Genomic DNA, 57,671 nt, shown 5'->3' with positions numbered 1-57,671 from the left:
TTGGCATGGGATATGTTGTTATGGTATATGTCTCCCTTTCCTTGGCGTGGTTGATATTGGGATTTATACTCAATAAAACCTTATCCGGACATAGCCCGGAGCTCATTGTGGAAATCCCGCCTTACAGGTTGCCATCCCTTCGTGATCTGGGTTTTAAACTTTGGTTTCGCATATCAGGGTTTTTGCTTGAGGCGACACCATTGGTGTTAATAGGAATTTTCATCGCCAATTTACTATACTCCAGCCCAGCTTTGCCCTTTATATCAAACATCTTAAGCCCCTTTGCCCACCTGCTCGGTCTTCCGCCAGAAGCGATGGGTGCCATACTTCTCGGGCTTTTGAGGAAGGATGTAGCAGTAGGATTACTACTGCCTTTGCACCTAACTCCACAACAACTAATCGTCGCTACCGTAGTATTGGCCATGACATTTCCGTGTATTGCCACCTTCGTAGTACTTTTCAAAGAGTTAGGCGCAAAAAGATTAATTCAAAGCGTGCTTATCATGGTGTCCATAGCCATGATCACTGGCGTTGCTTTGAACCTTCTTTTCTCGCTTATGACTATTTAGGATTCAGGCTGCGTGATTGGGTGGAAAGAGAAGCTGAAACTTACTCTAAATCGCTAAATTTCACCTTAAAACACCTTAAAGCCGCTATAACGGCACTGCCAAACGTCCACCTTGCCATTCTTCAATGTGCCAAGGCACGTCAAATACATAACTTAAAATGTTGGCATCAATCTCTTTAGAACTGCAAAAGCAGTGAATAACGCCTTCCTTCATTAGCGCAATTTTGTCAGCAAAACGAAGCGCTAAGTTTATATCGTGCATCACGCAAAGCGCCGCCTTTTTACCTTTAATGTATCTTTGCAGTACCTTCATTATCGCAACGGAATGCTTCGGATCAAGCGCACTAGTCGGTTCATCCAAAAGCAAAAAAGACGTGTCTTGTGCAAGACACTGAGCGAGGAACACCCTTTGCACTTCTCCCCCCGATAACGTGGTGATTAAACGTTCATCGAAGCCTTCCATTCCAACTTCACTAAGACAACGTTGGGCTATTTCTACATCTTTTACGCCATAGTTGCCAAGAAAGGGAAGCCATGGATATCGTCCCAGCAAAACTATGTCCATAACCCTAAAGGGCGTTGTTACTTGCAGTTTTTGAGGCATATATGCAATTGACCTTGCCAGCATTTTGCGGGCCAAGCTTTCTATTGGTTGTCCTAAAACCTTTACTTCACCTTTCTTGTCAGCCAACCTAGCAAAGGCCTTAAGCATGGTGCTCTTGCCACTGCCATTGGGGCCAATTACTGCCACTAATTCTCCGCTTTGTACTTCGATCGAGACATTATGAACAATTTCCTTCTCGCCATAATAAACGGAGACATCGGTTGCATCAAGTATTATCGGTCTTGCAGGTCCAGACTTGCTCAATGCCAAAACACCGTCCAATTCATGAAGACTTAAAAAGAAGCACGCAAAAAATTGGTCCGCCGATGAGGATGGTCAATACTCCCACTGGCAAAGATCCCAGAGCCCTAGCAGCGATATCTGCCCATAGCAAAATGAGACCTCCGCCAATCCAAGAGGCAAAAAGAAGTCGCTTGTGGGAATGTCCTACTATCATTCTAAATAGATGTGGCACTATTAGGCCGACAAACCCTATGACTCCACAATAAGAAACAGCTAATGAAGTGATGAAGGAAGCCACACAGAGTAGGATCCATCTCACGCGCACGATATCGACCCCTAAAGTTTCGGCCTTTCCCTCCCCAAGCGATACCAAATCCAGCTCCCTATGCAACAATAAAAACAATAGTGCCACACATGACCCGAGAAGACAACCGGGCAGCCATTTCCAACTTGCCGAATTAAAACTCCCCATTACCCAAAAAAAGAAAGCCCCAAGTTTCTCAGGGAACAAAGTTTGAAGCAACATCATTAGAGCTTGAAGAATGCTGCTTACAACTACTCCCGATAAGATGAGCCTCGTGGGATCCACAGAGCGAGACCTATGGCTTAAAGCCCATACACCAAAAAGGGTTAGGATGCCCCCCAAGAACGCAAATAACCTGATAAGGCTAAAGTTAAAGGCAATGGCTAAAGTTGCTCCCAATGCTGCCCCTGAAGCGACACCCAGGGTATAGCTTTCTGCTAGCGGATTTAGAAGAAGCCCCTGATAGACTGCCCCAGATGCCCCTAAGATTGAGCCAACTAGAAAAGCTATAAGTGTCCTTGGAAGTCTTACAAAAAGAAGAATTGCGCTGTAAACTTCACTGGAGGTTTCATAGTCTGTAGAAAAAAGAATAGTTGCTTTTGAAAAAACTGCACTTACCACTTCCTTTATTGGTATGCGAACTTCTCCCACTGAAAGAGAAATGCAAATGCTCACTAACGTCACAAGCAAACTTGCCATTACAAAGAAAAGATAACTTTTCTTGCTCACCAAATTCTCCTTTCTTCGCTAAGAGTGCACCTTATCTTACTCGATCGTGACACGGACCAAATTTTTAAACGGAACCTCTCGATGCCGTAACACGTTGATTAAAAGTCTTGCAGCCAAAATCCCCATCTCGAAAGATGGAAAATAAAGGGAATATCCGCCTAGGGCTTTTGCGTAATTTCTTTCGTTAAATAGCAATAATAAATCACCCTTTGAAAATTCTTCGCCTTGACCTTCATTGCTTAAACTAGTTTCGCACTCATCGTAGATTAGCCGCGATATTCCACCTGGCAAAGACCCATCGCAGATCCAAAGGACATTATCGCAATTGCCTCTATACTCTTTTAGTTCACGCCTTAAAATTAAATTAACCTTGGTTTCTCCCACGAAGGCTATCTGCCTTCCAGCAGCTAACTTCTTTATCCCCTCTGCAGTATCGGACCAAAAGGGTGACACACAGACATAATTATCCACCGTCTCACCGATAATTACCATTGGCACACTTACATCCGATGGAGGGTTTCCGATCCATATCATGCCTTCCGCCTTATGAACCATCGAACGGGACTTTACGAAATTGGCATCAAAATCATCTGCCACATATACTATTGGCTCTTTGCCTACAGTAGCCAATATACGGCCGACGCCTTTAAGGAATTTATTCATCTGGGGAACTTCCTGTTCTTCGAAGACAATGGATACAAAACCAGACTTCTTTTCAGATAAGCCACGTGCTAGGGCATTTGGCTTGTAGTCTAAGCGTCTTATGACTTCCCATACTCTTTCCCTGGTCTTTAAAGATATTCTAGGGTCTCCTCGCAAAACGCGGCTAACGGTAGCCTTATCAACACCTGCCTCCTTTGCCACGTCTACCATTGTAACGGACATACATTTCACCTCTAGCCAATATTTCTTGCCTTTGTGCCTTTGATTGATGTCTCAATCGATTTAAACCGAGCGCCTCCTGAGTACTACTTTATCATCTCTGAGATAAAAGATCTCTCGCCAATATAATATACAACAAGGCAGGAACTAGATAGTCCCTGCCTTGTTTGGGGGGCGTTAGGCTAGCAAATTAATATTTTGCCCTATACCTATACTCTCAAACATCTTCTGCAGCATAACTTGCTGTAACTCAAGGCTCTTCTTTAGCATTGTCATCGCAATAACGCCCTCTACGTCTCTAAGAGCTTCGCCATGTACAATGCTGCTAACTTGACCGATCTCCATGGGCACCACCTCCAACCGTAGCCCCATTAACATTATCGGAGGCATTCATTCATTTATTGAGAAAGCTTAGGCAGGATAACGATCTTTTGACCGATTTTGGCCATTTTAACGACCTCTAAAAGATTGTCGTTCGCCATGCGGATACATCCGTGGCTTGCATTTTTTCCTATTTCATGTAGGTGATCTTCGTCGGTTCCGTGAATACCAATGCCCTTCCAACCTGTCTTAAGCCGTATGAAATAGGGACCATAACCGATTCGTTCTTTTGTTACACTATCTTCGTAAAATCCCCAATGACGAGCATCTTCGATAGATTCTATTTGAAATATGCCCTCGGGGGTGCGCATGTCTCCCACTCGCTGTTTTTGTCCCGGATTTCTTCCCGTAGCAACTACCCATCCGCCGTGTACTATCTTATCGATTTCCGAGAGTGCAAGTAAAAGATGCTCCTCCTTGAGACATACCCAAGTTATATCCGCTACTTCATGGGATTTTACATGAGTTGCTAGCTTAACATCTTGCAATTCTTCAGGAGATAATCCTAGCTCGATCGAAAAATATCTCTGCGCTGTTAGAATTAGCGTTTCTGCATCGAGCTTAAAATGTGTCTGAGCTTGAACATGTGAAGGACTGAGCACCACGAAAAGACAAATTAAAAAAATCAAGATTAATTTTTCACTATTTTTTCTAAAAGTTGAAATTTTTAGGTTAAGTCTTTCTTTCATGTCATTTCTTTTCATTTACGCAATAACCTCGCATTGACACGAACTATTGCAATACTTCAGATCGATTCAAAACAACTTCCACCGATGAACTCACGGATTATCGAGTTATTTGGAACCTCATCGGCAGGCATAAATGGCACATAGTGCAAAAAAGTTAAAAGCCTTTGAGCCTCTCCAAACATCGGCGAATCTTCGTGCACATTTCTAAGCAAAGGCTCAACATAACCCTTAAGTACGGCAAGTTCATAAACTGTAGCAGAGTTAAACATTGCATGAGCCCTTTCTTGATAAGGAAAGATATGTCGTTGAGCACCCCTTATTACTGAAGGCCATTGAAGCAAAGTAGCCTCAGGCGATTTTCCTCTGGTTCGATTGTCTCTTACTAAACGCCTAATTAAACGATTGTCAGTAGTACTTGTCCTATTATGGCGATCCAGATTTATGCCAGTCAGAGGAGATACATAGAGTCGCCACTTCTGCTCCTCAGGGACACTTTGAGTAACTAGTTCGTTTAAACCATGTATCCCCTCTACTATCAAAATATCCTCTTTTCCCAATCTCAATGCTGGGCCTCTTTCTCTTTTGCCGGTGAAAAAATTAAAGCGAGGCATCTCGACCTCTTCGCCTCTGAGAAGTCTAACGAGATCATCATTTATAAGATCCAGGTCTAGAGCTTCAAGTGCTTCAAAGTCATAATTTCCCTTCTCATCCCTGGGAGTTTTATCTCTTTCGACGAAATAATCATCCAGCGAAACTATGAAGGAGCGCTTACCAAAGACCTGAAGCTGAATGCGCAATCTCTGAGCTGTCGTTGTTTTACCCGATGCCGAAGGACCTGCTATGCAGATTAGCCTAATACTTTGTTTGCTTGCAACGATTTCAACCAAACGGGATAACCACTGGGAATGCAACGCTTCCGATATTTGTATAATATCGTTCGATTTCCCCTTGGAGACTAAGGCGTGTAGGCCTTCCATAGTGTTGATCCCAAGGATATCAAGCCACTTAGCATACACTGCAAAGACTTCTGCCAGGCGCTTTGATGGCATAAATGGAGGAAGTCCTTGCGGGTAGGCAACTGTAGGAAAACGCAAAACCATCCCTCGGTCGTAAGGGATGAGGTCGTATATCTTCATATATCCAGTTGATGGAGCCAGTGGAGCGTAATAGTATCCATAGGTTCCGTCGCATTTGTAAACTTCTATCGGATCGACCGCTGTCCATCGCAGCAAGTTCGCTTTATCTAAATTTCCCTGACGCGTGAAAATTCTCCTAGCCTTGTCACCTGATAGCACTTCTCGCTTAATAGGTATATTAGCGCTGACCAATCGATCTAGCTCAGTTTTAATAGTTTGAACTTTTTCCTCTGAAACTTCTCCTGATTCAAGCTCACAGTAATACCCATCACTTATAGAATGCCTGATAAATACATCCTCAGACAGCGCATATTTAGAAGCAAGCACCAGCAAGAAGCTCAAGCTCCTTCTGTAAACTTCCATTCCCTCAAAACTGGATGTGTCTACAAACTCTACGAAACAATCATCGTCTACAATCCAGTCCAAGGGTCGCAAGTAGTTGTTCACCCTCCATGCTACGATGTTGGATTCCCCTTTTTTACCACAGACTGCAAGGACATCTTGCCCTCTCAAAGGCTCTTCGGCCGATAATTTGCAATTATCCTTAACGTCAACTATAAACCCCATGTTCGCTACCTCTTGCCCCCATATATTTATGTAGACTCATAACCATTTTGCTGCGCTTGCCTTAAAAATGACGTATATATCCATGCCCGGATGGAGATTTAGGTCCATAACGGCATCTTTAGTAAGAAAGGCAACCAAAGTTATATCGCCAACGGATACGTGCACCCGAACCTGATCGCCATTATGGTAAGTCATCTGCGTAACAAATCCGCGCAACACATTACGAGCAGAACTTTTTTCCCCATGGCTCGCAAGCAGTATTTCTGAAGGGCTAATTGAGATGACTTTTGACTCGGAAGGCTCTCCCGATACAAAGATTTTTTGCCCATCCCTCAAGGTTTTACAATATAACCCGGTTTCCAACTTTTTCCACGGGCCAGGGATGATGTTTTCGGGGCCCTGTTGTATGATTCTACCTCCCCACAAAGTTAGGACTTCGTCAGCTACACTATAAAGCCAAAGCAAATTGTGACTCACTACTATTATGGTGGTCTTCCATTCCTCTTTTGCTCTGACTACAGCATCGTTTATCAAGGACTCGGAAACTGCATCGACATTAGCAGTGGGTTCGTCGAGTAAAAGAACTTTGGGTCTAAGAACCAGCCTGGAAGCCAATGCCACGCGCTGTGCTTCCCCCCCTGACAATTCATACCATTTTCGATTGGCAAACTCCTTCGGCGACAATCCGACCATTTCAAGTGCTTCATTGACCCTGTGCTTCATCGAAAGGGGGTCCATGCCCCTCAGTTTCAAACCATAAGCCACGTTATCCTTTACTTTACGCGTTAATAACCTTGAATCCTGCAACAGCATCGTAACCTCACGACGAAGGAAGGGCATCATTTTTGGAGCCACCAAGGAGCCATTGTAAAAGACCTCCCCCATAGTAGGCTCGTCAAGAAATGCCAAAATTCTAAGCAACGTGGTCTTTCCACTACCATTCGGTCCAACAAGAGCGTATATTTGACCACCTTCGATTGCCAAGTGATTAATGGAGAGGGCACATCTTCCATTATAATATCGTTTTATATTTTTTAATTCATAAAGCATATTGCTCACCTTGACTGTCTCCTTCTTTTTGCAAAGGATAAAGTACCATTAACTATAAAAGCGATTAATAATAATATAAAGCCTAAAGCCATGCCCATTGCAAACTGTCCCTTATTTGTTTCAAAGGCCATGGCAGTTGTAATGGTCCTAGTTCTCCACTTAATGTTGCCACCGAGCATTGTAGCCACGCCAACTTCGGATATAATGCGGCCATATGCAGTAACAGCGGCCATTAGCATTCCATATCGTCCTTCCCACAAAATATCAAGCGCTAGTTTTCTGCCAGCAGCTCCAAGCGTGAGTAAGGTATCCTTAACCGACAGATCGAGCTCTTCGATTGCCTGCGCTGACAAGGCTATGACAATAGGAAGGGCTAAAACAACCTCACCAATTGCAACCCCTGGGAGGGTGAAAAGAAGGTTTAAGTTGCCCAAAGGCCCGCGACTGGATATGAAAGCGTAAACCCACAATCCAACTACAACTGTGGGAAGCGCAAGCAGAGCATCCACGACAGATCTAACAAAGTTTTTACCTGGGAAATTTGTGTAGCCAAGCAAAAAACCCGTAGGGAGACCTATTACCAGAGTAAAGAAAATCGACATTGAGGAAACCTTTAAAGTTGCAAATACGGCCGTATAAACTTCCTCGTCACCGCTTAAGAGCAAAACAAAGGCTTCTTGAATTCCCGCAAGGATATAGTCCACGGAATCCGCCTCCCTTAAAAATTAAAAAAAATGATCACCGTGAGTTAAATATGATAACATATAAACCAGCAAGCCGTCGCAGGGGGATGCGACGGCTTGAATGGGGGATTGGAGCATTTCTATAAGCTCAAAACACGTAGGATGTCACTATTTAGACTGAGAGGCTACGTCGGCATTTGGGAAGAAAAGCTGCTTGCCCATCAGTCGAAAATCTTCTATTGCCTGCTGTGCCCTCGGGCTGGCCATCCATTCTATAAATTTCTTTGCCAAGTCGTACTTCGCCTTGGGACAACGCTCCGGATTTACGGCAATTACGCTGTATTGATTGAGCAAATAAGGATCGCCCTCAGAAAGTATTACGAGCGGTGGTTTTCCCTCATAATTTGCTTCATACTTTATATATGTGCCTCTGTCGGTAAGGGTGTATCCTTTCTTTTCAGCAGCGACGTTTATCGTGATCAACATGCCTTGACCTGTCTGAACATACCATTCTTCCTTATCGGGAACATCCAACCCAGCTTGTTGCCAAACGAACTTTTCTTTCATGTGAGTTCCAGATTCATCTGCCCTGCTGACAAAGATGGCTTTCTTTTCAGCGATCTTTTTAAATGCCTCCGTCGATGTCAAGCCTTTTATGCCAGCCGGATCATCCGCGGGACCGATTATAATGAAGTCGTTGTACATCACTTGAGTCCTATCGACACCATATCCCGCTTCAACAAACTTTTTCTCCGAATCGGGATCATGAACCAGCAGCACATCCACATCACAATTTTCTCCTAATTTCAAAGCTTTACCCGTACCAGTAGCTGTCCACTGGAGAGTTATACCTGTGTCTTCCTTAAAAAGCGGCGCTAGATAATCAAGTAATCCCGTATCGTCAGTACTCGTGGTGGTAGCCATCAAAAGGACTTTTTCATCCGCACAGGCAACTCCTTGGACAAAAGAAAGGCACAAAAGTAGGACAGCCCCTAATGCTAGAACTTTTGTACTTAATCTCCTCATGTACATCCCTCCTTAACTAAAAGTACATTAGAGATGCTTTGCTATTAAAACGAAAAACCCCTTCCCGCCGGGAAGGGGTACAATTCGCTATCCTCCTTTCCGAGCGGGAGGCCTTTTCGTTTCCGAAGAGACCCTAACGGCCAATGCTCATAGGCTAAACGCCCGTAGATACATTGACTCGGAGGAACTTAACTTACGAATATAGATTTTAACTAATTTTGCCACATGGGAAATGCCCCATTGTTAAATTCGATAATACCAAGCAAAGGGTTGAATGTCAATAAGGGCAAGGTATTTCGTGATAAATACACCTATTTAAAGGAAGCAAGCAAATGCGAGCAAATTTACAAGCCAATATAAGACTTACCTCTAAATATAATTGCCGAGACATTCAAGCCCACAACTGTCATGACTGTGCCAGAAACGATTTCTCTTGATAATAACTACCTCTTTTGAATTTCTCCTTCTAGTTTTCTTAAAAATTTTGACACACAGTTCAATCCTTTCTTCAACACTTCCGAGGTGCAAGCAAAACCCATCCTTACCCAACCTTCAAACTCAGGTCCAAAGGCGCTACCCGGCACCAAAAATGCCCCGGTTTCATCTAATAAACGCTTACAAAAGTCTCGAGAAGGCATGTTATACCTACTGAAATCAAGAAAAGCAGTCGTGCCTGCACTCGGAGGAACCCAACGGACATGTTTTTCTTCATCGATCCACGATGACAATGTGGCAAAGTTTTCTCGTACTATTTGTAAATTCCTGCCTAAAAGGCGATTTCTGCATTTCATAGCTACGAGGGCAAGGTGCTCATCTATGCAACCGCAACTTATTGTCATGTAGTTGCGATGAGAAAAGCACTCTCTTACGACTTCTGGCGGCCCTGCAATCCAGCCTAACCTCAAACCTGCAAGAGAAAACACCTTGGACATACTTCCCGTGCTTATTCCTCTCTCATAAAGATCCGCTATAGAAGGAGTCTTGAAACTTGCGTCGTGTTCTAAGCCTCTGTAAACCTCGTCGCACAGAACGTAAGCACCATGAGATTTTGCAATATCGATTATCTTTTTTAAAAAATCCTCATCCATCAAGGCACCTGTGGGGTTATTTGGGTTATTAAGACAGATCATTTTAAGATGTTTAGTCGATTCTGATATAGCCTTAAGCTCTTTTATGTCAGGCAAAAAATGTTTTTCAGGCCGCAAAGGCCACAGATTTACAGATACACCAAAAGCCTTCGGAACACTGTAAAGTTGCTGATAAGTAGGATACACGGAGATGACGCTGTCGCCAGGATCGATGAGAGAAAATTGTGCCAAGAAATTTGCACCAATTCCTCCTTGTGTTATCAATATATTATCTTCAGTCATGCTTTCGTAGAGTGAAGCGATGGCCCTTCGTAGTTCAACAGAGCCGGGAATTTCGCCATAAGTAAGTTTGATATTACAAATCTCCCGATAAGCACTTTCAGGATCTCCCGATAAGTTTAGGAGCTCTTCAACAGTAAGGGATTCCACACATGTTTCGGCTATGTTATACTCTGCCTTCATTTCGTAGGTGTTCATCCACTCTTCCACGCCAAAGGGTTCTATGCGCATTTTATTATCATCCCTTTCTCATTATGGTTTACAGATAGAACGATAAGGACATTTATAACACCTTCCGCCACTTTCCGCTAGGGGAAGCGGAGGTTCATCTTGAGAGAGTATCTCGATTGCCTCTTTGGCAATTTTTGTCAGATATCTTTTCGTTCTTTTGTTCCAGCGTATTTTGAACTTTTTTTCTCGATACCTCAAGATGCCATAGGGAACCTTATAGCCCTTTTCCTCCAACAAAAGGCAGTAACACAAAAGCTGCAACCTATGGCTTTCCATTGGTTCGCCATGGTTCGCACTCTTAAACTCCACCGGTATGACCCAAGGACCTTTCTTTATAACCGCGTCTGGTCTGCCTGTTAAAAAACTCCCTGTCCATACCTTTGAATCAATGCTCAAAGGAACCTCTCTCATCCACCAAAGGTACATTCCAAACACACATACTGTCAGAAAGACGAACATTATTTTGACATTTGGTATAACCAAAATATTACCCCTCCAAATATGAGCGAAAGGAGAGCAGCCCTCCAGGTTCGACTCCAAAGACCACGAATTTTTTCAAAAAATCCAAAAATTTTATGAGCTCGCCTGCCCCTCTTAAAAGATTTGCCATTGCCATTACCTTGAGGCACAATACCATGCGCCCGGTACCAGGCAGCTCTGGGACAATAAGCATATTGGGCAAGCAAAGAAGCGCTTATCTTGTCCTTCATATATATTTCAAAACCCCCTAAAATACAAATACTAACTCACTTTAATTATAAAGGAGGATTGAACGATGACACTTAAGGCTTTGCCTGGTACGGCCTCATGCTTTGTGTGCGGAGACAAAAAGGTAAACGCACGCACCTTAGAGCTTAACATCTATTGGGATGAAGAAGCAAAATGTTCCTTAATTTCCTTTGTACCGAATGACACTTGGTGCGGTTACGAAGGCGTGGTTCACGGAGGGATTCTAGCAGCCATCCTAGACGACGCCATGGCTTGGGCTATAAAAAACTTTGACGAAGAAACATATTTAACTGCAAAGCTTACTATCGCATTTAAAAGGGCCGTTATGTTGAGAAAAAGATACAACGCTAGAGGTTTTTTATTAAGAAAGGAAACTAGAAGAGCCTATACTTCCGCTGTTATTGAAGACCAGGAGGGAAATGTTTGCGCAGAAGGCAACGCAATTTTCGTGAGAGCAAAATAAGAACAAAGATGCGAATTTACCATTTATCTTTTCTATATTGAAGATTGAAGAAAAAATACTTACGTCATTATAAATAGATACTGTGGTATCTTTTTCGCCTTAGCGTTGTGGCATACAGCAATTTACAAAAGAAGTATTATTAATTATACTTTATAAGAAGTACGAGAAGTGCGATGAGGAGGAAAAAGACTCAATGGCGAGCAATCCTTTAACACCAGCGGAAAGCACAGATTTAAGGCAGATAGTGTATAAAAAAATAAGAGATGCGATATTAAAGGGCATCATCAAACCGGGAGAAAAACTTTCCGAAGCGGAGCTAGCGCAAACGCTTGCTGTATCTCGAACTCCTATAAGGGAAGCGATAAGGCAGCTTGCACAGACTGGTATCGTTCAACTCGTTCCAAGAAAAGGCGCTTATGTGGCGCTCCCAACGGAAAAGGACGTTTACGACCTTTATGAAGTGAGGATTGCCCTGGAAACGATAGCCGTTAAAATTATGTGCAAAAATCCACCAAAGGAAGAAGAACTTATTCACTTTAAAGAATACTTCCTTTCCGTTGATCGAGACACAGATTCAAATGCCTTTTTAGAACAAGACACTGCCTTTCATTCTTTTTTGCACGAGTCTTGCGACAACCGTTTCTTAAACCAATTTTTGATGGAGGCCTTTGATCTGATCCAACTTTGTAGACATTACTCGATAGTAGGGGTTAATTTGAAGGAGTCCGCTATGGAACATGTAAAAATAATCGATGCCATCTTGGTGGGAAGGGAAGAGGAAGCGGCTCAGTTATTGCGAGTGCATTTACAGGGAGCACGAGACGTACTCTTGCTTTTTTTGAAAAGCAGTTCACAGATTTCCAATAAACTACCTTGACGAACATTTCATGACAACCATGTTTTTCGCCATTTATAAAATTATAGGGACTTTTGTAGTACCACCTGGAATATTCGTGATCCTTATCCTTGTTGCAGCATTATGGGCACTTAAGAGACCAAAAAAGCCTATGCTTTCTTTTTTTCTTTGCATGTTAGCATTAGGGCTTTATTTTATAAGCTTGCCTATCGCCGCAAGGATCACACTTAAACCATTGGAAATGTCAATTCAGCCATCATTACCTCAGGAGAAGGCAATCATCGTCGTGCTTGGCGGAGGGCAACGTCGAACAAAAGATCTCCTTGAAGCCGATGTTTCACCTCATACCCTGGTGCGTTTAATCGGCGGACTAGAACTCGCAATCCAGTTTGATTGGCCAGTGATATTTTGTGGTGGATCATACTCAAAAGAGGTCCCAGAGGCTTTAACGATGGCAAAAAGAGCCAGAAGGCTCTTTCCTAATTTAACAATCTATGAGGAATCACAGTCGAGAACAACGTGGGAAAACTTAAAAAACGTATCTCCTCTTTTAAAATCCTTAAAACTCAATGACGCTGTCATTGTGACCCACGGCTATCACATGCCCAGAGCACTTATGACGGCCAAAAAAATGGTCCCCGAAATCAATTGGCATCCCTATCCGGTAGGGAAAATGACAGACGTCGCACCATTGTCTTTAATAGATTTCCTGCCCAATGCTTCCGATCTCCATGTCAACAGCTTAGCACTTAGAGAATACCTAGGGATCGTAGCATATAAAATCAAACTGTTGCTCAGCTGGACATAAAGAGAAATGATAAACGGGGGGAAATTAGTACAGCTTTCGTCACTTCTTTTGCGAGTATCCTTTCCAAAGCTGCTGTAATTTCTTGGAAATAACTCGTTCACGTCCTTGATCTCCAGGAAAGTAAAAACGCTTGAAGGTTGTCATATACTTTTGAAAAACCCAATGCCTGGGGTCATCATGAGGGTAAATATATCCTTCTCCATGAGATTTAAGATGCAAAGGAACTTCCTGAAGATCTCCTTTTTCTATTTCGTTCAAAGCTAGGTCAATGGCTTTATAAGCGCTGTTGCTTTTTTCGGCACAAGCGAGGTAAATAGCGCATTGTGACAATATTATTCGCGCTTCCGGCAACCCAACGTGGTCAACCGCGCTTGCCGTTGCATTTGCTAAGACAAGGGCGAAGGGGTCTGCTAATCCCACATCTTCAGAAGCAAAGATGAGCATCCTTCTCGCTATAAATCGCACATCTTCTCCACCGGCCAACATTCTTGCAAGCCAGTAAACAGCAGCGTCGGGATCAGAGCCTCGCATGCTCTTTATAAAAGCTGACACAATGTCATAATGCTGGTCTGAGGATTTATCGTACCGTTGTATAGACTTCGGAGATAACTCAACTATATCTTGAAGCGTTACAGTTATTTTACCTGATGCAACTATGGCAAGAACAATTGACTCGAAACGCAAAAGGGCTTGTCTCGCATCCCCGCCGGATGTTTGTGCTATAAACGATATAACCTCATCTTCTACTTTAAGATCAAACATGCCCATGCCTCTCTTTTTATCTTGCGCGGCCCTTTTTAAGAGACGTTCAAGATCCTCGGGCATGAGCGGTTTTAGTTCAAATACGAGAGCTCGCGAAAGGAGAGTCTTGTTTATTTCAAAATAGGGATTTTCCGTCGTCGTACCGACTAATATTAAATCTCCTCTTTCAACGGCAGGAAGCAAGGCATTTTGTTGTTGCTTATTGAAATGGTATATTTCATCGACGAACACTATGGCTGATTTTCCGACGTTTTTTTTCAAGTTTCTCGCTAAATCCACGACTTCCCTAAGCTGTGCCACTTTTGTGGTAACAGCATTCACTTCGAGAAGTTTTCTCCCCGTAACATTAGCCATGACCCTCACTAATGTAGTCTTTCCACTACCTGGTGGACCGTACAAAATGCAGTTTGGAACTTGACCTGCTTCGAGCAAGCGTCTTAAGGGTCTACCTTCGCCCAAAAGGTGGTTTTGCCCTACAAATTCCTCAAGATTCATGGGACGCATTCTCTCGGGTAAAGGCACTTCGAGGCATTCCTGAGCAGTGCGGGCTCGAACTTCGAATTCCCCTCCCTTTTTCTCCACAGGTTCTCGAACGAGGCCAAAGGAATCTCCGAAAAGTTCCTGTTGATTTTGACTCACTGGGGAACCAGCTCCTCGATAAGAGCCAGGTTTTCTTGTAAATTATCATTTAAAACCACAGCACTCTCGTCTTTAACTACTCTCGCCAATGGAAAACGCGACTTTAAGAAGTCCTCAACTACCCTTTCTAAGGGCTCCCATAAGTATCTAGGATCGACGTAGGGATATCTTCTCCAAACGTCTGCTTCAAGCCTTCCTTCACAAACACAGAACTTACCTACTCCCAAACCCGCCAGATGAGCTAAGATCTCAAAGTAGTTTTCTTTAGGGAGCCTAACAGCTAGGCCAAAGACACTTTCAAGCCATCTCCTACCCCTTTTTTCTATAACAGGCTGATACTCCCATGGAACCAAAGGGCACGGATTCTTTAATATGTCAACTAATTCAATGACATTAATACATGCTAAATCAGACCAAACGCTCCACGGTTCATCGGCTCTCATTACCAAAACAGCTCTCATGCTTGCTCTTCTTGCACCTACAATATCATATAAGTAATCCCCAATCACGACACATTGAGAAGCTTTTTTGCCCAGTAGCTCGGAGGCTTTCAAAAACACGCGAGGATCGGGTTTCAGCAAGCCGTCATCTCGCGTTATGACTATCGGGGGTAGCTTTATGGAGGCGACTTCGGCAGCAACTTCCACGCACTTCCTCGTATTGCGGCTGACCACAGCCCACGAAACGTTATGTTTTTCAAGCCAGGAAACCAACTCTAAAGCTCCATCGACTGGTTCCGCTCTTTTTGCTCCTTCCATCTCTATTGCTTCCACAGCCTCATAAAGCATCTTTCGCTTCATTTCAGGAAGCTTTGCGGCTTCCTCTAATATCATCACTTTCTTGTCGTCGAAAAAGCGTTCATAAATAGGAGAAAAGTCTAACCCCGTTTCGGCCAAAACTCCATCCCAATCGAGAATAAAACCTCTTTGATTAACGGGATGCCAATAGGGACTGTTAATGGGCTGCAAAATAACTCACCCCTACTTCATATCGTGCAAAACATATTGCAAAACCCCGCGATGCCGTGCTAAGAAGGCCTTGACCCGATCCTCACCAACTGGTGAGGCCTCCCCATCCTTAGCCTTGGTGACTCAAGGAGTCTCCTTAACCGGACAGGAGTCAGCCTCGATCGGATATTGTGTTGGCTCAAGGCTCTTCGCCATAACACGAACACCGCAGGGTTCCTGTAAGGATATTATAACACAAAAAACTTAGCATAGGTTGTCAACAAAATATTTTTTAAAGCTCTCTATTGCCTTATTCAATCTTTCCAAGCACAACTCACTCAACGAGTCGCCAAAATCAAAATTTGCGCCTGAAATTGTCACCATGATCATCTTGGGCATAGCGATGCTCATCTGCATCGCTATGTGTTTAACCCACCCTGGAGTACACGTATGAAGGTTGAGCCCATCGGTAGCAACGGAGGGTAAGACCTCGTATATTGCAAAGCCGTCAGGGTGCTCCTCGATGGTAGCATCTACAAAAACAGCAAGATCTCTCCCTTCTAGCTCCAGCACCACTTCTGGAAGCAACTGATGTCCAATCCAAGTAGTTACTTCATGCCCACTTTTCTCAAACCACTCAGCTATCGCACATGCCCCAACTGGTCCAACTCCATCGTCCATCCTAAAGGGGTTGCCGTAGCCCAATACGATCACATTCATAGAACGTCAATTCCTCGTAATCTCTTTAATTACCTCTCCAGATGATGCCACTAACTCCAATTTTAATGGCATCTTTCCGAGGGCATGAGTCGAACAAGACAAGCAAGGATCGTAGGCGCGGATAACATGCTCTAGTCTGTTGAATACACCCTCAGGTACATCCGTTCCCTTTATATGTTTTTTGGCAACCAACTCAACACCCTTGTTCATGGCATAATTATTATGACCGGTAGCCACAATCAGGTTGACCTTCTTGATAACGCCACTCTCATTAACCCAGTAATGATGAATTAACGTTCCTCTCGGAGCTTCAATGATACCAATCCCCTCTGGATTTATATTCTTGGACGTTATGCGAAGATCGCTTGAGATTATATCTGGGTCTGCCAACAATTGCTCAATGCGTTCCAAGCCATAAAGCACTTCGATCAACCTTGCATAGTGATAATATAAAGTATAAGGAACTACGCCATCTTCGCCCACTTCCTTAAATAGGGCGAACTCTTTAGATGCCTCTGGGGTATCGATTTCATCGGCAGCATTAAGTCTGGCAAGCGGTCCAACTCTATATGAACCATGAGGAAATCCCAAGGCCTTATAAAATGGGAACTTCAAATAGCTCCAAGGTTCCACATGTTCACCGATGTACTCCAAATAATCTTTGGGATGGAACTCATCTAAAATTCTACCTCTCGGAGCTTTGATGCGAATATCACCATCGTAGAGCTCGAGTTTACCATCTCGCACCAATCCCATATAAGCCGTATCAAGGGTTGCAAACTCCTTGACCTCGTCCTTCCCTTCTTCCAGATAGTCTTTGATAAGCTTAATAGCTTCTAAGGAAATTGGTTTCATTTCGAGAACCTGCGCAGCTATGCTATCGCGTTCTTGCGGAGTCAGGCTTCTATTCACACCGCCGGGAATACTGTGCCAGGGATGCACTTTTTTGCCGCCCAGAGTTTGAATTATCTCTTGGCCAAACTTGCGAAGCAGTATGCCTTTCTTTGCAAGTTCGGGATAGCGATCAACTAACCCCGCGACATTTCTTATTTTCACAGGAGCATCAAAACCCAATAAGATATCAGGGCTAGAGAGATGAAAAAAGCTCAAGGCGTGAGACTGAACGATTTGTGCCATATGCATGAGCTCTCGAAGTTTGTGAGCGGCAGGCGTTATAGTAACGCCCAAAATATCATCACATGCTTTCGCAGAAGCTAAGTGGTGAGATACTGGACAAATCCCGCATATTCTTGGGGTGATCACCGGCATCTCTCTAAAATCTCTTCCCTGTGTAAAAACCTCAAAACCCCTATATTGGGTCACATGGAAACGTGTTTCTTGAACTTCACCCGACTCATCTAACATTACGGTTATTTTTCCATGTCCTTCTATCCGAGTCACAGGATTTATTTCTAACTTAAAGACCTCAGTCATGTCCATTTCCTCCCCTTCCTCTAATCGTAACGCATCATTTCCGAGGGAACCTTAGGAATACGCCCAGCCAACAACTCTTTAAAGACGTAATATATGGTGTCTGCATCAGGAGGACAACCGGGCACATAAACATCAACTTTTACCTCATAGTCAATGGGCAAAGCCCTTTCAAGTAATTCCGGGACATCTTCATTTGGTATTACCCCTTCCGGGTTAACAGTGCTAGCCGTTTCGATATATCCTTCTCTTAATACCTCGTCCTTAGGTATAAAATTGCGCATGCAATTTATACCGCCAAAGACGGCACAATCACCCCAGGCAACTAAATATTTGCATCGCTCCCTCATCTTCTTAGCAAGCTCTACTTCCTCAACGTTGCCTAATCCGCCAGATAGCACTCCCACATCTATATCCGGAATATCTTTGGCATCTACGATGGGAGAAAAAACTATTTCGACTTTTTTAAATAAATCTATCAACCTCTCGTCTAAGTCGAGAAACGACATATGACATCCCGCACAAGCTTCCAGCCAAAAAGTAGCAACCTTCGTTTTAGCCATGGATTTCACCTCCAATGACACTAATTATAAAGAGACTATGCGAGCTTCATTGGCTCGTAGCTGTGATTTAAAGGCCTCTTCGTAAGCCGATATTTCGGGCCTTTCCAGCTTTACACCTAACTTCTTTGCGAACTCCTCCATTGCGTAATGCAGTGTTTTAACATCTTCCTTTGGAGGAACAATAGTATTGAGCTTTCTGCGTTCGCCTTCAATAGTACAATAGTGACCACTTCGCTCGTACCATGCTGGCGCCGGCAAAATAATATCAGCCAGATTAACCAAGGGTCTCACCTTGAAAGGTGTCTGCACGACTACAAACTTCGTAGCGGAAATGGCTGCTAATATCTCCTCTTCTTCCGGTACCATAGCGGTTGAAAAGACATACATGAAATCCCTTTTTTCGCGACCTACCCAAGGCTCTTCGCTTACAACCGTATTGCGGGCTCCCAGGCTATTTGCACTAACCAATAATGGCACGACTCCGAGTCCATCTTCGTAGAAAGCCCTTGATGCTACGGCAAGGTTGCAGGCAGCCGTGATTAATTCGTGGGATTTAGTTGCACGGCTTCCAAGGACAAAAATAGGCTTTCTTGCTGACAAGAGCATCATTGCCGTTTCTTCAACTATCTTCAGATCAAGACCCATGGCTTTAGCGCTTTCCTCAATGGAATCCCTATAGGAGGATAAAACGTTCTCTGCTCCGATCTCATACTCGCCAAAACCAGCCATCTCGGATGGTCCCGCATTTATCTTACTTATTGTTTCAGCTAAGTTTGAGAGAGCTTTAGGCATGGCTTGACCTTGTGGGAATTGGACATCTAGGTCCGTTAACCCAGGAAATGGAGAAGTTCCATGGGATAGATTTATTAGTTTTGCGTTTTTGTGAAGACAAGCCACGCGAATATAGCTTGCAACAACTGGGGCCTCCTTCTGTGGATCTGCGAACATCGTCACTATGAGATCGCTATCCAAGATATTGTGCGCTGCCGTGAAGGGACGCACTCCTTGTTCCCTAAAGGGCATGAACCCCTTAAAGAAACCGCGAATGACATCACCGTCAAAGGTATCTGTGTGCTTCATTTTTAAGGCATTTCTAAAAAGGGAAGAAAAGAGTGTGAGCTCTTCATCGGTACATAGACTTGATAAAATGGCACCTGCCTTTTCCCGATCGTAAGCTTTCTTGAACTCAGTTGAAGCTAAAGTCAAGGCTTCTTCCCATGTGGCTTCGCGGTAACTAGCGCCTTCACGAATCAAAGGAACGGTGACTCGCTCCCTCTCGGTCGACTCAGGCAACCACCATCGACCCATATAGCACAGCTGGCCTCCATCGGGCTCCTCGAGACCTGTTCCTTCGACTCTTACAATGCTACCCGTACGTACGTAAGCTTTTATCTTGCAACCTACGGCACATAAAGGACAAACGCTATCTACAATGGCATCACACTCGCTACGCCTTCCTCTGTAGGCAAACTCCCTGATGGTGATTGTGCCCGTGGGGCAAGATTGAGCGCAAGCGCCACAATTTACACAAGTATCGCTTTCCCGTAATTTTCTGCCCAAATCGGGTACGACCTTTGCTTGCCAACCCCTGTGTTCAAGGTCTAATGTGTGTGCTCCCACTATTTCCGAACAAGTCCTGATGCACCTTTGACACAAAATGCATCGATTATGGTCCATCATCAACTCGGGGTTTGTGGCATCTACTTCAAAATCGTAGTAAAGATAAGGAAATCTTACCGAATCCATTTCATGTTCTATGGCTAGAGCTTGCAACTCGCAATCTCCGCTTTGAGAGCAATACATGCAAAAATGATTTCTCCCAGCGAATAAAAGCTCTAGCACCTGACGCCTGTAATCCTTGAGCACGTCGTTTTGGGTAATCACCACCATGCCATCTTGAGCAGGTGTGGTGCATGAAGGTAGCATCTTGGGATTGCCTTCGAGTTGAACTACGCACATCCTACAAGCTCCTATGGGAGTCAACCCTTTTTGATAGCAAAGGGTCGGAATGTAAACATCGTTTTTGTTGGCAATATCCAATATGGTGTCTCCTTGAACTCCCTTGCATTCCTTGCCATCTATAATTAAAGTTATCTCTTTCATGCCAATATCCTCCTCCGCCGGCTATACTTTTCCGATAGCGCCAAATGGGCAAACTTGTATGCAAGTTCCGCATTTGATGCACTTTTCTTGATCGATGAAATAAGGAGTCTGTCGATCACCGCTAATGCAATTAACTGGACAATTTCTGGCACATAAGCCACACTTTCGGCATTTTTCCGGATCTACAACATATTTAATCAGCTTCGGACAGACTTTTGCAGGGCAACGTTTTTCTTCTATGTGCGCGAGATACTCGTCACGGAAATAGCGAATTGTGGTAATGACAGGATTTGGCGCGGTTTGTCCTAAACCACAAAGTGAAGTTTCTTTAACCACATAAGCTAGTTTTTCGAGCTTGTCTAAATCTTCCAGCGTCCCCTCGCCATCGCATATCTTTTGCAACATGAGCAACATTTGCTTGGTACCCTCACGACAGGGAACGCATTTTCCACAAGACTCCCGCTGAGTGAACTCAAGGAAAAATTTAGAAACGTCAACCATACAGGTATCCTCATCCATAACGACCAAACCGCCAGATCCCATTATTGCTCCTGCGCCAGTAAGCGACTCATAGTCTATCGGCAAATCTAAGTGCTCTTTAGTTAAGCAACCGCCAGAAGGGCCACCTATTTGAACTGCTTTAAATTCTTTTCCGTTTAACAAGCCGCCCCCAAGCTCATATATGATTTCGCGAATTGTTATGCCCATCGGAACTTCTATGAGACCAGTGTTAGTTATCTTACCGGTAAGGGCAAAAATCTTGGTTCCCTTGGATTTTTCTGTTCCCATTGAGGAAAACCAATCCGCGCCATTTAGTATGATCCTGGGCACGTTAGCCCATGTCTCAACGTTATTGATGTTGGTGGGTTTGCCCCACAGACCCTGCTGCGCAGGAAATGGCGGCCTTGGACGAGGCATACCGCGTCGACCCTCGATCGAAGCCATTAGTCCCGTTTCTTCGCCACAAACGAAAGCTCCTGCCCCTTCTTTTAAGTGGAGGTGAAAGGAGAAGTTTGTGCCCATGATATTATCCCCGAGCAACCCCATCTCCTCAGCTTGAGCCATTGCGATCCTAAGCCTCTTAATAGCAAGTGGGTATTCTGCTCTACAGTAAATATATCCTTCGTCAGCTCCTATTGCATAGGCACCGATGGCCATCCCCTCGATGACGGAGTGAGGATCCCCTTCAAGCGTAGATCTATCCATAAAAGCACCAGGGTCTCCTTCGTCAGCATTACACACTATATATTTTTTGTCCCCTGTGGCTTTACGGGCAAACTCCCACTTTAGCCCCGTTGGAAACCCTGCTCCACCCCTTCCTCGCAAGCCGGACTTTTTGACTTCTTCTAAAACCTGCTCAGGAGTCATTTCGTACAATGCTTTACCCAATGCCATATAACCATCGCGCGCTATATATTCCTCAATTTTTTCGGGATCTATGTAGCCACAATTACTTAACACAACACGATGCTGTTTGCTATAAAAAGGTATGTCTCTGTAATAAGGAACCTTTTCCATATCTTCGGGAACAGTGTAAAGAAGTCGTGTCACTATTCGCCCCTTATACAGATGCTCTTCCACTATCTCAGCTACGTCTTCAGGAGTCACTCTACAGTAAAAAGCCCCTTCTGGATAAATGACGACAACCGGTCCCATTTCGCACATGCCATGACAACCGGTTTCTACAACCATGATCTCTCTATCTAAGCCTTTTTTGGCTAATTCATCCCTAAAGGCCTTCATCACGCTTGGGGATCCACCTGCGGTACACCCCGTTCCCCTACAAACCAATACGTGAGCACGATATATAGCCATAATCAATTCCCCCTAATCCGTTCTACCAACAACTTTATCCCAAACGACCTTACCATTAATCAAATGCTCTACGATAAGGCGTGGTACATCTTTCGGTTCAACGTTTCCGTAGGTTACTCTGGGCTCTCCAGGCCTTATAAAGTCAACCAATGGTTCGTATTGACACATCCCTATACAGCCAGTTGTCTCTACGGCAACATCTTTAATTTCCCGCCTAGCAAGTTCATTTAAAATAGCGCTCAAGACTTCTCTGGCACCTGCCGCTATACCACACGTACCCATTCCAACTATTATTTTCGTTTTACCGCCTGACCGTGCTGATGTTAGGTCCTTAGACTCTTCCCTAAGCTTTCTTAAATCCTCGAGACTCTTAATCTTGGGCAATACCATCGCCTCCTTTTTTTTCATGGAGCAAACTCATATTTTCCTGAATATATTCTTTAAGCCACAAAATAAATTTTGGTGACTTTAAAAGCTCTCTATCGCCTAAGTATTTTAGCAATTCTTCAAGGTCAAGCAAGAAAGCATTGCCATCAACCTCGTAACGAAAAATCCAGCAACACTCAGGCCATCCCATAATTAGCGTAGCGATCGTCGCCGCAACATCTCCAAGAGGTGGACAATCTATATGATCCTTCCTAAACCCAGCCTTAACAATAGTGCCTTTTCCCTTTTCAGAAGCAATTTCGAAAAAACCGTCACATGAGAGGGCTGCCTGTTTTAGAAAGGGGATTCCCAATCCAACCCTGCGCTCCTTTCTAGTGGTGGTAAAGGGATCCTCTACCTGCTTTAACAGGTCTTCGTCCATGCCACAGCCGTCATCACAGACGCATAAGCTTATCAGTTTCTTTTTACTGTCAATCTTAAGTTCTATTAAAACCCTGCTAGCCTTTGCTTTGACTGAGTTCTCTGCAATATCTAAAATATATTGAGAAAGATCTTCTAGCATTAAAACCTACTTGTATTTCTCCAAAATAGTCTTGATTTTGTCGGGAGTCAAGCGTCCATGGGTGTCTTCGTCTACCATCATTACCGGCGCAAGACCACAAGCACCCAGACAGGCCACCGGCTCAAGAGTAAAGCGCAAATCGTCGGTAGTTTCGTTTTCTTCAATGCCAAGCATTTGTTTAACTTTCTCTAAAATCTGTAAACTTCCTCTCACGTGACATGCTGTCCCTCGACATACGCGTATAACATGACGTCCCCTGGGCTTCAAATGAAACTGGGCATAAAAAGTTGCTACTCCATATACCTCAGCTTTCGGAATTTTCAACTCCTTAGAGACAGTAAGCAGGGCCTCTTCCGGCAAATAACCAAACTCTTTTTGCATTTCCTGCAATATCGGAATCAAACCCCCGCGTTGACCCTTCCAAGGGGTAACTATCTCCTTGGCCTTTTCTACGACATCAACAGTACTCAATGCCACTATCATCACCACCATTAGTATATATTTAATATAAATTGTCTCTTCCACCTTGTGACTGATATCATATTCTCAAAAAAGAGTCAAGGGCGCCCCAGTTATGACCAGGGCCACAAAACCTTCCTACCGCCGCTTTTATGTAATGCTAAAAGAATCTCATCAAAAGCAGGATGCTCCAAAATGACAGGGGTAGTATGTGCTTTTTTTATATCACTTAAGCGATGAGCATCGGAGGACTTTATAACGGTATAATTTGAAACGCTCTCCTTCCAGGAGATGGCTTCACGCGATGACAATCTAGCAGAAAATTCTACCGCATCGATCGCTAAGTTTGAAGGTATCATTCCAAGTATCGCTAAATACGAATAGGCAGGCCTGTCTACATGAGCAAGTATGGCCATTCCGCCCCTTCGCTTTACCTCTCCTATGACATCATCCGCAGAGGCATCCACGCCTTGTAACAAAAGAGTCTCAACTTCCTTCAATATGTTGTTTTCACCATCAATTACTATCTGAAAGCCAAATAACTCCGGGTCATTTTTTATAGGTGCTAGTCGTTCCCATACCCATTTTTGAAAGAGCAATGCTTCTTCGAAAGTAGAAAATACACACAAAGTGTGCACATCCTCGCGAGATTGCACCTCCAGGGCGGGTAAGACTATCAAAGGCTTATCTTTGGCGGCATCGATTACGGCTTTTGAGTTAGTTGTGGCGTTATGATCAGCGATAGCTATAATATCTATTTCCTCTTCTACGCATCTTTGAACTATTTCTTTGGCTCCCATTTCAAGTTCAGCACATGGAGATAGTACTGTATGCACATGCAGATCCATCCGATAAAGGCGCATATTTTTAATCTTTTACGCCAAGCTCATATAGTTTACCGCAAAGATTGAAAGCACCCAAATTTGAAGAAGCCAGAGCAATGTTTTCTTTTGCACAATTTTCGATTAGCTCTTGAAGTGGCTCACGTTCCGATGCCAATATTATAAACGGAATATCTTTTAAAACTGCAACGGCTGCAACGTTAACATGATTTTGAATGGTTACCCACACTGCCCCTTCTGGGGCAGTTCTCATAATAAAGCTTAAAAGATCACCCGCTACTCCTTGATACACCTCTTGGTCTCCATTGCCTTCGACATATACTTTCAAACCCAACTTTTCGCATATTTCTTTGATCCTCATCATTTTCCCTCCGGAGTCATCGTGTGTACCAACCTCTTTGAAAGCTCGTAAATTTCTCTAGATAGATCAGCAATCCGTGATTTTAACCTGAAAATACAATCATCCAACGAACCTTCGCCTCTGACTATGTCTTCTGCCATCACCCTGCAAGAAGGTCTTCCGCAGGTTCCACAATCAAGGTGGGGAAGCTCGGCGTAAACAGCATGCAACTGTTTAAGCTTTTCCATAGCCTTAACCAGATCTTCTCCCAGAGGCATCTGTTCTATGGGTACTATTTCATCTCGTAACATCCATACCTTGGCATGATAAAGAGCTTCTAGTTCTTTCTTGTATTGTTCAGTTATATTGAAAGACATTTTTACGTTATCAATTTTTATGCGGCTTAGAAATCGAGATTCAGCGTTTCCTATTCCGCCGATGCAACCGAGATCGCAAGCTCGTGCTTCAACGTAATCTATACCCCTTAGTTTTCCCAATTCCATCTCTTGGAAGAGACTAATCACGTTGCGTAGCCCGTCTACTTCGAGGGTTCTGACCGGTTGATTGGAGAATGCGCGAACATGCATCGATTCTCCGCCCGTTTTAGCCCATGCTATCCATCGCGGAGTTTCCGTAGAAGAATCAATCGTCACCTTTTTTGAGGGATCACCAGAACCAATTAATACCTCTCTAGCTAATTTTGAAGTTGAAATTACATATTCCGCGGAGCTAACGTCCCTTCCAACAGGGGAACGAACCATGGCGATGCGTGCTGGGCAAGGTGATACCAAAGTAACAGGCTCACGCTTTTTTGTCCTAGCCCTCCACAAGTCTATGCTCGTCTCAAGGGGATTTTCAACCGGGGCCAAATGAGGTATAAGTTCATGAAATTTAATCTGGATCAACCTCACTACAGCAGGACAGTAAGTAGAAATCAACGGTTTAGCCGTTTCTGGAGAGTTTTTAATCGCTCTGGCCGCCGCAACTGCTGCCACATCATAGGCTGCCTCGTATTCCTCGAATATGGGTTCAAGGCCCAATTCAAACAATGCGTGAGCTGTTAGACTAGGAATAGGAGGCCAGGAAAATTGAGCACAGAAACAAGGATCTGTTACCACCGCCATAGGACGTTTGCTTAAGATATAATCCCAATCATCATCCTCCGGCAGCAATGCTCGATGTGGACATCGCCTAAGGCATTCGCCGCAGGAAATGCAAATTTCACTCAATATGCGTATCTTTCCTTCTATGACCCTCATAGCCTCCGTAGGGCATGACTTGATGCAATTCACACAACCCCTACAAGAAGACTCCGCAATCTTTACCCCGTGAGCCAAGAAACTCACCGCCTTTTGTCAAGGTATATTACCGCACGCAACTTAGTGCCCTTCCCTGGAGCAGTGTCTATGTATAACTCATCTGAATTTTTCTTAATGTTCGGAAGGCCCATACCCGCTCCAAACCCCAATTCCCTTATGAAATCTGGTGCAGAGGAATATCCTTCCTTCATCGCCAACTCAAGGTCTTCAATTCCAGGGCCCTTGTCTTTAGCAATTATAGTCACCTTATCTTCCTCAACTTGAAGGCACATTACGCCTCCGCCTCCATGGATGACTATGTTCATTTCGGCTTCGTAGACCACTATTGCCGCCTTGCGACATATATCCGGGGGCAATCCTAAGGATTTCAGGGTTTCCTTGAAGTGTGTAGCTGTCTCGCCCGCAGCCAAGAAATCCAAAGGTTTAACTTGCAACTCTAACACTAAAGGTTCACTCAATCTAGTCCGACTCCTCGTCCAGGATAGTACACGATTTTAATCCAGCCTGATAAAGCAACCCGCAGGTTTCAAACATGCTTTTTTTACACAACAAGACAGGGATATCTAACTTCCTTGCAAGCGCTACTGCTTCTTCTAGCGGGCGTTTATTTCTTACGAAAATAATCCCTGTCATATCCAACATTGTCGCCGTCCTTATTATCTGTATGTTAGTCAAACCGGTTATCAAAAGCGAAGCGGCCAAGGCAAAAGCAAGCACATCGCTCATAAGATCGGATGCAAGGGCGTATTCCACTTCTTTTTCTAGGGCAGCAGTATCAAACAATCTACGTGCTCCCAACAAAGCCTCTATTTCAGATATTTTCATCATGTCTAACCCCCTGAAGGACGATTACAAAGTTACGATAATAACTATATCATATTATGGGATCTACATGTATTTCTTCAGAATAAAAATAGCATAAAAAATTTTTGTAGGATAATCGCGTGATATAATTTACTTTTAGTTGACGCATATAACTTCCTCGCATATCTCAAGCAGAGTGAAGGAGCGTGAAAAAACGGATGAGCGAGCTTTATGACAAAAGACCACTTACGTATCTAAATAAGGGCGTTGGTCCGTCCTTTGTTCAACTTATGGAAATGGAACCTGCATTTAGGACCATAGCGTATTTCTCGATGGAGATAGGAGTTAAGAAAGATATCCCCACCTATGCGGGAGGATTAGGAATTTTAGCAGGAGATGTGCTAAAAAGCGCTGCCGATCTGGGTGTTCCTATGGTAGGTATTACTCTTTTATACAAACATGGATATTTCAAACAACACATTAATGAAGAAGGCAGGCAAATCGAAGAACCCCATCCTCCATGGGATCCTGAGGACAAATTGTTTTTGCTTCCAAACGAAGTAAACGTCGAAATAGAAGGCAGGCCCGTATATGTCCGCGTTTGGGCCTACGGAGTTACGGGTCAAACGGGATATATTGTGCCCATTTTCTTTTTAGATACAGACCATGATAGAAATGCTCCAGAGGATAGAAGTTTGTCCTGGCACCTTTATGGAGGAGACTTGCGCTATAGGTTATGCCAAGAAATGATCTTGGGCATTGGAGGATTAAGAATTCTTCGAAGCCTTGGCTTTTACAACCTCAAAACTTTCCATCTGAACGAGGGACATGCCGGATTTCTTGCTCTTGAGTTGCTCCGAGAACAGGGATATGTGGACTTAAGAAAAATCAAAGAACAAGTGGTTTTTACTTCACACACACCCGTGGCAGCCGGTCATGATTATTTCCCCTTTGAGCTGGTAGAAAAGACGATGTCACCCGTGTTTGTCGATTATTTAAAGCAAATGATGCCAGATGGCGGAGTCTCCATGGTGGACTTTGGCCTTCGCTATAGCCGATATATAAATGCAGTGTCAAAAAAACACAGAGACGTCAGTAGAAAACTTTATAACACAGAAAACATCGATTACATAACCAATGGGGTACATTCGAACAGCTGGACATCTCCGAATATAAAAAAGCTTTTCGACAAACACATACCGAGTTGGAGAAACGACCCCTCCAGGTTGGTTTTGGCCGTAAAACTTCCTGGTAATGAGCTATGGGAAGCTCACCAGTCAAATAAAATGTTACTCCTCTCGAAAGTTTTAGAGAAAACAGGAATAAAGTTGGATCCTGAAATCCTTACAATTGGTTTTGCCCGTAGGGCGGTAGCTTACAAACGGGCGGATCTCATCTTTAAAGATATTAATCGATTAATTGACATTTGTTCGGGCAAGGTTCAACTAATATTTGCGGGCAAAGCTCACGCTTTAGATGAAGAGGGCAAATCTATGATCCAGCGCGTAATAAAGACCTCCAAGGAGCTATCTGATAAAATCCCCGTAGTATTCCTTGAAGATTACGACATGGAATTAGCAGCGTTACTCACGGCAGGAGTCGACGTCTGGTTAAATACGCCCCTAAGGCCTCGCGAAGCATCGGGAACCAGTGGAATGAAGTGCGCACATAACGGTGTGTTAAACCTATCCATATTGGACGGATGGTGGATAGAAGGATGGGTAGAGGACGTCACTGGATGGGCAATAGGGCCAGAACCCCGGGAGGTAGATCTGGTGTATTACGATGATACTAAGGACGCTGAGGTTTTATACGAGGTACTTGAACGAAAGGTAATTCCGCTGTACTATCAACATCATGATCGTTGGCTTTCGATGATGAAAAATTGCATTGCTTTAAATGCTAGCTATTTTAACACACATCGCGTAGTAAGGGAATACTGTGAAAAGGCTTACAATATACACCCGAGGTATTATTAAGTCATATTCAAAGGACTATTTAAGGGAGGTGGTGACTTTAAGGAATGAGTTTGTCATTCAGTAAAATAAAAGTTCTACATGTGGCTTCCGAGATGCATCCAATTGTGAAAAAAGGTGGCCTTGGTGATGTGATAGGCTCTCTGCCTAAAGCACAAAGGGAGCTGGGCGTAGACAGCAGAGTTTTGTTGCCTCTCTATCCAAACGTTAGTAACAACATCAAAGAAAAGTTAAAGAAGATATCACGTAAATTATACATACCACTGGAGTGGAGGGTATTTCCTGCATCTTTGTGGCGAACTGATATTCAAGGAGTGCCAGTCTACCTCCTGGATATCGAGGATGTTCCTTTTCCAGCCGAGATATATCCAAATCTCTTAAACATGGACTTGATAAAGCCTTTTTTTCTACTCTCCTTGGCCGCCATCGAATTCGAGAAGGCATCTCGATGGCGGCCTCAAATTCTTCATCTCCACGACTGGCCAACATCTTCAGTTGCAATAGCATTAAAATGGCATATGTATTACTCCTCCCTTTCTGGTCTATATGACACCGTTTTGACTATTCATAACTTAGCCCATCAGGGGATCATGCAGGAAACTGATTTGATATCTTGGGGAATTCCGAAAGAGGCCCACAACATTGAGGGGCTAGAGTATTACGGCATGACTAATCTTTTAAAAGGTGGAATTATAGCTTCGGATGCAGTGACCACGGTTTCTCCCAGATACTCATGGGAGATTCAAACCAAAGAGTACGGAATGGGTTTAGATGGCGTCTTAAAGCAGTATAGTAATAAGCTTAGAGGTATTCTAAACGGCATCGATTATTCCTATTGGAACCCTAAAACCGACCCCTTCATCCCCGCTCATTACGATGTAGAGGATATAGCTCCCAAAAGAAAATGTAGGGAGGAATTGCTATCGAGATGCGGATGGAGTGAAGATGGTTCACCAATTTTAATATATGTAGGCAGGTTGGCAGAACAGAAAGGCATTGACTTGATATTGCTCTCAATAGAGCCGATTGTTGGTCATGGATGTAAAATGATAATCCTCGGAGAAGGTAGCGAAATTTACGAGCGCACTCTAAAGAAAGCCTCTTTACAATTTCCAACAAATTTGTTCGTAAAAATAGGATATGACGAAGAGTTGGCCCATCTTATGTATGCGGGCGGTGACATGCTAATTATGCCGTCTTACTTCGAGCCCTGTGGACTAGCCCAACTAATAGCCATGAGATATGGAACAGTACCGATATGCAGGGCCACAGGTGGACTCGCTGACACAGTCATCGATGCCGATACTGCGTGTGACGGGACTGGTTTCCTATTTAGTTCCTATAGCAGCGAGGCTTTTCTGCACGCCATAGGAAGAGCACTTGGAGCATGGAATTCCACCAAACTTTGGAATCAAATTGTACAAAACTGTATGAGAGCCGATTTCTCTTGGTCCAGATCCTCACGAGAGTATGTAAACTTGTACCTCGAATTATTAGGAGTTCCAGAACACGAAGATAATGTAAAGCCAAATTTTAACGCTTAATAAAAAGCTAAATATACGGCCCTTAATGTTTTTGTTCCCTGTAAAGGAGATATGGTTTTTACCGAAATTTTAGTGTCTTTTATGTTTAATATTAAATAATGAAGTTGCTTTTAGTTTAATGTAATACTATAATTTAATCGATGCGGAAAGAACTATAAGCGGGGGTGACCTTTTTGATTTACGGAAAGTACGGAAGGGTGCTGGGCATAGTCCTTGCCGGAGGCCGAGGACAACGACTCTCCCCGTTGACCAGACATCGAGCAAAACCTGCAGTGCATTTCGCTGCTAAATACCGAATCATAGACTTTGCTCTTTCCAATTTAGTTAATAGTGGAGTGTTTTCCATCTACGTCCTCGTCCAGTTTCGCAGCCAATCGTTAAATGAGCACATCGAGAGGGGGTGGCAGTTCGGAGGAGCTCTAAGAGGGAGGGACTTTTTCATAACTGTCGTACCTGCACAAATGTGGACCGGGGAACACTGGTATAAGGGAACTGCCGATGCAGTTTTTCAAAATTTACATCTCATCACAATTTATAATGCTGATCGAATATGCGTATTTGCCGCTGACCACGTCTACAAGATGGACATCGAACAAATGATGGAAAAACACATTGAGAAAAAAGCGGATTGCACGGTAGCAGCTTATGAAGTCCCTGTGACAGAAGCGCATGCTTTTGGATGTCTTAAGACCGACGAAAGAGGCTTTGTCGCTGAATTCCTTGAAAAGCCGAAATGCCCGCCGGAAATAGCGGACAAACCTGGATTTAGCTTTATTTCAATGGGAAACTACATTTTTGAAAGAGAAATTTTAGAAGAAGTTTTGGTCGAAGATGCAAGTAACCCTGATAGCAGTCACGATTTTGGCAGAGATATACTTCCAGAACTTTGCAAAAAATATAAGGTTTTAGCTTACGATTTCCAGAGCAATGTTATTCCTGGAAACGATAAACCCTACTGGAGAGACGTGGGAACGATAAGAACATACTGGCAAGCACATATGGATATGCTAAACGAAAATGCAGATCTAAACTTATTCAACACTCAATGGCCAATAAGGACGGTTTCTTACGCTGACCCTCCAGGTCTTACTTTTTCGGTTAACAATTACTCAAGCCATATAGAGAACACTCTCAGGGCAGAGGGAAGCCAGATTTTGGGAGCGACTGTGAAAAGATCTATACTATCTAGAAACTGCATAATAAAACCAGGAGCAGTAATAGAGGAATGCATAATTGAGCGAAGCGTAGTCATCGGTGAGCGATGTAAGTTAAGAAGGGTTATCGTAGATGCTCAAAACATCATCCCCCCAGATACCAAAATAGGCTTCGATGAATCAGAGGATCGCGCCAGATATCACGTAGATCCTTCAGGGATAGTAGTGGTGCCGATGCCAGCGATACAACTTAGAGCAAAAGTTAAATTCCCCTATCCAGATTCTGGAATTTAGTATAAACTATGTAGGTCAAAAATATTTTTAGTTTTTAGGAGGAAGTTTCATGTCGAAAGGGAAAATTAATGATGAAGTAAAACTACTTTTGGATAGGGCTAACTCTGCAGATAGTGATGAAGAAGCAGAAAGCTTGGCACTCAAGGTTTTAGAGATGGATCCATCCAACGGAGAAGCCAAGCTCGTACTGGCAGACATCGCTATAACTAACGGAGATATGGAAACGAACCGCTATTATCTGGATCAAATAATCAAAAGTTGTGAAGAAAAATCCACGGGGTACCAAAGAGACGATCAAAGCGAAGATCTTTACATTTCCGCACTCGAAAGGATGGCCTTTTCCCTTTCCTTCGATGATCATTACGAAGAGGCCTTGTCGGTTGCACAAAAGTTACTCGAGATTGATGTCGATGAAAAGACTACTGCGAAGGACATGATTTACCGTTCTTTGCTCATGTTAAACCGTCACAGAGATGTGTTGGAACTGATATGCAGTGAAAGGACACATTCGCCCGTTGCACTACACGCCAAGGCAATTGCCTTGTACGTCTTGGACGGAATCAGCTGGAATTCCTATGAAGCGTTAATTGACGCAATAGAGTCAGATCCTGATGCTCCCTTTTACGCTTTAGGCATTTGGGAAGAACCGGAGGAACCTGATGAAAGTGAAACGGACTCGCTTTTAACGGCTCTTTATATCGTAGAACCTTGGCTCCAGTCAGATGATTTAATGAATTGGCTTAGCCATGTAGTAATTATCTTTGGCTTTCTCACCGAACGTCTTTCAGAGGAATTCATGGATGTCTTAACCTCAGGTGAGGACGGCGATTTAATAAGGGAAAAACTGGAAACGACTAGGGCGCGTATCGATAAAATGATGAGTATGGGCATTATAGAGGACCAAGACGCATTGAATATGGATCGCATAGTATTTAATGCCTTGCGTTTCAGATAAACTTTAATAAGCAAGGCCAATTGGATAAAACCTCGCAAGGCATGATAATTACATGAGGGTCAAAATCGCCCCTTATCAAGCTCAATTAAGGCTTTAACAGATAATTACTATGACCTTTGTAAATTACGTGCAATTGTTGCTAGGTTTGATATTTATGCGATGACTCCGAGTGGAGCGCTTTTTTTGGCAAATCTTGTTGGGACAAGCTCGCTGAGGAAGCGCTCCTTTGTTATCGATGACAACTACGTAACCACTGCTTTAAGGCCTTGCCAAATCGCAAGTTTTGGCACTATTTTGCTTTCATCTTGTAGTGCCGCATACTCCACATCGCTCCACAGGCCCAACGCGCGCAGGCTTTGCGCATGTTCGGCATCTTTAAAGGCTTCAAGCATGTTTTTGTCGTAATATTCCCAAACTGCTAGCGCTATTTTCCCCCCATCGTTTAGTTCCACGTTTTCAACCCTGTCTCTCACAATATCGACCATTAAACCAGCACAAGCAGTATCATCAATCATAGCCCTGTTAAATCTTCCCGCACACAAGATTCCTATCTTATTCCCATACTTAAGTGCAACCTCTAACACCGCAGTTGCATTTCTAACGCATCCTACACAGACGATGTTTGCGAATGTTGACGCTAACAATAAAGCCTTAGTGCCATTAGTGGTGGTCATTATCGCTCCCTCGTAAGTCCCAAGAAAGCAATCAAGCAGCTCGACGGGCGAATTGCCGCAATCGAAATTTGGTGGAGGTAGGCTATTCCGCTCACCCATTAAAAGCCAATCACTGCCAAGTTTTCTCTTCAAATCATACGCCTCTTCAACACTTTTAACCGGCAAAATGACCTTTCCGCCTCTTTCAAAAAAAGTGGTCATCATAGTCGTCGCACGAAGCACGTCCACTACAATCCACGCGTCAGCATATTCAAGCTCGCAAGCCGGATTAAGCATGACCTCTAACCGAATTGACATTGTTTCTCCCCTACCGTTTCGTGTTTATTTTTACTGCTATTTGATACATAATACAACTAATACAAACCTTACAAAATAGGGGGAAAATCATGCCAGAGCAAAAGATAAAGGGTACACCTCTTTCTCAAGGCATTTCCTACGGTCGTTCTTTCTTATACGAAGCAATTCCTTTTACGAAAAGGAGTGTCGAAATTCGCAAAGAAGACGTCGAGAAGGAGCTAGTTCGTTTCAAGAAGGCACTCAAGAAAACCAAAGAATCACTCGAGAAACTAAAAGAAAGTGTAAAACGACGCCTGGGTGACGAAAAAGCTGGCATCATAGAGGCACATATATTGATGTTAGAAGATCCCATGTTTGTTGACAACATTGAAACAACTATTAAAGAAGGCAACTCCGCCGAGGACGCTGTCTTTTTAACAACGATGAAAATAAAAAGCATGTTCGAAGAAATTCCAGACCCCTACTTGCGGGAAAGGGCAGCAGATGTAGAAGACGTGGGAAGCAGGTTGTACAGAAATCTAATTGGAGCAAAGGATCTGTTCTTGCTGGATGTAAGGGAGCCATTAATAGTTGTGGCGAAAGACTTGGCTCCATCTGAGTTAATCGCTATTTCCGAAAACAATGTTGTGGGGTTGGTGCTATCCCAAGGCGGTCCTACATCTCACACAGCCATAATAGCAAAATCATTGAATTTGCCAACTGTATCAGGAATTGAGATGAGCTTAATCCCCGAGAACTGTTTCTTAATAGTCGACGGTACAAAAGGGGAAGTTGTAGTAAATCCTTCCCAAAGTACGCTAGCATGCGCAAGAGCAAAGATCGAAAAACTTAGGCGTGAACAAAGAGAGGCATTAAGTTTAAAAGACTTACCAGCCGTAACGCTAGATGGACTGAAAGTTGAACTGTGGGGCAACATAGCTCATCCCAACGAGGCAGGCGACGTTTTATCTTTTGGCGGAAGCGGCATCGGCCTCTTCAGGACCGAGTTTCTTTTTATGAACAGAAATGACCCGCCAAACGAGGACGAACAATTCGAGGCTTATCGCAAAACTTTAAGCGATATGAGCCCTTATCCAGTCGTTATCAGGACTATGGATGCAGGGGGCGATAAAGAAATACCCTATCTCAACATACCAAAAGAAGACAACCCCTTTTTAGGATATCGTGCATTGCGCATAGGTTTAACCGAAGAACATTTACTACTCACCCAAATTAGGGCTTTATTAAGAAGTTCTAGCTTCGGAAATCTTTACATAATGTTTCCCATGGTTTCCTCCATCTGGGAAGTGAGAAAGGCCAAAGATCTGATTCAAAAAGCAACATGCCAATTAGAAAAAGAGGGCATTAATTATGGAACTTTCAAAGTTGGCATAATGATCGAAATACCTTCTGCAGCCATTATGGCAGAGGAGCTTGCAAAAGAGGTGGATTTCTTTTCCCTTGGGACCAATGATTTAACGCAATATGCATTAGCGGTCGATAGGGGGAATGCGAAAGTATCCCGATGGTACGATCACTTGCACCCCGCTGTCTTAAGACTCGTGGCCATGACGTCTCAAGCTACAAAAAAGCAAGGCATTGAGCTTGGAATCTGCGGAGAAATGGCGAGCGATCCCCTCGCCTTGCCATTTCTTCTGGGGCTTGGATTAGACGAGCTCTCCATGTCGCCCTCCGCGATTCCCAAAATAAAAAGGTTAGTTAGAAAATTTCGCGCAGACACAGCAAGGCGAATAGCACAAAAGGTCCTTTCTATGAGAGAGGCGAACGAAATTCGAAAATATCTTGAGGAGGCGATATCGCAATTATGAATGGAAAAGTACAAATTGTATCAAAAGTTGCGCCAGGAAGTTTCGGCGACAGAAAAGTTTTAATACAAGGGTATATGATTTCAAATACAAAACCCTTAATGGTGCTGCTTCACGGGGTACACGGTTGCGCTAATTTAAAAGAAGGAAACAAGTACGCCGCTTTGGCACAAATGCTTGTCCAAAATTCGATCAACGTAATGATCATAGAAACGAGCAGAAAGACGAGAGACCGAGAGCGCTACGGAGAAGATAGAAGCAGTTGGGTAAAGGAGGCTTTTGAAGGCAAAACATATGCTATGGATTTATTTGATGTTGCAAGCGCTCTTTCGTTTATAAATAGAAATGTAAGATGTGCCTCTCTGTGGTTATGGGGTTTTTCGCTAGGAGGGTTACACTTTCTAATGATAACCGGTAGCATGCACGATAAGATTCTAAGGGAGGCAAATTTGGAAAACCCTTTACCCATAGATCTGAATGTTCACGGATTAATTCTGTCAGGAAGCGGAGATGAAGCACGCCCAGAAAACAAATTAAACGTCAATGAACCTATACTTGACTCGCTACCAGAAAAACGTTTACTCCTCCATGCAGCAAAAAACACCAAAGCGGGAAACGTATTTGCCTTTTACGGAAGCATGGACGAGACTTTTAGCAAAGAGGCATGTAGGCGTTTATTCGATCTTACACCTACCAAAAGAAGTTTTGTTATCTTAAGCGGAGTCGATCACTCTTTCAGAACAGTAAAAGGCACGCCATCAATAGCTCCATTAGCTGACATGATTAATTATTTAAAATCCTATCTATTCAAGCATCCAGGGCCATCCAGCAATAATTCCCAAAAAACTCAATATCTCTCTTCCAAACATCAATGACAAAAACGAACCAATGGCAAAAAATGGAATCATTGGGACATGATCTTTTCTTTTGACCTTTTTGGTAAGCAATAAAACTATAGCTACTAATCCCCCACTCATGAACCCAAGATACAAAGCAAGACAACCCATCCATAGCCCCATTATGCCTCCAATACTCGCAGCTATCGTAACATCACCTGTACCCATGCCACCTTGACTTAAAAACATAATAATCCATATCAAAAGACCGCACAGACAAGCCCCCAGCACGCCACTTATAAAAGCTTGCAGACCTCCGAGAAGCCTTAAAGCTAAACCCGTCACTAAAAAGGGGAAAACTAAGCGATCGTAAACGTAGCCGGAGTATATATCAGTTAAAGAAGACAGAAAAAGACAACTGAGTAATACTAAGGACAATAAAAAAGGTAAAGTTGGTCCGTAAATCAATGCTACTGCCCACAAAGATAGGCCCATTATAACCTCGACCAAAAAGCAACTTATTCCAATAGGCGCTTTACAGGTCCTACACTTACCTCTAAGAAAAACATAAGAAAAAACGGGAATGAGATCGATAATAGAGAGCGTTCTGCCACAAGCGTCGCAGGCAGAACGCTCTCTACCCCACCATTGCCTTCCCTCTATAGTCCTCTTAGCCACGACGTTTAAAAAGGAACCAAGTGCCATGCCAAAAAACAAATTCACTAAAGAAAACATTTTCGAAATCATTTGTGTCACCGCTTTAATTCTTACAAATTTCGAAGAGTTGACATTTTGTCAATTACAAGTAAAAAAGAAGGCAAAATAAGTGTCTTTAATGGATGCAAGATGAAACAACTTACCTAATAGCATACAAGGTGCCGCGTATCGTGGCAAAAACAACCGCACCTTCGCTTAATACTGGATCAGCTACAATATCCCCGTCCGATTCATATTTCCACAGCAAATTGCCACTTTTGAGATCTACCGCATAAAAATACCCATCATTGCTACCGAAATAGAGCACGCCTCCGGCATGAATGGGTGACGAATTTATAGGGCCACCAGTCTCAAAGCTCCACGCTACGTTTCCGTCATTGGAAGTTATTGCATATAATTTCCCATCCTGACCTCCAATGTAAAGCACTCCATTTACATAGGCGGGCGAAGATCCCAAAGGAGCTCCCACATATTTGTGCCATATAGGAACCACCCCTCTTAATTTCACTGAATGGACGTACCCATTATCCGTGATGTAATAAACCTTCCCATCAACATACAAGGGTGCTCCCCTCATAGGACCCTCCGTATTGCCTCCCCAACGTTCACTGCCATTCTTAGGATCCAAAGCGTGGAAACGGCCACCAAAACTTCCAACGAAAACAAATCCTTCTGCAAAGGCTGGAATACTTTGAAACCCCCTATGAGCTTTCATCTGCCATTTGTGTTGGCCATTCTTGCTGTTAATTGCGTAAAAACTGCCTTCATTGCACCCAGCATACACAGTATCGCCAGTTACTGTAACCCCAGCCATGACCGGACCGTCAACTTTAGTGCTCCATGCGACAAGACCAGAGCTTCTATTTAGGGCATATACCCTTCCGGCAAAAGTTCCAACGTAAACTTTATCTTTATCGACCGCGACCGAACCAAGGATGGATCCATCGCATTGAAATTTCCATCTTGCACTGCCATTATTAATATCGAGTGCATATACCTCCCCTTTATGATTGCCCACGTACACCGTATTGCCATCCACAATGGGAGCTCCAGTGATATTTGAGCCAGTCTCAAGCTTCCAAGCGAACACGCCTTGGGGTAAAGTTTTTATTTGAAAGTTACCCGTATTCTGCAAGTCACCCCTTACTGGAAGGGCAAAGGCACTGGTCGTATAGCTTAAAGCGCAAAACGAAAGGACCACTAACACCATCACGGCCGGAAAAAGCGATCTTTTCATGATGCCACCCCCTTTTCTCATGGTTTTAATACACCAATCAGCTTAACATACAGCTATCTTAAATTATACTCCAAGGCAGACTTGGGTCAATCAAAGCGCATCTTGAAAGTAGCGAGTTTAAAGAGATGGTAGTTTTAGAAAAAAACTAAAGGAGCAACAAGATATGTTGCCCCTTTGTATGTTAATTGGAGCCGGCGGGCGGACTCGAACCGCCAACCTGCTGATTACAAGTCAGCTGCTCTGCCAATTGAGCTACACCGGCAACCTCGCCAGCAAGATTGATTATACAAAGCTTTTAAACTTTGTCAATTAAACCATGATCTCTCCATCCTGCACGAAGGCACGCAAGCCTGCGCGGTGTATTTCACGACGACGCTTCATCTTCTTGAGTTCCTCTGTTACATACCACGCCTTGCCAGCTTCTTCTACGACCAATATAGCCCAATTTTCTCCCGGCCATACAGCATCAGCCCAGTGCCTGCGGCAACCGCGATGATGGCCCAAGACGTGTCTCCAAACGGTGTACCCATCAACCTCTAAGGAATCCAACAATTCTATCACTTCGGGAGCTATGCTTTGGTTGCAGAATATCCAAACAAACTTCATTGAGACGTACCTCCCTCTGCCTCGACAAATCTGGGCTTACGACGTATTTTCTCTTCAACAATACTATATACCACAGGAATTAACACCAAAGTCACTAAGGTAGAAAAAGATAAACCACCTATGACTGAAACTGCTAGTGGTCTCCATATCTCCGCTCCTTCACCCCGGCTTAATGCCATCGGCAGCATGCCCAATATTGTTGTTAAAGTAGTCATCAAGATTGGGCGCAAACGACGTTCTCCGCCTTCTATAAGAGCATCGCGCATGGTGTAGCCTCTAGCGCGAAGAAGGTTCACGTAATCCACAAGCACTATAGCGTTATTGACCACGGTTCCAACCAACATAACTATACCCAACAACCCTTGAAGGGAAAGATACATGCCGGTCACTAAAAGAGCCGCAATCGCTCCAGTTAAGGCAAAAGGAACGCTAAACATGATGACGAAAGGATCTAGAAAGGCTTCATACTGCCCCGTCATGATCATATAGACCAAAACTACTCCGAGCAATATCAAAAATGTCATTTGCATAAATGTTTCTTCCAAATCTTCAACGTCACCAGTCACGTCTGTCCTCATCCCTGCGGGCAGATCTATATCTTTAAGAACACCTTTAATATCTGCAGCTACCTCTCCCAAAGAACGGCCTTCTGTGTCTAACTCTATGGTAATGAGTCGTTGTCTATTTTTTCTATGAATTTCAGGGGGACCTAGTTCTTCTCTTATTTTGGCTACGTTTGTAAGCCGCACCATCTCGCCAGTTGTAGAAGGAACTAGCAGTTTATTCAACGTATCCCAAGAATGTCTTTGCTCAGGTTCAAGCCTCAACCATATTTCGTAGTTGTCCTCGCCCTCCCAATAATCCTCATCAAATTCAACGCCATAATAATAAGCCCTCAAAGCTTGAGCTACATCGTTCGTCCTTACACCCAAGAGGGCGGATCTTTCTTTGTCCACATCGACCCAAACCTCCGGCCTGCTTGCCTTTTGAGTTATTTCTACATCAACGGCTCCAGGAATTTGTTCGATCTTATTTTTAATTTTATCTCCAACTTCGAGCAGTTCATTTATATTTTCACCATATAACTCAATAACTATAGGCTTAGAAGTGCTTCCTACCATAATAGGAGAGCTAACGCTGGAACTTACTGCCTCAAATCCAGCCTTAGACTCTAAATATTGTCTTAACTGTGAGGCGACCTGAAAGCTTGACCGTTTCCTTTCTCCTTTTGGGATCAGCTCAATGCCAGCACTTCCTGTATTAGACGACTCACCTCTTAGCGCGCCCATGCCTCCACCAGAGCTACCTCCATGTATGTATACATTTTCGAGCTCTGGAATGTTATCCATAGCATAGAACATAATTTCTTTAGCCACTCTTTCAGTTTCTTCCACCCTGGTTCCCTCTGGCAACCTGAAGTTGACTCGCACGCTCCCCGTATCCGACCTGGGGATTAATTCGGTTCCGATTCGCATGAAACCGAAGACGGTAAAAAGCGCACACAATAATGCGAGGGCAATGATCTTTTTTCTGTTGTGCAATGCCCAGTCAATCGATAGGGCATAATGGCGCTCTAGCCAAATCAGGAAGCGCTTAGAGTATCGATGTATGAATAGCCTATCTTCTTGCGTCCTGAAGGTCTTGCTCCCCATCATAGGAACGAAACTTAAAGAAACAAACAGTGAAGAAGCAATGGCAAGAGACATAACAACTGATAAGGAGGAGAAAAATATCCCAATCAAACCAGTGATAAATATAAGGGGCAGCAGCACAGCCAAAGTTGTAAGGGTGGAGGCAAGCAATGCGCTTCCAACTTCGCCGGCACCCAAGGCTGAAGCAATCTGACGTTTTTCTCCATTTTCAATGTGGTAAATTATTTGATCTGTCGTAACAATGGCGTTATCAACGACCATGCCACAGGCAACAGTAAGCGCAGACAATGTCATCAAATTGACCGTGTATCCAAGTAAGCGCATGGCTATAAAAGTGGTAATTAATGAAAAAGGTATCGCACAACATATGGCAATCGTCCCGGGCAACCTGCGCAAAAACACATACGTGATCAAGAAGACTAATACCATTCCATATAAAAGTGTGGTAGCTAACTGCTTAAGGGAATCTAATATAAACTCTGACTGATCGAAGCCTATGATGTAATTTACATCAGGGGAAAATATGGATCCCTTTAACTCTTCCAAACGAGCCTTAATGCCGCTGCACACTTGAACGGTATTAGCATCGGTGTTCTTGGTCACCACCATCACCACGGAACGAGTCCCATCAGACCACCCAAACGTTGTTGGGTCTCTATAGCCATCTACCACTCTCGCCACATCTTTAAGGTAGACTGGTTTGCTGTTTAATGCTCCAACAATGGTGTAGCCCATATCCTCTATAGCTTTAAACCTGCCAGGCACGCGTAATTGATATTCCGTCAAACCTTCCTTAAAAGTACCAGCAGGCAAGTTAAAGTGCTCTCTTTGCAATACGGAAGCAATATGTTGAGCAGATAAATTGTATGCTCGTAGCTTATCTACGTCCAACAAAATCTTAATTTCCCTCTGTTCTCCACCAAATACCGACACGTCACCGACCCCCGGAATTTGTTGGATCATCTTGCTTACGTCATTGTCTACAAAGTGATACAACCCTGGAAAAGTTGGTCCGGCCTTAAAAATGACCAGCATAACGGGCAAAGCACCTGAGGTCACTTTTATAAGTATGGGGTCATCGGCATCGTCAGGAAGCCTTCTACGGATTATGTTCACCTGATCCCGTGCGTCACCCATCCTCGCATCCAAATCCTCTCCCCATTCGAATCGAAGGACAACTGCTGAGGCGTCATCACTCGAGGTAGAATTTATTTCTTTAATGCCCTGCAATGTAGCCATCCTGTCTTCCACTTCTTCTGTGACTTCCTGTTCGATATCGCTAGCTGCTGCACCTTTCCAGGTGGTAATAGCAAGTATTATAGGCGGTTCAAATTCGGGCAAAAGGTCAACCTTAATGCCAATAAAGGCCACAACCCCCAACAACAATATGGCAACAAAGGCCATTAATGTGGCAATTGGTCTTTTTACCGCAATATCCCAAAGGTTCATTCACTAACCACCTCCACGGGCACGCCATCACCTAAAGCCCGTACTATCGGCGAAATAACACCGTAGCCTTCGCTTACTCCCTCGACAATCTCGACAAGATTGCCACTTTCTATTCCGCGCTTGATAAAAGTTTGCTTCGCCTTGTTATCATCGGTCACAACGAAGCAATACCATTCCCCCGTGCCAAGCAGCTGCTTAATAGCCTCGCGAGGAAGGGATAGGCCTTTGTGTCTTCCCGCAACAACCTCAACTCTAGCAAACATGCCAGGCTTCAACGTGTCATTGGCGGGAACCCATACCTCAACTTCACCAGTTCTAGTAACGGAATCCAATGTGGGACTGATTCTCATGACTTGAGCTTCAAACGCCATGTCTGGAAAAGCATCAACTTTCACGTGGGCAAGCTGCCCTAGCTTGACTTTCGGATAATCTTTCTCCGTAATTGTTCCTTTAATCTTTACGATCTCTTGCTTTGAAATTACAAAACAAGTGTTTCCTGCTCTAACGGTATCACCGGGGTCTATATTTCGTTGAGCAATCACGCCATCGACAGGAGAAACGACATCATGGTAGCCCTTCATGATTTGAAGTTGCATTAATTGAGCTTCAGCTTGATCAAGCTGTCTTTGAGCCTGCTCAAGTTTTGCTTTTTCCACTTCATAGCGTCCCTCTATTTGGTCCAATTGCTGGCGACTTATAACTTGTTCTTCAAACAAATTTTTGTAGCGTATATAATCCTTTTCGGTGGTTTGTAGCTGACTTCGCGCCTGCGACATAGCAGCTTTTGCTGCTGCAACAGCGGCCCTTGCTTCTTCAATTTGCCTGCTGACTATGCTGTCATCAAATCTCGCTAGCCGTTGACCTCTTTTTACCATATCACCAACATCAACTAAAACCTCTAACACCGTTACATCATTTGTCACCTTGGAGGCAATAACTGCCTTTTCCTTGGGCTCTGCTGTGCCCACAAAGGTAACCAGGTCTTCAAATTCTATAACAGTAGGCTTCACGACAGAAACCTTTATGACCTCCTGGAGATCTGCAACATTATTTTGGTCTTTAGGCTTATTTCCATCTAATACTCTCACGCCCACTATTGCCGCAAATACCAATGCAATCACTACTATAACGATAGTCTTGATCTTCATTCAGTTCCCTCCTTGCTGTTCTCATTGCCATTACCAAGGTCTCCTGTCGTAAAATCCTCTTCCATTACGCCTATCGCATAAATCAGATCACTATAAGCCGAATAGGCGTCATATATCGCGTTTACAAAACTTGTGTTCGCGTCGGTCAAAGCCGTCCTTGAATCCAAAACATCTATGTTGGTCCCTACTTGTTCGACGTAACGCTTGAGTGCCATGCGATAGTCTTCCTCAGCCGTCCTAACCTGATCATCTGCTACGCGCACCCTTTGCAAAGCTGATTCCATATTTTGCCACGCTGTGGAAACTTCCAGTCGAATTTGATTTCTAAGGTCATCAATCATGGCAAGCAATTCTCTAGCCATTGCTCTATTTTCCTCAATTTTATTTTTAACTTCTCCTCTATCGTACAATCTCCAAGAGGCTATGATCGATACGTTCCAATCGTCCTCGTTTGGGAAAAACTCGTCTTCATAATAAAAAACCTCTCCCTGAAGATATACGTTAGGTCTCGCTTGCCCAGCCGCAGCTTTAGCCAGCTCTTCTGCTGCTTTTCTCGAATCGTCCAAAGAGACAAGTTCGGGACGATACTGCAAAGCCATAGCGTAAGGATCTATTTGAGGTAGTGGCGGGCAGGCCTCTTCTTCAGGAGTTATTTCTGGCACTTGGGGAAAAGAAAGAGTAATGCCTACTGCCTTTTCTAAGGCACTCAAAGCCACTCGTGTTCCATTTTGGGCCTGTATCAAATTTAATTCCGCCGTTGAAACGTCAACCTTTGTTCTCAAAACTTCATTTAACGCTACAATGCCCTGTTTGTAAAGAGATTCTGCCTGCTTTAAATGCTCTAAAGCCAAATCGTAGCTTTCCTGAGCAACCCTAAGCTGGGCCCTAGCTCTTTGCAAATCATAATAGGATTTCCTAACATCGTTTCTAACCATTTGCCTAGTACGAAGTAAATCTGCTTCAACAGCCTGACGATTCAGAGTAGCAGCTCTTAAAGAGGCCTCAAGACCATCTCCGCTATATAAGGTGTGCGTCAAAGTCAAAGCAGCTTTATAGGTGTCACGAAATTTGGTCTCCCTTAATCCTCCGCCATATTCATGTAAGTAGGATAAACTTGAATCAAGTTTAGGTGCCAATTGGGAAGCACTCTGAAGCTCTAACGCCCGAGCTTGATTTGCTTGTTCTTGTGCAGCCCTTAGTAAGGGATTATGTTCCTCAGCTGCAACTATCAAGTCAACGAGATTATATTTGGTCTCGGTTTGAACTTCTCCTCCCCACGCATTTTTGTCCATGACAAGCACTAGAAACACCAAACAACAAAAAGCCAACATGAATAAAAGACGCCTCTTAATGATATTTGACACTTTCGTTACTCATCTCCCCTCATTACTAGATCTACTACAACTTTCCAGGACACTACAGCTTCCTGTGCATCCATCACGCTGCCTAGACATGATAAAAGACCTAATATTACTAAACGCAACAGCAAAAATACTGATTCCTTTTTCGCATCTGCAAAACTAGCGAGCACACTTTCATCACTTGACTTCTTTATATAGGAAGTCAGATCCCTTGCAATTTTTTTAAACTCTTCTCTTCCGCGCTTAGCCTGGACTAGCAAATCCATCCAAATAAGCACACTTTCTGGGTCTTCGCCGAAAGCCTCAAGGATAAGTCTTCCTCTTCTGTAAATGAATTCTGCCATGTCCGTAACGTCGCAAACGTTAGATCTAAAGATCTGTTTCATCTTCTCGACTTCCAAAATTAAAACGGTACGATAAAGCTCAAACTTATCGCTGAAATGCCAGTATAAAGTCCCCTTGCTTACACCTGCCTTCTTGGCAATGGAATCGACGCTCGTTCCATGATATCCTTGTTGCGCAAATAAATGGCGTGCTGCACTGATAATATTATTCTTGGTATCCGTCATTTATCACCCTCCTGACCATTCAGTCTAGATAATTAGGATAAGCTGTTTTACTCTATTTGTAAAGATAGAAATCCCTAGTCTTAATATTGAAAAAACCTCAATGAAGGAATGATAACAAAACCGCAAGAAAACTTTTATTTTTTCACCGCAAGCAATCTGAGGGATTATAACAAGTACTTGCGACCTCAATATCATGCAGGAACCTTTCTATATTAACGTTAAACTTCTCGTCACAGGTAATGCCACAAAATTCTTAAAAATCGAGACCGAGCAGATTAACATACGTTGCCAGCAAGATAAAAGACGGGGGCTTAAAATCCCCCGTCTCAAACTATAAACCCTTGCACCAAGAAACACTAAAAACTTATCGCTTGGAGTATTGATAAAGGGCTCTTGCCTTTCTTCTACCGAATTTCTTTCTTTCTACCATCCTTGGGTCTCGCGCAAGCAAATCTGCTTTCTTTAAAACCGGTCTCATTTCAGGATCCAAAGCAAGTAAAGCTCTTGCTATTCCGAGCCTTACTGCCCCCGCTTGACCGCTTAGACCTCCTCCATGCGCCTTTACGATGACATCGAGCTTGCCTTCCATCCCAGAGACCTTGAGCGCTTCTAAAGCATGAAGTTGCCATAGCCGCCTGGGGAAATATTCTTCAACACTTCGCCCGTTTATCGTAATATGACCCTTGCCTGGACGGATTCGCACCCTAGCGATAGATTCTTTTCTCCTGCCAGTGCCCCAATAATATGTCGGTGACGGCAAATATTTTTCCCTCCTTTTTACAAAATTTTACGAACTAACAGTCGTCAATTCTCTATATCTAATTATATGTGCACGATTAATGATAAATTCGTTACTAATATTTTTGAATTAAAATGCAATCGCCTGATGGTCGCCATTCTTTTCGTGCACTTAGCCATATAACAGCTCACGTCACAGCGGCAAGTTAAATATCTAAAACCTCTGGCTTTTGAGCTTCGTGAGGATGATCAGGGCCGGCATAAACTTTTAATTTCCTTTCATATCTTAGTCTATTGCGCGGCAACATTCCCTTGACCACAACCTCAACGAGTCGCTCCGGCTTTTTCTCCAGCAATACATTATAAGGTACTGCCTTTAAGCCTCCTTTATAGCCGCTGTATCTGTATATCACTGATTGGGTAGCCTTTCTGCCTGTCAATTTTACATTAGATGCGTTAACCACAATTACAAAATCTCCCGTATCTACATGGGGAGTGTAATTAGGCTTGTGCTTTCCCATTAATATTTGGGATATGCGTGCTGCAAGACGACCTAAAGGCACATCTGTTGCATCGACTAAATACCATTTGCGCTCTCTCTCTATGTCTTTAGGCTTTGCCATAAAAGTCTTATACCCCTGCATTTAAAGTTCCTCCTTCAATTGCCTGCATAATAAAATAGCCATCTAAACACAAACAAGTGGGCTTCGACCCGCCTGAGTAATATCTTCTATCTTTTCATGACTTGAAAACAGAGCAAAACTCCTGGTGCGGAGTTATTCTATACAACCTCATCCGTCCATGTCAAGGAAAGATTCCTCGAAGGTCTGTTCAAGTAAATATCTAGAATAAGGTTTACAAAAACCTCCTAAGCCTGGGATTATGTTCTATGCCGGGAAACCTGCCCCTTTTAGCAATGGGTTTTCCATTAATTACTTTCAGATCCATGGTCATATCCCTGGGAGTAGCATGGGCGATATAACTCCCAACACCAAATATATCAGCTCCTGCTTGCGAAAGCAGTTGTATACGTTCGGGATTTAAACCACCTGAAGCAACTATCCGAACATGAGAAAACCCCTCTAAATTCAACCTCCACCGTACTTCCTCCACTAAGGCCGGAGAAACCCCGCCCCTTTCGCCTGGTGTGTCCAAACGCACTCCATCAAGCTTCTTCTTTAAGGCCCGCGCTACCAAAAGTGATTCTTCTGCCTCGTCTTTGAAAGTATCTACTAATATTATTCTGGTTTCGCTCTCAGGCAAAACGTTGTCATATAAAATAGCAGTTGTAACGGTATCGCCCACAATTAATACTGCAGCATGGGGAATGGTCCCCTGAGGTTCTGCCCCAGCCAATTTAGCTCCCAATATACAACTTGCACCCGCGCAACCACCAGCAACCAGAGCAACTCTTTCCATGACTGGCGCAACAGCGGGATGAACATGACGTGCACCGAAACATAATACCGGTTTACCATTCGCAGCCCTTACGCACTCCCTGGAGGCCGTTGCCCATCCGCTCGAACTTGCCAAGAAACCTAAAATGACGGTCTCATACATTCCAAAAGCACCATAGGGACCATGAATTCTACATACGACCTCTTTTGGAGAAAAGGGCGTACCTTCCTCCAAGGCATATACCTTTACCCCTTTGTCTTTCAATAAAGCTAAAACTTCTTGTAGTCCTGCAAAAATCCCGGCTTCCTTAGAAAAGATCTCAGCCACGACGGGAGCATCTAAACTACCGTTTTCCCGAAGCAAATCCCTCGTCTTCACAAAATAGACATCAGTGGTACATCCGGCCATAATTTCATCGTGATTAGCACTGAAAAATGCCCTTGGAGCGATTTGCAGGGAGGTAACATCTTCAAAATATTCAATGTCTTTCATGATTTTTCACCTCGCGCTCATGAGGACTAATACAAGCGAGGTCAACATAAACAGTGCAAGCAAAAGCACTGTTATCTTGCTTAGCCCAGAAAGACGCTGCCACTGACCGGAAGACATATCTGCTTGCGTCCCACCTCCAAAGACGCCAGCAAAACCACTTTGCTTTCGTTGTTGTAGAATAATAACTCCCATCAGGGCAAAAGCAATTAAAATATGCAAAATAGCTATGACCAAAAACATCCCACGTGCCTCCTAATATTTGCTATTATTTAAACAATCACTCCAAAGATCTTTTATATGTTTCCTTTGCAAGTTTTCATTAAATTTAGACCAAAACTTTAGTTTTCCCGCTTACAACCATCTCTGCCATCTGCATGGCCAGGACGGACAACCCGGTTCAAGCAACAAACCGCAGAGCATATATTCGACTTGTTATTCTAACACATTTTGGCTTTTAAACATATCGCAGAGAGCTTTTGCCGCTATATACCTGTGCGATATGCGATGCTTTGCTTCAGCCTCCAGTTCTGCAAAGGTTTTTTCATACCCCTTTGGCACAAAAATAGGATCGTAACCAAATCCGTTGTCTCCCTTTTTGACTTGAGACACCTTTCCGTAACAAATGCCCATGGTCAACCATACCTGCGACATCTTTGGCAAAACGAGGGCAATAGAAGCTACGAAGCGCGCCTCTCGATTTTCAACCCCTTTTAATTTATTTAACACCCAAAGAATTCTTAATTCATCATCTTCTGCTATCCTTGCAGAATGCACTCCAGGTTCGTTGCACAAGGCCGTTACTTCAATCCCGCTATCATCTGCTAAGGCAGGCATATTCAATATCTCGCTCCATGCCGACGCCTTATGTAACGCATTTTCAGAGTAGGAATTGCCAGTTTCTTGAACTTGAATGTCAACTTTGGTCACCTCTGGGCCAAATAACAGTTCAACAGGGGCTTCTCTTAGCAAAAAGACCATTTCACGATATTTATCCCTGTTTTTACTGGCAAATACAATCCTACTTTTAGACAACCAGCGGTCCTCCTTTTTTCGATATAAAGAAGCTCTATAAAAACAAAAATTTGGCAACATTATCAGCTTTATGGGTTTTGTTCATGACCTTGGCGCCAATCGCCAGGAAACGGACAAATCAACAGGAGCAGTTACTGTCACATCCTTACCTTCAACTAAAAACTTTACTTCCTTAATGGGGTCAAAATTTTCTATAATGGTGCGAAGCAGGGCCGTCATAAAGAGTAAAGCTTCGTCTTTATTTAATTTTTGCAAAGAAGAATAAAATGGCGCACTCATGTTTAGATACATAATCTCACCGTTCCGAAAAACATGAAGTATTCGACTATTTCCTTCTATTAAGCCCTTGGATCTCATTAGTGATATCCACTGTTCTAAACTGGCTACAATATTCTCTTCTGGAATGCTTGGCACTAACCTATAAGTTGTTACACCTAAAGTACCATTTTCGGGCAGAAACAGCTTAATTTCAGCTACTTGTCTTTCGGTTTTAAAGCCCTCTTCATTTTTTTCAACAACAATCTCTCCGGGGACATACAATTTTTTGCCAAATATCTTCAGCATTAGTCCCGATCCATAATATCCCAATCCGAATAAAATCATAATTAGACATGCCCAGGCAATGATACGATATGGCAGAGGAGCCTTCTTTGAGATTTCTTTCTGCTCTTTATCTCGCCTTCGTGGCAATTCTTTATTTCTCATGAAAACCAATCCCCCCAAGATCTACATACTGCGCAAGTAAGACTCTATACCATCGGCTAAGCTGTCAGCAACTCTTTTTTGATAATTCGCGTTCGCTAATAAAGCGGCTTCCGATTTATCTGTCAGAAATCCCATCTCGACCAAGACCGCGGGCATTGTCGCTCCCCTAAGCACGAAAAAGGGTGCTTGGGCTACTCGTCGCATGTTCAATCCAGAGTGATTACCTGCTTTATACAAAACTTCAGCAAAAGACAAACTTTGTTCAATCTTAACGTTCTGCTCCATGTCTCCTAAAATCTGCAATAAGAGTTTTGTTCGTTTATCAGCAATTTTATTCACGTCGTCTGTTCCCTCACCCAGCTCCCTATTTTCTATCAACGCTAGCTTCATGGCGTCCTCATCGGTTGGTAGGGCCATTATATAGATCTCAATTCCCCTGGCACTTCGGCCTGCCGGCAAAGCATTACAATGAAGACTCACAAATAAATCCCCATCCCAGTCATTAGCGAGTTTTGTCCTCTCATCAAGTCGCAAATATATATCCTGCGAACGCGTCAGCCTGGCTTTTATCCCACGCTTCTCGAGAACCTTTATCAGAATTTGGCCGACTTTTAAATTGATGTCCTTTTCCCTGATGCCGTTTGCTACTGCCCCTGGATCTTTGCCTCCATGGCCCGGATCAATTACAACTAACCGTGGTTTAGAGCCCTTTGGCGCTGCCCTTTTTGGGTCGTCACGAACTTGAGAAGGCACGAAAATATCATCAGTACTTTTTTGAGATGTAACGTCGCTACTTAAGCCCTCATTTATAAAAAAGTCAACCACATATCGAGGCGGTGAAGACAGATTAAAATAAGATATCCTATGAAATGAATGCTCAATTTCAATAATCGCTGTCCCATTTCTTTGATTTACCGAGACTTCAGGAAAGGGTCCCTGCTGTTTAATGTCTTTGACCAGATCATCCACAAGCACTCCGTTAAATTTAAGCACCAACTTAGACGGTTTTTTTTCTACAAAAGGAGATACATCAGAAGATAGATCTAAAACCAGTCTGACTCTATCTTCCCATTGGCCCCACCGTAGTCCAACGATCTTAGTCGCAAAAGACGCTGAGCTGCTTTGTTCTATTTTTTTGACGTCTCCCCGAACAATTACATCGCTGACGACAAAATCATCTGTGGTTGCCTCAGTCTTGCCGGCCCATTTTAAGGTCTTGCCGTCGCCTACGAGAGGTGTTAGCAACTTTAAAGTAGTATTTGCCTCAAGCCACCAATGTCCATCTTTGTACGTTGGGATAGAGGTGAGGGGAATTATATTATGCCCATCCCTTTTAGCCACCGCAGCACCAGGCACCAGTTCAAGGGTATTTTCCCCCTTTTTAGCCAAAAAAGATTTTTCGTTGGAGCTAACCTCCAGCTTAAGCTTGGCTGCAACAACGTCTATGGGTGCTAAGTTGTGCTCATTCACTTTAAGGACCAAGACGTAGCCGAGATTTTCAACGCCATGCCATAAAATCCACTTTTCTGCAGCATAGACAACATCCTTGGCTGCCAATGCTGGTAACAATAAAAGAAACATAAAGACAAACAAATACTTAATCTTCTTAATTTCCTGCCGACGCCACATCTTCAATCACCAAAGAAGGAGACCCCACACTCCCATAAAATTTTAAATCGCTTCCTACCTCCACTACGCGGGACAAAATATCATAAATATTGCCCGCTATTGTCATTCCAGAAACGGGCTCTTCAATCATGCCCTTCTTAATACAAGCACCTTTAACACCTAGCGATAGATCGCCAGTTGTTGGGTCAAAGGTATGTAGGCCAAGCAAATCCACCACATAAATTCCAAAGTTTATACCGCTTAGAAGGCTTCGCAAATTTCTGGTGCCAGGCGTTATAAAGAGGTTTGAGGCTCCCACTTCAGGCAAGGAACCTGTCCCCCGAACGCAGTTGCCCGTCGAAGGAACCCCGTCCATCCTTGCGTGTTCTAGATTATATAAAAAGTTGGTCAATACTCCACTTTCAAGCAAAACTGTTTTTTGAGCAGGAACACCCTCTCCGTCAAAAGCGTAACTTCCTATGCCCCTCTTTACGGTCGCATCGTCGACTAAATTAACATTACAGGAGACAACCTGATGGCCCATCTTGCCTGCGAGCCACGATTTGCCCTTATGAACGCTATCCGCTAAAAGAGAATCTTCTAGCAAAGACACGATCGAAGCCGCGGCCACACTATCCAATACCACAATATATCTGCCGCTTTTAAGGGGGTTGCCGCCCAAGGTCAAACCCGTCCTCTGTACTGCATGCCTAGCTATACTCAGATAATCCAGATCATTTGCGTAACGACGCTCTTCTCCAAAACCACCTATTTCTACCTTGTTGTCGTCGCTCATTATTAGTGTAACATCACACCTAGCAACTGTCTCCCTTTGCCATCCATAAAACCCTGCGCTAGACAAATAAAGTGTCTGTTCATAACCCTCTCCATAAAAAGCCTCTCGTATCGATGTAACTCGCTTATCGATACAGCGTACTTCATCAGAAATTGAGGAACATATCTTCTCTCCACGTTCAAAACCAGGACCTTCAGCTATAAGGGGATCGAAAATATCTTGGTCTTGAAAGGCTCTATTGCACTCATGATTTAATCCGGCAAAAGGATTAGGATCGTTGTTCTGACAATTATAAGTTGCCCATTCAATAACTTGAGTCAAGACATCTTTGGTCAACATGTTAGTATAGGCAATACCTTGCCTGCCTTCTGCATCGATGACTCGCAAGCCTAAAGATACCGACTGACCTTCAAGTTTTTCATCTAGATCGCCATCCATAAATGAAAGAGCAAATGAAACGTTGGCCTTATATAATACATCTCCTTCTTTGATGTTTTTCCTGTTCTGCAGTCGATCCAGCATCCAATAGGCCACAGACTCTACAAACTCTTCTTTCGGCAAATCTATCGTAATCGACATAACTCTTCCGCGATGACCTTTGCAGCCTTCTCAACATCTTCGAAACTTACGTCGCGGTGCGTAACCAACCTTATCTTCTCAGGAGTAGGGTTAAATAAAACGCCCCTTTGCCTACATTTTTCTGCTAAAAGGGCCTCATCTACGGAACTTTCTACGTCAAAATATACCATATTTGTGGGTTTTGACACCTCTACCACCTTGACTCCTTCGCTCGTCAAACGATCTTTTAGAATTTTTGCCTTTTCATGATCATGTCTTAGGTCAGGATAATTTCTCAAAGCTATTATGCCAGCAGCAGCAATAACTCCCGCTTGGCGTAAACCACCACCAACTCGCTTCCGCCAATGCCTGGCCCTTCTTATGTAGTCCTTACTGCCACAAATAAGCGACCCTATCGGGGCTCCTAAGCCTTTAGAGAGGCAAAATTGCACTGAATCCACCGACTCAGTGTAAACTATCGGTTCCACTCCCCAAGCAATGGCAGCATTAAATATTCTGGCTCCATCAAGATGTACAGAAAGTCCCCTATTTTTAGCGAGGCTAACCATTGATAAAAAATCTTCGGGGGATATAGCAACACCTCCACAAGCATTATGGGTGTTTTCTAGACACAGCAATTTAGCCGGAGCATAGTGAACATTTTCAGGCCTACAAAAAGACAATACTTCTTCAGGCTTTGGAATGCCATCGCCATCGTTCACGCAAAGAGGTACAAGCCCACCTAAGGCTGACAATCCTCCTCCTTCGTTAACATAAATGTGACTTTTATAACCCAATATGACTCCATCTCCACGATTGCAATGAGTGAGCAAAGAAACTATATTTCCCATTGTTCCTGAACAAACGAATAAGGCTGCCTCTTGGCCTGTTATTTCTGCAGCGAGTTGCTCCAATTTTATTACCGTTGGATCTTCTTGATAAACGTCATCTCCAACTTCTGCTTCGGCCATAGCCCTCCTCATTTCAAAAGAGGGTTTAGTCACGGTATCGCTCCTTAGATCGATAATTGACATTGTTTATTCTCCTTCCTTAAATTACGAAAATTTACAAAACCTAATTTAGAGTAAGCGCAATTTTGACCAACTAGGGCAAAATCTGGCTAATCTAAATTATAATACAAAGTACGAATCTAATTGACCTGGCGCCATATTTGGCTCTAAAAAGTCCCTCCAATTTACTCCAGAAGTCAGCTATAAGAAATTGCTTTTATGGAGGTTGAACAATGTTTAGCAAAAGAGATTTTTTTAAATTCACACAAAGTAAATCGTATGTCTCAGGCATAGACTTGGTTGCACATGAAGAAAATATTTTAATAACGGTAAACAAATCACCCTTTGTGACCCTAAGAGCTTCACGAAGCGATCTAAGAGAACTAGCAATAGGTCATTTATTAACCTGTGGTGTTATAAAGCGTTACGACGACATAAAACACATAGAAACAGCAGATGATTACGTTGTGAACGTCGAGTTGAAGACAAAGCCATCACTACAAGAAAAAAGCGACTTCAAATATATCGATGCAAACTGGGCAATTAATGTAAAAATAATTTTTGATGGCATGAGATTGCTTGAAGATGCTCCGTTTTACAGGAAAACTGGTGCCTTTCATGGGGCTATTCTAATGCATAATAGTGGACACAAATACTTTTTGTTAGAAGACATATCTAGGCATAATGTCGTAGAAAAAGCTATAGGCAAGGCCTTAGAGAAAAGGGTCAAAATGGAAGAATGCCTAATGTTGATTTCAGGAAGATTAATGTGCGAATTAGTAAGTAAAATCTTAATCGCAAAGATCCCGATATTAGGCAGCGTTTCAGCGACTACTTGCGAAGCAATAGAGATGGCCCAAAAGTACGGAGTTACTTTAATCGGGTTCATACGAGAAGGAAGAATGAATGTTTATACACATCCCGCTAGAATTACCTAGGTTTTTCTCAGCCAAAGAGATTAACTCCTCTGGCACCATGTGATTTGGGACATCAATACCCATCTCAAAGCCAGGCCTGATGGACCCGTGAAAATCACTTCCAGCGGTTGGCTGTAAATCAAATTTATCCGCTAACTTCAGGAAACTAAAAATATCCTCAGCCCTGTGATGGCTTGAGTAACACTCCAATCCCCATAAACCGAAACTCTTAAGTTTTTCGAGCAACTTCTCCAATTCATCGAAGGTCAAACGCATTTCGCCCGGATGAGCTAAAACAGATAACCCTTTCGCGTTATTTATCAGTGCAATACACCTTTCAGGTGAAAGAGTTTTCCTGGCAACGTAAGCCGGCGCACCTCTACCAAGATATTTAACAAATGCTTCTTTAATATCAGAAACATAACCTTTTCTAAGCAACACCTTTGCAATATGGGGTCTTGCTATCACCTCGCCTTTTGACTCTCTTGCAACCTCTTCAAGCGTAATCTCCATACCCAAGGACCTGAGCTTTTCACATATGGCGACGTTTCTTTCATGCCTGTGCATTCTAATAGTCGCTAAAGCTTTTTGCAGTAAAGGATCATCGTAGTCAAAACCATAACCCAAGATATGAACAATACAACGATGTTCAGCGGAAAGCTCAATGCCGCTCAAACCAGCTAGTTTATGAACGATACAGGCTCGTTCAAACTCCTCCAGACCACCTGTCGTATCGTGATCAGTAAGAGATAGCAAAGATATTCCCTTTTCTTTTGCCTTTGATACTAAATCCGAGGGAGATAAAGTCCCATCAGATGCAGTGGAGTGAACATGTAAATCTATTAACAAGAGATATCACTCCAGGTAATTTTTAATTTCAAAGATGGAGGCTACATCAAGCAGAACTATAAGATCTCCTTCTTTAGTTCTAACTATGCCTTGAAGGTATTCCCTCTCTATTGCAGAATCGATAGATTCCGCAGTTTCGACTTGGCTTGATTGCACCGCCCTGACTTCGTGAACCGAATCAACTAATATGCCAAACATTATGTCTTCCTCTTCAACAACCACTATCCTTGATTCGTTGCGACGCTCAATCTCTCCTCGGCTCATTTTTACGGCAATATCCATTACGGGAATTACTGTCCCCCTCAGATTGATTACTCCGCATACGTATGGCGGTGCGTTTGGAACCCTGGTTATATTTTCCGGTATCCGCACGATCTCTCTTACTTGTGATACTTCAATAGCATAATGTTCTTCAAACAGATTAAAAACCAACAACGTAGCCTCTTTGCTTCCTTTTGCCTCCTGGGACATATCTCTACTCGTTGATATGCTCTCAATAACTTCCATCTTTGAATATCTCCCCTTTAAATAAGATTCCAAGGCTCAAAGCAAATTATATCTCCCATTAAAGTTAAAATTCGAATTCCATCAACATCTAATAGAGCGAACGAAGCGGGATTTTTGCCCTTTGGCAGACTAGCCGAACCGGGATTTAAAAAAATCGTTTTTCCTTCACGGGTAATAGAGCTAACGTGCGTGTGTCCCGTAAGTACTAAATCGGCATTGAACGTCGACGCTAGATTCCCTGGCTTTCCAAGATCCGTACCATGCAAGGCAAGTATTAACCTACCATCCCACCATAAGACGGAATAAGGATCTGATATAGGCCACTTCAGTATAGCAGCATCTATATCGGCATCGCAATTGCCTCGAATAATTATGACAGGGATTTTAGAGAGATTGATTTCTTCTGCCAATTCCCTTGGCGCATATTCCTCGGGAAGAGGATTACGAGGGCCATGGTACAAGACATCACCAAGATGAATAATAAGGTTTGATCCTCGCCAAAGGCGCTCTGCTTCCCTCCAAGCCTTTAAGCTTCCATGTGTATCTGAAATAACTGCTATCTTTATAGACATATAAAACCTCATCCTTCCCTCAAGGATAACACGTCCTTTAAAAGTGAATACGAAGTCTCCTTGGGTCCGGAGCCGGAACCACTAATACATATTTCGCCTATGACATCGGTCAAAAGCAGCGCACCTATGGAAAAACCTTCTAAGTGAGCCAAAGGATGGTTTAAGGAAAGAATTTCTGGACTCACACTAATATGTATCTCGTTAGAATTTGCTTCAATCCTGGAAAGGAGCTTTAATTTACCTCCCCTTCTTTTGGCTTCTTCGATATTTTGCGCCGTTATATTTCTAATCCCCTTTATGGAAGCTTGTTTGAGATCGACATTCGCCGACATTAAACTCCTTGCAACTATTGCGGTTTTAGCCGCAGCCTCCAGTCCATCTATGTCAACCCATGGATTTTGCTCCGAAAGGCCACGCCTTTGGGCTTCCAGCAAGGCTTCATCAAAAGTACTTCCCATTCCCATTACAGTAAGTACAAAATTACAGGTACCATTGAGTATCCCCTCAAACCTTCTAATGCAACATCCCGGCAAACCATGACGTACCAAGGAAAAAAGTGGAGTACCCGATAAAACGGTAGCCTCATAAAGTAATTTTACGCCTATCTCCAATGACTCTCGTGTTAATTCATCAAAATGCAAGCTCATAGCGCCTGTATTAGCGGTAACTACATGCTTGCCTCTTTTAATAGCCTTTTTCATGATAGATCTGGCAGGTTCCCCGATTTCAAAATCAGATGGAGTACATTCAACTAAAATATCATAATCCAGGTCTTCCAACATCTCATTTGCGTCACTTATAACCAAAGTGCCCTCGCTCTCCAGAGCATCAATCCTTCCCGTTAAAGCTTCCCATTGAAGCAGCCTATCTACATCGATACCATGGGAGTTAAAAACACATCCTCGACTTCGAGTGGCAACTCCCACAAGGGAAATTGAGGCACTTTCTACAACATCTCGCTTCCTACCCAGTAATTCGCAAAAAGCCCTTCCAACTCTACCACACCCAAAAAGCAAAACCTTCACCGCAACGTGCCCCCCTTCCCTACATCCCCTTACAGGGATGATCGGACAAAAAGTCATTACAAATTTTACATAAAGAGTGTATCATAATACCTTGAAATTTATAACATTTCTTTGAGGGGCATAAATGTCACAAATAACAACAAAGCAGGCACATGGCAACGACCTACTCTCCCACGGGTCC

58 protein-coding genes, 1 tRNA gene and 1 riboswitch (1 of these 60 running past the window's edge) are annotated in these 57,671 nt (G+C 43.4%); of the genes, 11 read left to right on the top strand and 48 right to left on the bottom strand.

Annotated features, from left to right (window positions below):
• Positions 1-569, top strand: partial view of a ferrous iron transporter B gene (locus Q7P41_RS03890; RefSeq protein ID WP_303882259.1) — the 3' end only. 1,393 nt of this gene lie to the left of the window's left edge; 569 of the gene's 1,962 nt are visible here — the last part of the coding sequence; its start codon lies off the left edge, out of view; it ends in the stop codon at positions 567-569.
• Between the two features lie 84 nt (positions 570-653).
• On the opposite strand, the gene Q7P41_RS03885 is transcribed toward Q7P41_RS03890, so the two are convergent.
• From Q7P41_RS03885 to cas4, 11 genes are all read right to left on the bottom strand, one after another.
• Positions 654-1,436 (bottom strand): ABC transporter ATP-binding protein, encoded by a 783-nt coding sequence (locus Q7P41_RS03885; protein WP_303882258.1) that lies wholly within the window; start codon positions 1,434-1,436, stop codon positions 654-656.
• A 19-nt stretch (positions 1,437-1,455) separates the two neighbouring features.
• The gene (locus Q7P41_RS03880; protein ID WP_303882257.1) at positions 1,456-2,448 is read right to left on the bottom strand and encodes an iron ABC transporter permease; all 993 of its coding nucleotides are present in this window, start codon (positions 2,446-2,448) and stop codon (positions 1,456-1,458) included.
• Between the two features lie 36 nt (positions 2,449-2,484).
• Positions 2,485-3,333, bottom strand: a complete 849-nt coding sequence (locus Q7P41_RS03875; protein ID WP_303882256.1) for a LacI family DNA-binding transcriptional regulator — start codon at positions 3,331-3,333, stop codon at positions 2,485-2,487.
• A 174-nt stretch (positions 3,334-3,507) separates the two neighbouring features.
• A complete protein-coding gene (locus tag Q7P41_RS03870) occupies positions 3,508-3,675 on the bottom strand; it encodes a hypothetical protein (protein WP_303882255.1) in 168 nt (55 codons plus the stop codon).
• A 53-nt stretch (positions 3,676-3,728) separates the two neighbouring features.
• Positions 3,729-4,415: a L,D-transpeptidase gene (locus tag Q7P41_RS03865; RefSeq protein ID WP_303882253.1), complete on the bottom strand. Its 687-nt coding sequence runs from the start codon at positions 4,413-4,415 to the stop codon at positions 3,729-3,731.
• Positions 4,416-4,456: 41 nt separating this feature from the next.
• Positions 4,457-6,103, bottom strand: coding sequence for a nucleoside kinase (locus Q7P41_RS03860; protein ID WP_303882251.1), 1,647 nt, complete (start codon positions 6,101-6,103; stop codon positions 4,457-4,459).
• Between the two features lie 36 nt (positions 6,104-6,139).
• The gene (locus Q7P41_RS03855) at positions 6,140-7,153 is read right to left on the bottom strand and encodes an ABC transporter ATP-binding protein (protein WP_303882277.1); all 1,014 of its coding nucleotides are present in this window, start codon (positions 7,151-7,153) and stop codon (positions 6,140-6,142) included.
• A gap of 5 nt (positions 7,154-7,158) precedes the next feature.
• Positions 7,159-7,857 carry an ABC transporter permease gene (locus Q7P41_RS03850; protein WP_303882249.1) on the bottom strand — a complete coding sequence of 233 codons (699 nt, stop codon included), beginning with the start codon at positions 7,855-7,857 and terminating at the stop codon, positions 7,159-7,161.
• A 147-nt stretch (positions 7,858-8,004) separates the two neighbouring features.
• Positions 8,005-8,862, bottom strand: a complete 858-nt coding sequence (locus Q7P41_RS03845) for a substrate-binding domain-containing protein (RefSeq protein ID WP_303882248.1) — start codon at positions 8,860-8,862, stop codon at positions 8,005-8,007.
• Between the two features lie 76 nt (positions 8,863-8,938).
• Positions 8,939-9,058: riboswitch (molybdenum cofactor riboswitch) on the bottom strand.
• A 247-nt stretch (positions 9,059-9,305) separates the two neighbouring features.
• On the bottom strand, positions 9,306-10,460 hold the full coding sequence (locus Q7P41_RS03840; protein WP_303882247.1) for an aminotransferase: 1,155 nt from the start codon (positions 10,458-10,460) through the stop codon (positions 9,306-9,308).
• A gap of 21 nt (positions 10,461-10,481) precedes the next feature.
• Positions 10,482-10,943, bottom strand: a complete 462-nt coding sequence (gene cas4, locus Q7P41_RS03835; protein ID WP_303882246.1) for a CRISPR-associated protein Cas4 — start codon at positions 10,941-10,943, stop codon at positions 10,482-10,484.
• A gap of 292 nt (positions 10,944-11,235) precedes the next feature.
• Here cas4 and Q7P41_RS03830 point away from each other — a divergent pair, with 292 nt between their 5' ends.
• From Q7P41_RS03830 to Q7P41_RS03820, 3 genes are all read left to right on the top strand, one after another.
• Positions 11,236-11,652 carry a PaaI family thioesterase gene (locus tag Q7P41_RS03830; protein ID WP_303882245.1) on the top strand — a complete coding sequence of 139 codons (417 nt, stop codon included), beginning with the start codon at positions 11,236-11,238 and terminating at the stop codon, positions 11,650-11,652.
• Positions 11,653-11,845: 193 nt separating this feature from the next.
• Positions 11,846-12,529: a GntR family transcriptional regulator gene (locus Q7P41_RS03825; protein ID WP_303882243.1), complete on the top strand. Its 684-nt coding sequence runs from the start codon at positions 11,846-11,848 to the stop codon at positions 12,527-12,529.
• A gap of 130 nt (positions 12,530-12,659) precedes the next feature.
• Entirely contained in the window at positions 12,660-13,316 is a 657-nt protein-coding gene (locus Q7P41_RS03820) for a YdcF family protein (protein ID WP_303882241.1), read from the top strand.
• 39 nt (positions 13,317-13,355) lie between these two features.
• On the opposite strand, the gene Q7P41_RS03815 is transcribed toward Q7P41_RS03820, so the two are convergent.
• From Q7P41_RS03815 to Q7P41_RS03745, 15 genes are all read right to left on the bottom strand, one after another.
• Positions 13,356-14,582, bottom strand: a complete 1,227-nt coding sequence (locus Q7P41_RS03815) for a replication-associated recombination protein A (RefSeq protein ID WP_303882276.1) — start codon at positions 14,580-14,582, stop codon at positions 13,356-13,358.
• A gap of 131 nt (positions 14,583-14,713) precedes the next feature.
• Positions 14,714-15,685: an HAD family phosphatase gene (locus tag Q7P41_RS03810; RefSeq protein ID WP_303882239.1), complete on the bottom strand. Its 972-nt coding sequence runs from the start codon at positions 15,683-15,685 to the stop codon at positions 14,714-14,716.
• 243 nt (positions 15,686-15,928) lie between these two features.
• Positions 15,929-16,384, bottom strand: a complete 456-nt coding sequence (locus tag Q7P41_RS03805) for a hydrogenase maturation protease (protein ID WP_303882238.1) — start codon at positions 16,382-16,384, stop codon at positions 15,929-15,931.
• Positions 16,385-16,390: 6 nt separating this feature from the next.
• A complete protein-coding gene (locus Q7P41_RS03800) occupies positions 16,391-17,818 on the bottom strand; it encodes a Ni/Fe hydrogenase subunit alpha (protein WP_303882237.1) in 1,428 nt (475 codons plus the stop codon).
• A 20-nt stretch (positions 17,819-17,838) separates the two neighbouring features.
• A complete protein-coding gene (locus Q7P41_RS03795; protein ID WP_303882236.1) occupies positions 17,839-18,378 on the bottom strand; it encodes an NADP oxidoreductase in 540 nt (179 codons plus the stop codon).
• A 24-nt stretch (positions 18,379-18,402) separates the two neighbouring features.
• The gene (locus Q7P41_RS03790) at positions 18,403-20,481 is read right to left on the bottom strand and encodes a molybdopterin-dependent oxidoreductase (RefSeq protein WP_303882234.1); all 2,079 of its coding nucleotides are present in this window, start codon (positions 20,479-20,481) and stop codon (positions 18,403-18,405) included.
• Between the two features lie 21 nt (positions 20,482-20,502).
• Positions 20,503-22,296 carry an NADH-quinone oxidoreductase subunit NuoF gene (gene nuoF / locus Q7P41_RS03785; RefSeq protein ID WP_303882232.1) on the bottom strand — a complete coding sequence of 598 codons (1,794 nt, stop codon included), beginning with the start codon at positions 22,294-22,296 and terminating at the stop codon, positions 20,503-20,505.
• A 12-nt stretch (positions 22,297-22,308) separates the two neighbouring features.
• On the bottom strand, positions 22,309-22,680 hold the full coding sequence (locus Q7P41_RS03780) for a ferredoxin (RefSeq protein ID WP_303882231.1): 372 nt from the start codon (positions 22,678-22,680) through the stop codon (positions 22,309-22,311).
• Positions 22,667-23,245 carry an ATP-binding protein gene (locus Q7P41_RS03775; RefSeq protein WP_303882230.1) on the bottom strand — a complete coding sequence of 193 codons (579 nt, stop codon included), beginning with the start codon at positions 23,243-23,245 and terminating at the stop codon, positions 22,667-22,669. The genes Q7P41_RS03780 and Q7P41_RS03775 overlap by 14 nt, the downstream gene beginning before the upstream one ends.
• Before the next feature lie 6 nt (positions 23,246-23,251).
• The gene (nuoE, locus tag Q7P41_RS03770) at positions 23,252-23,728 is read right to left on the bottom strand and encodes an NADH-quinone oxidoreductase subunit NuoE (RefSeq protein WP_303882274.1); all 477 of its coding nucleotides are present in this window, start codon (positions 23,726-23,728) and stop codon (positions 23,252-23,254) included.
• 89 nt (positions 23,729-23,817) lie between these two features.
• Positions 23,818-24,540: a PHP domain-containing protein gene (locus Q7P41_RS03765; RefSeq protein WP_303882228.1), complete on the bottom strand. Its 723-nt coding sequence runs from the start codon at positions 24,538-24,540 to the stop codon at positions 23,818-23,820.
• Between the two features lie 31 nt (positions 24,541-24,571).
• Positions 24,572-24,907 carry a serine kinase gene (locus tag Q7P41_RS03760; RefSeq protein ID WP_303882226.1) on the bottom strand — a complete coding sequence of 112 codons (336 nt, stop codon included), beginning with the start codon at positions 24,905-24,907 and terminating at the stop codon, positions 24,572-24,574.
• Entirely contained in the window at positions 24,907-26,223 is a 1,317-nt protein-coding gene (locus Q7P41_RS03755) for a [Fe-Fe] hydrogenase large subunit C-terminal domain-containing protein (RefSeq protein ID WP_303882224.1), read from the bottom strand. Before Q7P41_RS03755 ends, Q7P41_RS03760 begins: the two co-directional genes overlap by 1 nt.
• A 5-nt stretch (positions 26,224-26,228) precedes the next feature.
• Positions 26,229-26,663, bottom strand: a complete 435-nt coding sequence (locus Q7P41_RS03750) for an ATP-binding protein (RefSeq protein WP_303882223.1) — start codon at positions 26,661-26,663, stop codon at positions 26,229-26,231.
• 1 nt (position 26,664) lies between these two features.
• Complete coding sequence (locus Q7P41_RS03745; RefSeq protein WP_303882273.1) at positions 26,665-27,030, bottom strand: transcriptional regulator; 366 nt, start codon at positions 27,028-27,030, stop codon at positions 26,665-26,667.
• Between the two features lie 197 nt (positions 27,031-27,227).
• On the opposite strand from Q7P41_RS03745, the gene glgP reads away from it, so the two are divergent.
• The 4 genes from glgP to Q7P41_RS03725 all read left to right on the top strand — a co-directional run bounded on the left by glgP (position 27,228) and on the right by Q7P41_RS03725 (position 32,932).
• Positions 27,228-28,988, top strand: a complete 1,761-nt coding sequence (glgP, locus tag Q7P41_RS03740) for an alpha-glucan family phosphorylase (protein ID WP_303882222.1) — start codon at positions 27,228-27,230, stop codon at positions 28,986-28,988.
• 44 nt (positions 28,989-29,032) lie between these two features.
• A complete protein-coding gene (gene glgA, locus Q7P41_RS03735) occupies positions 29,033-30,529 on the top strand; it encodes a glycogen synthase GlgA (RefSeq protein WP_303882221.1) in 1,497 nt (498 codons plus the stop codon).
• Positions 30,530-30,702: 173 nt separating this feature from the next.
• Positions 30,703-31,977 (top strand): glucose-1-phosphate adenylyltransferase, encoded by a 1,275-nt coding sequence (gene glgC, locus Q7P41_RS03730; RefSeq protein WP_303882220.1) that lies wholly within the window; start codon positions 30,703-30,705, stop codon positions 31,975-31,977.
• 49 nt (positions 31,978-32,026) lie between these two features.
• Entirely contained in the window at positions 32,027-32,932 is a 906-nt protein-coding gene (locus tag Q7P41_RS03725; protein ID WP_303882218.1) for a lipopolysaccharide assembly protein LapB, read from the top strand.
• Between the two features lie 242 nt (positions 32,933-33,174).
• On the opposite strand, the gene Q7P41_RS03720 is transcribed toward Q7P41_RS03725, so the two are convergent.
• The gene (locus Q7P41_RS03720; RefSeq protein ID WP_303882217.1) at positions 33,175-33,903 is read right to left on the bottom strand and encodes a 2-phosphosulfolactate phosphatase; all 729 of its coding nucleotides are present in this window, start codon (positions 33,901-33,903) and stop codon (positions 33,175-33,177) included.
• Between the two features lie 89 nt (positions 33,904-33,992).
• Between Q7P41_RS03720 and ptsP the strand changes: the two genes are divergently transcribed.
• Both ptsP and Q7P41_RS03710 read left to right on the top strand, forming a co-directional pair.
• The gene (ptsP, locus tag Q7P41_RS03715; protein ID WP_303882216.1) at positions 33,993-35,711 is read left to right on the top strand and encodes a phosphoenolpyruvate--protein phosphotransferase; all 1,719 of its coding nucleotides are present in this window, start codon (positions 33,993-33,995) and stop codon (positions 35,709-35,711) included.
• Complete coding sequence (locus tag Q7P41_RS03710; protein WP_303882214.1) at positions 35,708-36,583, top strand: alpha/beta hydrolase; 876 nt, start codon at positions 35,708-35,710, stop codon at positions 36,581-36,583. The genes ptsP and Q7P41_RS03710 overlap by 4 nt, the downstream gene beginning before the upstream one ends.
• Here Q7P41_RS03710 and Q7P41_RS03705 read toward each other — a convergent pair.
• The 17 genes from Q7P41_RS03705 to ltaE form a co-directional block, all read right to left on the bottom strand.
• Positions 36,512-37,291, bottom strand: coding sequence for an A24 family peptidase (locus tag Q7P41_RS03705; protein ID WP_303882212.1), 780 nt, complete (start codon positions 37,289-37,291; stop codon positions 36,512-36,514). The two genes, Q7P41_RS03710 and Q7P41_RS03705, sit on opposite strands and share 72 nt — an antisense overlap.
• A 109-nt stretch (positions 37,292-37,400) precedes the next feature.
• Positions 37,401-38,498 carry a PQQ-binding-like beta-propeller repeat protein gene (locus tag Q7P41_RS03700; protein ID WP_303882210.1) on the bottom strand — a complete coding sequence of 366 codons (1,098 nt, stop codon included), beginning with the start codon at positions 38,496-38,498 and terminating at the stop codon, positions 37,401-37,403.
• Between the two features lie 186 nt (positions 38,499-38,684).
• Positions 38,685-38,760: transfer RNA gene (locus Q7P41_RS03695), tRNA-Thr, on the bottom strand.
• Between the two features lie 47 nt (positions 38,761-38,807).
• The gene (locus Q7P41_RS03690; RefSeq protein WP_303882209.1) at positions 38,808-39,104 is read right to left on the bottom strand and encodes a PG0541 family transporter-associated protein; all 297 of its coding nucleotides are present in this window, start codon (positions 39,102-39,104) and stop codon (positions 38,808-38,810) included.
• A complete protein-coding gene (locus Q7P41_RS03685; protein WP_303882208.1) occupies positions 39,101-42,205 on the bottom strand; it encodes an efflux RND transporter permease subunit in 3,105 nt (1,034 codons plus the stop codon). The genes Q7P41_RS03690 and Q7P41_RS03685 overlap by 4 nt, the downstream gene beginning before the upstream one ends.
• Positions 42,202-43,353 (bottom strand): efflux RND transporter periplasmic adaptor subunit, encoded by a 1,152-nt coding sequence (locus Q7P41_RS03680; protein WP_303882207.1) that lies wholly within the window; start codon positions 43,351-43,353, stop codon positions 42,202-42,204. Before Q7P41_RS03680 ends, Q7P41_RS03685 begins: the two co-directional genes overlap by 4 nt.
• Complete coding sequence (locus tag Q7P41_RS03675) at positions 43,350-44,717, bottom strand: TolC family protein (protein ID WP_303882205.1); 1,368 nt, start codon at positions 44,715-44,717, stop codon at positions 43,350-43,352. Before Q7P41_RS03675 ends, Q7P41_RS03680 begins: the two co-directional genes overlap by 4 nt.
• 5 nt (positions 44,718-44,722) lie before the next feature.
• Positions 44,723-45,283, bottom strand: a complete 561-nt coding sequence (locus Q7P41_RS03670; RefSeq protein ID WP_303882204.1) for a TetR/AcrR family transcriptional regulator — start codon at positions 45,281-45,283, stop codon at positions 44,723-44,725.
• Positions 45,284-45,647: 364 nt separating this feature from the next.
• Positions 45,648-46,043, bottom strand: a complete 396-nt coding sequence (gene rpsI / locus Q7P41_RS03665; protein WP_303882203.1) for a 30S ribosomal protein S9 — start codon at positions 46,041-46,043, stop codon at positions 45,648-45,650.
• A 184-nt stretch (positions 46,044-46,227) separates the two neighbouring features.
• The gene (gene rplM, locus Q7P41_RS03660; RefSeq protein WP_303882201.1) at positions 46,228-46,665 is read right to left on the bottom strand and encodes a 50S ribosomal protein L13; all 438 of its coding nucleotides are present in this window, start codon (positions 46,663-46,665) and stop codon (positions 46,228-46,230) included.
• Positions 46,666-46,876: 211 nt separating this feature from the next.
• Complete coding sequence (locus Q7P41_RS03655) at positions 46,877-47,911, bottom strand: nicotinate phosphoribosyltransferase (protein WP_303882200.1); 1,035 nt, start codon at positions 47,909-47,911, stop codon at positions 46,877-46,879.
• 6 nt (positions 47,912-47,917) lie between these two features.
• Complete coding sequence (gene secG, locus Q7P41_RS03650) at positions 47,918-48,151, bottom strand: preprotein translocase subunit SecG (protein ID WP_303882199.1); 234 nt, start codon at positions 48,149-48,151, stop codon at positions 47,918-47,920.
• Positions 48,152-48,343: 192 nt separating this feature from the next.
• Positions 48,344-48,943 (bottom strand): RdgB/HAM1 family non-canonical purine NTP pyrophosphatase, encoded by a 600-nt coding sequence (rdgB, locus tag Q7P41_RS03645; protein ID WP_303882198.1) that lies wholly within the window; start codon positions 48,941-48,943, stop codon positions 48,344-48,346.
• Between the two features lie 81 nt (positions 48,944-49,024).
• Positions 49,025-49,648 carry a GerMN domain-containing protein gene (locus tag Q7P41_RS03640; protein ID WP_303882196.1) on the bottom strand — a complete coding sequence of 208 codons (624 nt, stop codon included), beginning with the start codon at positions 49,646-49,648 and terminating at the stop codon, positions 49,025-49,027.
• 21 nt (positions 49,649-49,669) lie between these two features.
• Positions 49,670-51,277, bottom strand: a complete 1,608-nt coding sequence (locus Q7P41_RS03635) for an N-acetylmuramoyl-L-alanine amidase (protein ID WP_303882195.1) — start codon at positions 51,275-51,277, stop codon at positions 49,670-49,672.
• The gene (locus Q7P41_RS03630) at positions 51,255-52,631 is read right to left on the bottom strand and encodes a TldD/PmbA family protein (protein ID WP_303882193.1); all 1,377 of its coding nucleotides are present in this window, start codon (positions 52,629-52,631) and stop codon (positions 51,255-51,257) included. The genes Q7P41_RS03635 and Q7P41_RS03630 overlap by 23 nt, the downstream gene beginning before the upstream one ends.
• A complete protein-coding gene (gene ltaE, locus Q7P41_RS03625) occupies positions 52,616-53,644 on the bottom strand; it encodes a low-specificity L-threonine aldolase (protein ID WP_303882191.1) in 1,029 nt (342 codons plus the stop codon). Before ltaE ends, Q7P41_RS03630 begins: the two co-directional genes overlap by 16 nt.
• 209 nt (positions 53,645-53,853) lie before the next feature.
• Between ltaE and fdhD the strand changes: the two genes are divergently transcribed.
• The gene (gene fdhD, locus Q7P41_RS03620) at positions 53,854-54,558 is read left to right on the top strand and encodes a formate dehydrogenase accessory sulfurtransferase FdhD (protein WP_303882189.1); all 705 of its coding nucleotides are present in this window, start codon (positions 53,854-53,856) and stop codon (positions 54,556-54,558) included.
• On the opposite strand, the gene Q7P41_RS03615 is transcribed toward fdhD, so the two are convergent.
• The 4 genes from Q7P41_RS03615 to Q7P41_RS03600 are packed head-to-tail and all read right to left on the bottom strand — an operon-like array spanning position 54,496 to position 57,490.
• Positions 54,496-55,386 carry a PHP domain-containing protein gene (locus Q7P41_RS03615; protein ID WP_303882188.1) on the bottom strand — a complete coding sequence of 297 codons (891 nt, stop codon included), beginning with the start codon at positions 55,384-55,386 and terminating at the stop codon, positions 54,496-54,498. The genes fdhD and Q7P41_RS03615 overlap by 63 nt on opposite strands.
• A 6-nt stretch (positions 55,387-55,392) precedes the next feature.
• Positions 55,393-55,893, bottom strand: coding sequence for a chemotaxis protein CheW (locus Q7P41_RS03610; RefSeq protein WP_303882187.1), 501 nt, complete (start codon positions 55,891-55,893; stop codon positions 55,393-55,395).
• Positions 55,894-55,910: 17 nt separating this feature from the next.
• Positions 55,911-56,465 (bottom strand): phosphodiesterase, encoded by a 555-nt coding sequence (yfcE, locus tag Q7P41_RS03605; protein WP_303882186.1) that lies wholly within the window; start codon positions 56,463-56,465, stop codon positions 55,911-55,913.
• An 8-nt stretch (positions 56,466-56,473) separates the two neighbouring features.
• Entirely contained in the window at positions 56,474-57,490 is a 1,017-nt protein-coding gene (locus tag Q7P41_RS03600; RefSeq protein ID WP_303882184.1) for a homoserine dehydrogenase, read from the bottom strand.
• Between the last annotated feature and the right edge of the window lie 181 nt (positions 57,491-57,671).

This window comes from Acetomicrobium mobile (genome assembly GCF_937920065.1).
Note: the sequence above shows the minus strand (reverse complement) of the source record. Positions and strands in the feature narration are given on the sequence as shown.

Coding starts and splice junctions, on each gene's coding strand:
- Q7P41_RS03875 (WP_303882256.1), bottom strand. CDS start 3,333: ATGTCCGTTACAATGGTAGACGTGGCAAAGGAGGCAGGTGTTGATAAG.
- Q7P41_RS03870 (WP_303882255.1), bottom strand. CDS start 3,675: ATGGAGATCGGTCAAGTTAGCAGCATTGTACATGGCGAAGCTCTTAGA.
- Q7P41_RS03865 (WP_303882253.1), bottom strand. CDS start 4,415: ATGAAAAGAAATGACATGAAAGAAAGACTTAACCTAAAAATTTCAACT.
- Q7P41_RS03860 (WP_303882251.1), bottom strand. CDS start 6,103: ATGGGGTTTATAGTTGACGTTAAGGATAATTGCAAATTATCGGCCGAA.
- Q7P41_RS03855 (WP_303882277.1), bottom strand. CDS start 7,153: ATGCTTTATGAATTAAAAAATATAAAACGATATTATAATGGAAGATGT.
- Q7P41_RS03845 (WP_303882248.1), bottom strand. CDS start 8,862: ATGAGGAGATTAAGTACAAAAGTTCTAGCATTAGGGGCTGTCCTACTT.
- Q7P41_RS03840 (WP_303882247.1), bottom strand. CDS start 10,460: ATGCGCATAGAACCCTTTGGCGTGGAAGAGTGGATGAACACCTACGAA.
- Q7P41_RS03830 (WP_303882245.1), top strand. CDS start 11,236: ATGACACTTAAGGCTTTGCCTGGTACGGCCTCATGCTTTGTGTGCGGA.
- Q7P41_RS03825 (WP_303882243.1), top strand. CDS start 11,846: ATGGCGAGCAATCCTTTAACACCAGCGGAAAGCACAGATTTAAGGCAG.
- Q7P41_RS03820 (WP_303882241.1), top strand. CDS start 12,660: ATGCTTTCTTTTTTTCTTTGCATGTTAGCATTAGGGCTTTATTTTATA.
- Q7P41_RS03815 (WP_303882276.1), bottom strand. CDS start 14,582: ATGCGTCCCATGAATCTTGAGGAATTTGTAGGGCAAAACCACCTTTTG.
- Q7P41_RS03805 (WP_303882238.1), bottom strand. CDS start 16,384: ATGAATGTGATCGTATTGGGCTACGGCAACCCCTTTAGGATGGACGAT.
- Q7P41_RS03800 (WP_303882237.1), bottom strand. CDS start 17,818: ATGACTGAGGTCTTTAAGTTAGAAATAAATCCTGTGACTCGGATAGAA.
- Q7P41_RS03795 (WP_303882236.1), bottom strand. CDS start 18,378: ATGGCTAAAACGAAGGTTGCTACTTTTTGGCTGGAAGCTTGTGCGGGA.
- Q7P41_RS03790 (WP_303882234.1), bottom strand. CDS start 20,481: ATGAAAGAGATAACTTTAATTATAGATGGCAAGGAATGCAAGGGAGTT.
- nuoF (WP_303882232.1), bottom strand. CDS start 22,296: ATGGCTATATATCGTGCTCACGTATTGGTTTGTAGGGGAACGGGGTGT.
- Q7P41_RS03775 (WP_303882230.1), bottom strand. CDS start 23,245: ATGCTAGAAGATCTTTCTCAATATATTTTAGATATTGCAGAGAACTCA.
- nuoE (WP_303882274.1), bottom strand. CDS start 23,728: ATGATAGTGGCATTGAGTACTGTTGATGTCGTAGAAAAGGCCAAGGAG.
- Q7P41_RS03760 (WP_303882226.1), bottom strand. CDS start 24,907: ATGAGGATCAAAGAAATATGCGAAAAGTTGGGTTTGAAAGTATATGTC.
- Q7P41_RS03745 (WP_303882273.1), bottom strand. CDS start 27,030: ATGAAAATATCTGAAATAGAGGCTTTGTTGGGAGCACGTAGATTGTTT.
- glgP (WP_303882222.1), top strand. CDS start 27,228: ATGAGCGAGCTTTATGACAAAAGACCACTTACGTATCTAAATAAGGGC.
- glgA (WP_303882221.1), top strand. CDS start 29,033: ATGAGTTTGTCATTCAGTAAAATAAAAGTTCTACATGTGGCTTCCGAG.
- Q7P41_RS03725 (WP_303882218.1), top strand. CDS start 32,027: ATGTCGAAAGGGAAAATTAATGATGAAGTAAAACTACTTTTGGATAGG.
- Q7P41_RS03720 (WP_303882217.1), bottom strand. CDS start 33,903: ATGTCAATTCGGTTAGAGGTCATGCTTAATCCGGCTTGCGAGCTTGAA.
- ptsP (WP_303882216.1), top strand. CDS start 33,993: ATGCCAGAGCAAAAGATAAAGGGTACACCTCTTTCTCAAGGCATTTCC.
- Q7P41_RS03710 (WP_303882214.1), top strand. CDS start 35,708: ATGAATGGAAAAGTACAAATTGTATCAAAAGTTGCGCCAGGAAGTTTC.
- Q7P41_RS03705 (WP_303882212.1), bottom strand. CDS start 37,291: ATGATTTCGAAAATGTTTTCTTTAGTGAATTTGTTTTTTGGCATGGCA.
- Q7P41_RS03700 (WP_303882210.1), bottom strand. CDS start 38,498: ATGAAAAGATCGCTTTTTCCGGCCGTGATGGTGTTAGTGGTCCTTTCG.
- Q7P41_RS03690 (WP_303882209.1), bottom strand. CDS start 39,104: ATGAAGTTTGTTTGGATATTCTGCAACCAAAGCATAGCTCCCGAAGTG.
- Q7P41_RS03685 (WP_303882208.1), bottom strand. CDS start 42,205: ATGAACCTTTGGGATATTGCGGTAAAAAGACCAATTGCCACATTAATG.
- Q7P41_RS03680 (WP_303882207.1), bottom strand. CDS start 43,353: ATGAAGATCAAGACTATCGTTATAGTAGTGATTGCATTGGTATTTGCG.
- Q7P41_RS03670 (WP_303882204.1), bottom strand. CDS start 45,283: ATGACGGATACCAAGAATAATATTATCAGTGCAGCACGCCATTTATTT.
- rplM (WP_303882201.1), bottom strand. CDS start 46,665: ATGCAGGGGTATAAGACTTTTATGGCAAAGCCTAAAGACATAGAGAGA.
- Q7P41_RS03655 (WP_303882200.1), bottom strand. CDS start 47,911: ATGAAAGACATTGAATATTTTGAAGATGTTACCTCCCTGCAAATCGCT.
- secG (WP_303882199.1), bottom strand. CDS start 48,151: ATGTTTTTGGTCATAGCTATTTTGCATATTTTAATTGCTTTTGCCCTG.
- Q7P41_RS03640 (WP_303882196.1), bottom strand. CDS start 49,648: ATGAGAAATAAAGAATTGCCACGAAGGCGAGATAAAGAGCAGAAAGAA.
- Q7P41_RS03635 (WP_303882195.1), bottom strand. CDS start 51,277: ATGTGGCGTCGGCAGGAAATTAAGAAGATTAAGTATTTGTTTGTCTTT.
- Q7P41_RS03630 (WP_303882193.1), bottom strand. CDS start 52,631: ATGTCGATTACGATAGATTTGCCGAAAGAAGAGTTTGTAGAGTCTGTG.
- ltaE (WP_303882191.1), bottom strand. CDS start 53,644: ATGTCAATTATCGATCTAAGGAGCGATACCGTGACTAAACCCTCTTTT.
- fdhD (WP_303882189.1), top strand. CDS start 53,854: ATGTTTAGCAAAAGAGATTTTTTTAAATTCACACAAAGTAAATCGTAT.
- Q7P41_RS03610 (WP_303882187.1), bottom strand. CDS start 55,893: ATGGAAGTTATTGAGAGCATATCAACGAGTAGAGATATGTCCCAGGAG.
- yfcE (WP_303882186.1), bottom strand. CDS start 56,465: ATGTCTATAAAGATAGCAGTTATTTCAGATACACATGGAAGCTTAAAG.